This window comes from Virgisporangium aurantiacum, from assembly GCF_016863635.1.
In the GTDB taxonomy this organism is placed as follows: Bacteria; Actinomycetota; Actinomycetes; order Mycobacteriales; family Micromonosporaceae; genus Virgisporangium; species Virgisporangium aurantiacum.
The window spans coordinates 1-57671 of the sequence record NZ_BOPG01000003.1; the positions used below are offsets into that span (position 1 = coordinate 1).

The 57671-nt window shown below is 71.5% G+C and carries 51 protein-coding genes (1 of these 51 running past the window's edge); 33 read left to right on the forward strand and 18 right to left on the reverse strand.

Annotation, left to right across the window (positions count from 1 at the left end; all coding sequences use genetic code 11):
* The coding region (locus Vau01_RS00690) for a hypothetical protein (RefSeq protein WP_203985786.1) at window positions 1–350 on the reverse strand (350 nt) is incomplete at its 3' end.
* Window positions 351–360: 10 nt separating this feature from the next.
* Window positions 361–948 carry an RNA polymerase sigma factor gene (locus tag Vau01_RS00695; RefSeq protein WP_203985789.1) on the reverse strand — a complete coding sequence of 196 codons (588 nt, stop codon included), beginning with the start codon at window positions 946–948 and terminating at the stop codon, window positions 361–363.
* Between the two features lie 121 nt (window positions 949–1069).
* Between Vau01_RS00695 and Vau01_RS00700 the strand changes: the two genes are divergently transcribed.
* Window positions 1070–2071: a LacI family DNA-binding transcriptional regulator gene (locus Vau01_RS00700; RefSeq protein ID WP_203985792.1), complete on the forward strand. Its 1002-nt coding sequence runs from the start codon at window positions 1070–1072 to the stop codon at window positions 2069–2071.
* A 317-nt stretch (window positions 2072–2388) separates the two neighbouring features.
* Here the strand turns inward: Vau01_RS00700 and Vau01_RS00705 are convergent, their stop codons facing one another.
* Together Vau01_RS00705 and Vau01_RS00710 are read right to left on the reverse strand one after the other, a co-directional pair.
* A complete protein-coding gene (locus tag Vau01_RS00705; RefSeq protein WP_203985795.1) occupies window positions 2389–4740 on the reverse strand; it encodes an ABC transporter permease in 2352 nt (783 codons plus the stop codon).
* Window positions 4737–5417: an ABC transporter ATP-binding protein gene (locus tag Vau01_RS00710; protein WP_203985799.1), complete on the reverse strand. Its 681-nt coding sequence runs from the start codon at window positions 5415–5417 to the stop codon at window positions 4737–4739. Before Vau01_RS00710 ends, Vau01_RS00705 begins: the two co-directional genes overlap by 4 nt.
* Window positions 5418–5569: 152 nt before the next feature.
* Here Vau01_RS00710 and Vau01_RS00715 point away from each other — a divergent pair, with 152 nt between their 5' ends.
* The 6 genes from Vau01_RS00715 to Vau01_RS00740 all read left to right on the forward strand — a co-directional run bounded on the left by Vau01_RS00715 (window position 5570) and on the right by Vau01_RS00740 (window position 11833).
* Window positions 5570–6799, forward strand: a complete 1230-nt coding sequence (locus tag Vau01_RS00715) for a sensor histidine kinase (RefSeq protein WP_203985802.1) — start codon at window positions 5570–5572, stop codon at window positions 6797–6799.
* Window positions 6796–7491, forward strand: a complete 696-nt coding sequence (locus tag Vau01_RS00720) for a response regulator (RefSeq protein ID WP_203985805.1) — start codon at window positions 6796–6798, stop codon at window positions 7489–7491. Before Vau01_RS00715 ends, Vau01_RS00720 begins: the two co-directional genes overlap by 4 nt.
* Before the next feature lie 12 nt (window positions 7492–7503).
* Window positions 7504–8421 (forward strand): ABC transporter ATP-binding protein, encoded by a 918-nt coding sequence (locus Vau01_RS00725; protein WP_203985808.1) that lies wholly within the window; start codon window positions 7504–7506, stop codon window positions 8419–8421.
* Window positions 8418–9176 carry an ABC transporter permease gene (locus tag Vau01_RS00730; protein WP_203985811.1) on the forward strand — a complete coding sequence of 253 codons (759 nt, stop codon included), beginning with the start codon at window positions 8418–8420 and terminating at the stop codon, window positions 9174–9176. Before Vau01_RS00725 ends, Vau01_RS00730 begins: the two co-directional genes overlap by 4 nt.
* 112 nt (window positions 9177–9288) lie before the next feature.
* Window positions 9289–9666, forward strand: a complete 378-nt coding sequence (locus tag Vau01_RS00735) for a hypothetical protein (RefSeq protein WP_203985813.1) — start codon at window positions 9289–9291, stop codon at window positions 9664–9666.
* Entirely contained in the window at window positions 9653–11833 is a 2181-nt protein-coding gene (locus tag Vau01_RS00740; RefSeq protein WP_239151193.1) for an ATP-binding protein, read from the forward strand. Before Vau01_RS00735 ends, Vau01_RS00740 begins: the two co-directional genes overlap by 14 nt.
* Here the strand turns inward: Vau01_RS00740 and Vau01_RS00745 are convergent.
* Both Vau01_RS00745 and Vau01_RS00750 read right to left on the reverse strand, forming a co-directional pair.
* Window positions 11741–12082, reverse strand: a complete 342-nt coding sequence (locus Vau01_RS00745) for a hypothetical protein (RefSeq protein WP_203985818.1) — start codon at window positions 12080–12082, stop codon at window positions 11741–11743. The two genes, Vau01_RS00740 and Vau01_RS00745, sit on opposite strands and share 93 nt — an antisense overlap.
* Window positions 12079–13230: a hypothetical protein gene (locus Vau01_RS00750; protein WP_203985821.1), complete on the reverse strand. Its 1152-nt coding sequence runs from the start codon at window positions 13228–13230 to the stop codon at window positions 12079–12081. Before Vau01_RS00750 ends, Vau01_RS00745 begins: the two co-directional genes overlap by 4 nt.
* 202 nt (window positions 13231–13432) lie before the next feature.
* Between Vau01_RS00750 and Vau01_RS00755 the strand changes: the two genes are divergently transcribed.
* Window positions 13433–16330 (forward strand): AfsR/SARP family transcriptional regulator, encoded by a 2898-nt coding sequence (locus tag Vau01_RS00755; RefSeq protein ID WP_203985824.1) that lies wholly within the window; start codon window positions 13433–13435, stop codon window positions 16328–16330.
* 51 nt (window positions 16331–16381) lie between these two features.
* On the opposite strand, the gene Vau01_RS00760 is transcribed toward Vau01_RS00755, so the two are convergent.
* Both Vau01_RS00760 and shbA read right to left on the reverse strand, forming a co-directional pair.
* Window positions 16382–17374, reverse strand: a complete 993-nt coding sequence (locus Vau01_RS00760) for an anti-sigma-D factor RsdA (protein WP_203985827.1) — start codon at window positions 17372–17374, stop codon at window positions 16382–16384.
* Window positions 17375–17507: 133 nt separating this feature from the next.
* Window positions 17508–18089, reverse strand: coding sequence for an RNA polymerase sigma factor ShbA (gene shbA, locus Vau01_RS00765; RefSeq protein WP_203985830.1), 582 nt, complete (start codon window positions 18087–18089; stop codon window positions 17508–17510).
* Window positions 18090–18218: 129 nt separating this feature from the next.
* Between shbA and Vau01_RS00770 the strand changes: the two genes are divergently transcribed.
* The 13 genes from Vau01_RS00770 (at window position 18219) to Vau01_RS00830 (ending at window position 32715) form a co-directional block, all read left to right on the forward strand.
* Window positions 18219–19184 carry an ABC transporter ATP-binding protein gene (locus tag Vau01_RS00770; RefSeq protein ID WP_203985833.1) on the forward strand — a complete coding sequence of 322 codons (966 nt, stop codon included), beginning with the start codon at window positions 18219–18221 and terminating at the stop codon, window positions 19182–19184.
* A complete protein-coding gene (locus Vau01_RS00775) occupies window positions 19172–19951 on the forward strand; it encodes an MlaE family ABC transporter permease (RefSeq protein ID WP_239151194.1) in 780 nt (259 codons plus the stop codon). The genes Vau01_RS00770 and Vau01_RS00775 overlap by 13 nt, the downstream gene beginning before the upstream one ends.
* Window positions 19952–20740 (forward strand): MlaE family ABC transporter permease, encoded by a 789-nt coding sequence (locus Vau01_RS00780; RefSeq protein WP_203985836.1) that lies wholly within the window; start codon window positions 19952–19954, stop codon window positions 20738–20740. It begins immediately after the preceding gene.
* Window positions 20737–22023 carry an MCE family protein gene (locus Vau01_RS00785; RefSeq protein ID WP_203985839.1) on the forward strand — a complete coding sequence of 429 codons (1287 nt, stop codon included), beginning with the start codon at window positions 20737–20739 and terminating at the stop codon, window positions 22021–22023. The genes Vau01_RS00780 and Vau01_RS00785 overlap by 4 nt, the downstream gene beginning before the upstream one ends.
* On the forward strand, window positions 22020–23036 hold the full coding sequence (locus tag Vau01_RS00790) for an MCE family protein (protein ID WP_203985842.1): 1017 nt from the start codon (window positions 22020–22022) through the stop codon (window positions 23034–23036). Before Vau01_RS00785 ends, Vau01_RS00790 begins: the two co-directional genes overlap by 4 nt.
* On the forward strand, window positions 23033–24028 hold the full coding sequence (locus tag Vau01_RS00795) for an MCE family protein (protein ID WP_203985845.1): 996 nt from the start codon (window positions 23033–23035) through the stop codon (window positions 24026–24028). Before Vau01_RS00790 ends, Vau01_RS00795 begins: the two co-directional genes overlap by 4 nt.
* Window positions 24025–25239 carry an MCE family protein gene (locus tag Vau01_RS00800; protein WP_203985848.1) on the forward strand — a complete coding sequence of 405 codons (1215 nt, stop codon included), beginning with the start codon at window positions 24025–24027 and terminating at the stop codon, window positions 25237–25239. Before Vau01_RS00795 ends, Vau01_RS00800 begins: the two co-directional genes overlap by 4 nt.
* Window positions 25236–26627 (forward strand): MCE family protein, encoded by a 1392-nt coding sequence (locus Vau01_RS00805; RefSeq protein WP_203985850.1) that lies wholly within the window; start codon window positions 25236–25238, stop codon window positions 26625–26627. The genes Vau01_RS00800 and Vau01_RS00805 overlap by 4 nt, the downstream gene beginning before the upstream one ends.
* A complete protein-coding gene (locus Vau01_RS00810) occupies window positions 26624–27868 on the forward strand; it encodes an MCE family protein (RefSeq protein ID WP_203985853.1) in 1245 nt (414 codons plus the stop codon). Before Vau01_RS00805 ends, Vau01_RS00810 begins: the two co-directional genes overlap by 4 nt.
* A complete protein-coding gene (locus tag Vau01_RS00815; protein ID WP_203985856.1) occupies window positions 27865–28641 on the forward strand; it encodes an Rv1363c family protein in 777 nt (258 codons plus the stop codon). Before Vau01_RS00810 ends, Vau01_RS00815 begins: the two co-directional genes overlap by 4 nt.
* Before the next feature lie 5 nt (window positions 28642–28646).
* Window positions 28647–29111, forward strand: coding sequence for a hypothetical protein (locus Vau01_RS00820; RefSeq protein ID WP_203985859.1), 465 nt, complete (start codon window positions 28647–28649; stop codon window positions 29109–29111).
* Window positions 29112–29268: 157 nt separating this feature from the next.
* On the forward strand, window positions 29269–31155 hold the full coding sequence (locus Vau01_RS00825; protein WP_239151195.1) for an FHA domain-containing protein: 1887 nt from the start codon (window positions 29269–29271) through the stop codon (window positions 31153–31155).
* Between the two features lie 33 nt (window positions 31156–31188).
* Window positions 31189–32715, forward strand: coding sequence for a GGDEF domain-containing protein (locus Vau01_RS00830; protein WP_203985864.1), 1527 nt, complete (start codon window positions 31189–31191; stop codon window positions 32713–32715).
* On the opposite strand, the gene Vau01_RS00835 is transcribed toward Vau01_RS00830, so the two are convergent.
* Window positions 32652–36005 carry an AfsR/SARP family transcriptional regulator gene (locus Vau01_RS00835; protein ID WP_203985867.1) on the reverse strand — a complete coding sequence of 1118 codons (3354 nt, stop codon included), beginning with the start codon at window positions 36003–36005 and terminating at the stop codon, window positions 32652–32654. The two genes, Vau01_RS00830 and Vau01_RS00835, sit on opposite strands and share 64 nt — an antisense overlap.
* Window positions 36006–36063: 58 nt before the next feature.
* Between Vau01_RS00835 and Vau01_RS00840 the strand changes: the two genes are divergently transcribed.
* The 3 genes from Vau01_RS00840 to Vau01_RS00850 all read left to right on the forward strand — a co-directional run bounded on the left by Vau01_RS00840 (window position 36064) and on the right by Vau01_RS00850 (window position 39133).
* Window positions 36064–36978, forward strand: coding sequence for a hypothetical protein (locus Vau01_RS00840; RefSeq protein ID WP_203985869.1), 915 nt, complete (start codon window positions 36064–36066; stop codon window positions 36976–36978).
* Between the two features lie 299 nt (window positions 36979–37277).
* Complete coding sequence (locus Vau01_RS00845; RefSeq protein ID WP_239151196.1) at window positions 37278–38510, forward strand: DUF8814 domain-containing protein; 1233 nt, start codon at window positions 37278–37280, stop codon at window positions 38508–38510.
* Window positions 38504–39133 (forward strand): nucleoside deaminase, encoded by a 630-nt coding sequence (locus Vau01_RS00850; RefSeq protein WP_203985872.1) that lies wholly within the window; start codon window positions 38504–38506, stop codon window positions 39131–39133. The genes Vau01_RS00845 and Vau01_RS00850 overlap by 7 nt, the downstream gene beginning before the upstream one ends.
* Here the strand turns inward: Vau01_RS00850 and Vau01_RS00855 are convergent.
* Both Vau01_RS00855 and Vau01_RS00860 read right to left on the reverse strand, forming a co-directional pair.
* Entirely contained in the window at window positions 39094–39774 is a 681-nt protein-coding gene (locus Vau01_RS00855) for a sirohydrochlorin chelatase (protein WP_203985874.1), read from the reverse strand. The two genes, Vau01_RS00850 and Vau01_RS00855, sit on opposite strands and share 40 nt — an antisense overlap.
* A 76-nt stretch (window positions 39775–39850) precedes the next feature.
* Window positions 39851–40990 carry a uroporphyrinogen-III synthase gene (locus Vau01_RS00860; protein ID WP_203985877.1) on the reverse strand — a complete coding sequence of 380 codons (1140 nt, stop codon included), beginning with the start codon at window positions 40988–40990 and terminating at the stop codon, window positions 39851–39853.
* Window positions 40991–41151: 161 nt separating this feature from the next.
* Here Vau01_RS00860 and Vau01_RS00865 point away from each other — a divergent pair, with 161 nt between their 5' ends.
* The 6 genes from Vau01_RS00865 to Vau01_RS00890 are packed head-to-tail and all read left to right on the forward strand — an operon-like array spanning window position 41152 to window position 48266.
* Window positions 41152–43224, forward strand: a complete 2073-nt coding sequence (locus Vau01_RS00865) for a molybdopterin oxidoreductase family protein (protein ID WP_203985880.1) — start codon at window positions 41152–41154, stop codon at window positions 43222–43224.
* Entirely contained in the window at window positions 43225–43572 is a 348-nt protein-coding gene (locus Vau01_RS00870; RefSeq protein WP_203985882.1) for a molybdopterin oxidoreductase, read from the forward strand.
* Window positions 43573–46014 (forward strand): nitrite reductase large subunit NirB, encoded by a 2442-nt coding sequence (gene nirB / locus Vau01_RS00875; protein WP_203985885.1) that lies wholly within the window; start codon window positions 43573–43575, stop codon window positions 46012–46014. It begins immediately after the preceding gene.
* A complete protein-coding gene (locus tag Vau01_RS00880) occupies window positions 46011–46325 on the forward strand; it encodes a Rieske (2Fe-2S) protein (protein WP_203985888.1) in 315 nt (104 codons plus the stop codon). The genes nirB and Vau01_RS00880 overlap by 4 nt, the downstream gene beginning before the upstream one ends.
* A complete protein-coding gene (locus Vau01_RS00885; protein ID WP_203985892.1) occupies window positions 46313–47644 on the forward strand; it encodes an MFS transporter in 1332 nt (443 codons plus the stop codon). The genes Vau01_RS00880 and Vau01_RS00885 overlap by 13 nt, the downstream gene beginning before the upstream one ends.
* A 25-nt stretch (window positions 47645–47669) precedes the next feature.
* Complete coding sequence (locus Vau01_RS00890; RefSeq protein WP_203985894.1) at window positions 47670–48266, forward strand: class I SAM-dependent methyltransferase; 597 nt, start codon at window positions 47670–47672, stop codon at window positions 48264–48266.
* A 60-nt stretch (window positions 48267–48326) separates the two neighbouring features.
* Here Vau01_RS00890 and Vau01_RS00895 read toward each other — a convergent pair whose 3' ends face one another.
* Window positions 48327–49475 (reverse strand): hypothetical protein, encoded by a 1149-nt coding sequence (locus Vau01_RS00895; protein WP_203985896.1) that lies wholly within the window; start codon window positions 49473–49475, stop codon window positions 48327–48329.
* A gap of 187 nt (window positions 49476–49662) precedes the next feature.
* Between Vau01_RS00895 and Vau01_RS00900 the strand changes: the two genes are divergently transcribed.
* Window positions 49663–50073 carry a VOC family protein gene (locus tag Vau01_RS00900; RefSeq protein WP_203985899.1) on the forward strand — a complete coding sequence of 137 codons (411 nt, stop codon included), beginning with the start codon at window positions 49663–49665 and terminating at the stop codon, window positions 50071–50073.
* On the opposite strand, the gene Vau01_RS00905 is transcribed toward Vau01_RS00900, so the two are convergent.
* From Vau01_RS00905 to Vau01_RS00915, 3 genes are read right to left on the reverse strand one after another with little or no spacing between them, the layout of a single operon-like run.
* Window positions 50057–51388, reverse strand: coding sequence for an acyltransferase family protein (locus tag Vau01_RS00905; RefSeq protein WP_203985902.1), 1332 nt, complete (start codon window positions 51386–51388; stop codon window positions 50057–50059). The genes Vau01_RS00900 and Vau01_RS00905 overlap by 17 nt on opposite strands.
* Before the next feature lie 57 nt (window positions 51389–51445).
* Window positions 51446–51922: an HIT family protein gene (locus Vau01_RS00910; protein ID WP_203985905.1), complete on the reverse strand. Its 477-nt coding sequence runs from the start codon at window positions 51920–51922 to the stop codon at window positions 51446–51448.
* 4 nt (window positions 51923–51926) lie between these two features.
* Window positions 51927–52700 (reverse strand): TIGR03089 family protein, encoded by a 774-nt coding sequence (locus Vau01_RS00915; protein WP_203985908.1) that lies wholly within the window; start codon window positions 52698–52700, stop codon window positions 51927–51929.
* Between the two features lie 96 nt (window positions 52701–52796).
* Between Vau01_RS00915 and Vau01_RS00920 the strand changes: the two genes are divergently transcribed.
* Together Vau01_RS00920 and Vau01_RS00925 are read left to right on the forward strand one after the other, a co-directional pair.
* Window positions 52797–53978 (forward strand): metallophosphoesterase, encoded by a 1182-nt coding sequence (locus Vau01_RS00920; RefSeq protein WP_203985911.1) that lies wholly within the window; start codon window positions 52797–52799, stop codon window positions 53976–53978.
* Window positions 53975–54775: an SDR family NAD(P)-dependent oxidoreductase gene (locus tag Vau01_RS00925; protein ID WP_203985914.1), complete on the forward strand. Its 801-nt coding sequence runs from the start codon at window positions 53975–53977 to the stop codon at window positions 54773–54775. The genes Vau01_RS00920 and Vau01_RS00925 overlap by 4 nt, the downstream gene beginning before the upstream one ends.
* Here Vau01_RS00925 and Vau01_RS00930 read toward each other — a convergent pair whose 3' ends face one another.
* The 3 genes from Vau01_RS00930 to Vau01_RS00940 form a co-directional block, all read right to left on the reverse strand.
* Complete coding sequence (locus Vau01_RS00930) at window positions 54776–55378, reverse strand: dihydrofolate reductase family protein (protein ID WP_203985915.1); 603 nt, start codon at window positions 55376–55378, stop codon at window positions 54776–54778.
* An 80-nt stretch (window positions 55379–55458) separates the two neighbouring features.
* Window positions 55459–56451 carry a DNA polymerase domain-containing protein gene (locus Vau01_RS00935; RefSeq protein WP_203985918.1) on the reverse strand — a complete coding sequence of 331 codons (993 nt, stop codon included), beginning with the start codon at window positions 56449–56451 and terminating at the stop codon, window positions 55459–55461.
* Window positions 56452–56499: 48 nt separating this feature from the next.
* Window positions 56500–57671: the 3' portion of an ATP-binding cassette domain-containing protein gene (locus Vau01_RS00940; RefSeq protein ID WP_203985921.1), read on the reverse strand. It continues 1114 nt past the right edge of the window; 1172 of the gene's 2286 nt are visible here — the last part of the coding sequence; the start codon falls outside the window, past its right edge — the gene reads right to left on this strand; its stop codon occupies window positions 56500–56502.

Here is a 57671-nt window from a genome sequence, read left to right on the forward strand (position 1 = left end):
TCGAAGGCGAACTCGCCCAGGTCGCCGGCCGGGGTGCTGGCCGGGGTGCCGGTGGGATGTTCCAGCGTCACCGTCCAGGGGCCGGCGCCGAGGACGCGGCCGGCGATGCGGTTCGGCCCGACGGTGAGCTCGACGGTCACGGCGCCGAGTTCGAAGGTCAGCTGATCGGTCCCGATGTCGCCGCCGCGAACTCCGGCGGGTTCGGCGGCCTCGGGTTCGAGCAGCTCGGCGAGCCCGCCGTCGAGATCACGCACGGCGAACAGCGCGTCGGCCCGGTCGGCCAGGCCGGGCGGGGCGGGATCGGGGGGCAGCGCCCGCCCGAGGTCGGCGAGCAGCCGTTCGTCGCTCATGATCGCCCCTTCACGGTTCGAATCCCGGTGGCAGCAACCGGCGCAGGGTGTCGAGGCAGCGGCGGCGGGTCGGGCCGAGCGACCCGCGGGGCCGGCCGAGCGCCGCCGCGATCTCGTCGTAGCTCAGGGCCGGGTCGGCGAGCAGCAGTTGCAGCAGCTGCCTGCAGTCGTGCCCGAGTCGGGCGAAGGCCGTCCGCAGCGCGGCCGCGCGCTCGTCGCGCAGCAACCGGGTGTCGGCCGGATCGGTGACGCCGGGGCGCAGCTCCAACGGCGACACCAACGGGATCTCGCGCCGCCGCACGGTCAGCCGCCGGGCCTCGTTGCGCACGATCATGCACAGCCACGCCCCGACGGCCTGCGGGTCACGCAGCTGGTGGGCCCGGTCGAGCAGGCGCAGCCAGGCCGTCTGCACGAGGTCTTCGGCGGTCGACGGGTCGACGCCGAACGAGCGGGCCACCGCGTACATCCGGGCCGAGTGCCGGGCCACCAGCAGCGACCAGGCCCGCCGCGCCACCGGGTGCTCGCCGGCCAGCGCACCGACCAGTTCGCCGTCGCTCGGCCCGGTTTCACCGGTGGGCAGCGTCTCTGCGCTCACCACGACCGCGATTCATCGACGCAGACCGACCGGTTCACGCCGGAATCGTATGGAGGACGGCGTATCCGGCACAACTTGACCAGGTCGTTGCCACCGTCGCCCCGGCGGCTTACAGTGCGTAACCGTGGTCACGATCGACGACGTGGCGCGCGCCGCCGGGGTGTCCACCAGCACGGTGTCCTACGCGCTGAGCGGCCGGCGCCCCATCTCGCCCGCCACCCGGGAACGGGTCGCCGCGGCGATCGCCGAGCTGGGGTACCACCCGCACGCCGGCGCGCGGGCGCTGGCGAGCAGCCGGTCGAGCGTCCTGGCCCTGGTGGCTCCGCTGCGGTCGGACATCAACGTGCCCGTGATCATGGAGTTCGTCACCGCGGTGGTCACGGCCGCGCGCGAACACAACTACGACGTCCTACTTCTGACAAAAGACGAGGGGACCGCGGGGCTGCAGCGCGTCGCGGGCGGCGCGATGGTCGACGCGTTGATCGTCATGGACGTGGAGAGCGACGACGCCCGCGTGCCCGCGCTGCTCGGGCTGCGCCAACCGTCGGTGCTGATCGGGCTGCCGACCGAGTCCACCGGGCTGAGCTGCGTCGACCTGGACTTCGAGGCGACCGCGCGGGCGTGCGTCGAGCACCTGGCCGACCACGGACACCGGCGGATCGCGCTCGTCGGGCCGGCACCCGGTGTCTACCAGCGGGGCACGAGCTACGCCAACCGCTTCCTCACCGGGTTCACCGGCGCCGTGACGGCGCTGGGCGAGCCGGTGGTCGCCGAACCGTGCGACCCCAGCCGGTCCGGCGTGCGCGACTGCCTCGACCGGATCGGGCCCGACTTCACCGCCCTGGTCGTCCACAACGAGGCGGCGCTGGTCCCGCTGCTCGACCTGCTCCGCGTCGACGGCCGCCGCGTGCCGGAGGACGTCTCGGTAGTGGCCGTCTGCCCGCGCGACGCGGTGCCGCCGCTGCCCGTCCGCCTGACCACGGCCGAGATCCCGGCGCACGAGGTGGGCACGCTGGCGGTCACGATGGCGATGCGCCTCCTCGACAGCCCGATCGCCACGGCACCGGAGACGAGGCTGCTCCCACCGGTGATCGTCCCCCGCGACAGCGTTGCCCCCGCGTCGTAACAGGATGATCAGTCTTGTCCATAGACGTCTACACTGATACAGTCGGCATCGCGCAAGCGCCACACGAAAAAGGGGTGCCCATGGCGGGGCACCCCTGCAATCGACAGGACTTGATCAGGTCCGCGCCCCCTTGAGGAGGCGGTTGACCAAGTCCCATATATCTATGTGATTGTCCACACCTGACATCCCAGACGAAGAGGCGATCGGGCCGCAAGCAAGGTCAGGTTACGACTGTCCTAAGTGGAGCTTTAGTGGCCTCGCCGCGCTCTGCGTCCACTGAGGACAGTCGGTCCGATCCGGCTGCGCTGCCTGCGACACTACTCGGCGCGGAGCGCGGTCGCCGCCCGGGTGCGGGCGGCCCAGCCCGCCGGGATCAGGGCGCCCAGCACCGCCAGCACGATGCCCGTCGCACCCAGGGCGAGCAGTTCCCACGGGTTGTACACCGCGATGAACTCGGGTGCGTAGCCGAAGCCGGCGGCGTCGAACATCACCGGCACGATCCAGCGGTGTACGCCCCAGCCGAGTGGGACCGCCAGCGCGCCGCCGACCAGGCCGACCGCGACCATCGAGGTCACCACCATCGTGCGGACCTGCCACGGCGTCATCCCGACGGACTTCAGCACCCCGATCTCGTGCACCCGCTCCCGCGTGTTGAGCACCACCGTGTTGAACACGCCCAGCGCCGCCACCGAACCGAGCAGCAGCGCCAGGATGCTGATCAGCGTGAGCATCACGGTGATCGCCTCGTTCTCCTGGGTGTCGGCGCTGACGATCGGGTCGGCGGACTGCCCCGCGAGCGCGGCCGACAGCGCGGAGACGTACCGGTGCGGGTCGGTGCCGGGCGTCAGGGCCACCTCGTACTGGCGCGGGGTCACCGGTCCGGCGATGCCGGTCAGCGTGGCCGCGTCCATGACGAGCGTCGGGTCGCCGCCGTTGAGCATCACCTCGCCGACGACCGTCACCCGGCGTTGGCCGGCCGCCGCGCTGACGGTGATCTCGTCGCCGACCTGTACACCGGTCAGCCGCAGCATCCGCGACGAGGCCACCACCTCGGACGGGCTCCGGTACCAGCGTCCGTCGATGATCGGATAGCCGGCCCAGGAGGCGTCGGCGTCGTAGGCGCGCACGTCGATCGGTTGGGTCGAGCCGGCGAGGCTGATGCTCGCCTCGCTCAGGCCGGCGATGTGCGCCGTTCCGGGTTGGGCCGCGATCACCGCGTGCACCGCGGCCGGATCAGCCGGCGTGCGGTCCGCGCCCGGTTTCGGCCCGGAAGCCGGATCGGCGTCGGGCCCGCCGCCCATATCTGGGCCCATCATCGCGACGAGCACCGGCGCCGCCTCCGTGCGGTTGACGCCCTCCGCCACCCGGGTCAGCGACGTCGCGAGCCCGGCCGCCAGCACGAACGTCGCGGCGCCCAGCAGCACGGCGACCACCGTGACCGCCGCGCGTGACGGCCGGGCGAGCGGCGCGGCCAGCCCCAGGCCGATCGGCCGCGGGAGGCGCATCCGCATCAGTGCCCGCCGGAGCCGGAATCCGTGCCCGGCGCGCGGTGCCCGGCCCACCGTGATCGCCTGCACGGCGGGCAGCCGTCCGGCGCGGGTGGCCGGCCCGACCGCCGACAACAGGACCAGCGCCGGTACGACGAGCAGCACCAGCGCGGGCACCCACACCGGCACGCTGGTTCCGCCCGCCACGCTGTAGGCGTCGGCGGTCATCGCGAGAATCGGGACGGCCAGCGCTGTTCCGGCCGCCACGCCCACGACGCAGGCCGGAACACCCACGGCCAGCACCTGCACGGCGTACCCGGTGACCACCTGCGCCGGCGAGAACCCGAGCGTCTTCTGGACGCCGATCGACCGGTACCCGGCCACCACCGCTCCCGCCACGACGTTCACCACGATCAGCGCCGACATCACCAGCCCGAGCACGGCGAACGCGACCACGAACGGCACCATCGGCTTCAGCGCCTCGTTGGCCCGCAGCTTCACCGCGAGATACGACGTCGAACCGGTCAGCGCGCCGGCCGGCAGTGCGCCCGTCGCCGAGGCCAGGCCCGACCGGATGTCGTCGTCGGTGCCGGCGGACGCGAACCGGTACAGCATCTGCAGGCTCGTCGGCGCGCTCAACTGATCCGGCCACACCCACGCACCGGCCGATCCGGTCACCGACTCGGCGATGCCCACGATCGTCACCGAGGACCCGTCGACGGTGACCGTGCTGCCGATCGTCCACGCCGTGTCGCCGGTGCGCACGAACTCGCGCGACAGCACGATCTGGCCGGTGCCGGTCAGCCACGTCCCCTCGTCGATGTGCAGGCGGTCGACGGATCCGCCGGCGTCGGAGCGGCCCACGACGAGCCCGACCGGCAGGCGCCGGCCACGCGCGCCGACCACCTGCGCCTCGACCGCGCCGAAGGGCCCGGCGGCCGCGGTCACTCCCGGCCGTCGGCCGGTCGCGGCGAGATCGGTGGTAGAAGTAATGGACGGATCGAAGCTCGCCATCGCGTGCGCGCCGTGCAGCCGCGCGAACGCGGATTCGAACGGTGCCGACGACGCGACGAGCAGCCCGAGGGCGAGCACCGTGGTGGCACTGGTCAGCAGCACCACCGTCGCGATCACCACGCTCTGCAGCCGCCGCCGCCGAACGGCCGCCCACGCAACGGTGATCACGCAGCAACCTGTTCACGAAGGTGACCGTCGCGGACCTCGACGACCCGGGTGGCGCACCGGGCCGCCAGCGCCGCGTCGTGGGTGACCAGCACGACGGTCTGACCGCCCTCGTTGAGGTCGCGCAGCAGGTCGGTGATCTGGTCGCCGGCGCGGGCGTCGACCGCACCGGTCGGCTCGTCGGCGAGCAGGATCGGCGGACGGTTGATCAGCGCACGGGCCACCGCCACCCGCTGCCGCTCGCCGCCCGACAGGCGCGCCGGGTAGGCGTTGGCGCGGCCGGCGATGCCGAGCGAGTCGAGCAGTTCGTCGGCACGGGCGGTCGCCGCGCGACGCGGCATACCGGTGAGCCGCGCCGGCAGGAGGACGTTGTCGCGGGCGGTCAACTCGTCGAGCAGGTGGAAGAACTGGAACACGATCCCGATGTGCCGGCGCCGGAACCGGGCCAGCGCCGTCTCCGACAGGCCGGTGAGGTCGGTTCCGGCCACCTCCACCCGGCCGTCGGTCGCCCGGTCGAGGCCCGCGATCAGGTTGAGCAGCGTCGACTTTCCGCTGCCCGACGGGCCCATCACCGCGACCGCCTCGCCCGCCGCGACGGAGAGGTCGACCCCGTCGAGGGCGGGCGGACCGGCGGACTCGTACCGCTTGCCAACGCCCGTGAGACGCACCAATTCGCTCATGGCCGGGACGGTAGGAGGTCGGTGTGGGGCCGCGGATCCGGCGCGAGGTGGTCATGGCGTACCGCATTTCGATGACGGGGGACGCGTGTCATCCCTGGGATGTACGCGTCCGGGGGGACGTGCGAACGGCGGCCGGTGCGCAGAATGGGTCCGTGCACCCGATCCTCCGCCGCCTTCCCTGGCGGGACCTCGCCCTCGTCGCGGTCCTGGCGGTCGCCATGGTGCTCTTCGACCGGTTCCTCCCGAACCTCCTGCGGGGCACGGGGCCGCAGGGGGGCGACATGCCGGCCCCGCCACTCGCCCGCAACGGGTCCGTGCTGCCCACCGACAACGACGAGAGCCCGGTCGGCCTCGTGCTGCTGGCGGTCCTGTTGATCGCGGGTCCGCTGGTGGTGCGGCGGCGATGGCCGCTGGCCTGCTTCGCGGTCCAATATCCGGTTTTGCTGGCGGCCGAGGCGGCCAACAACGTGCCGGCGCTGCTGGCGGTGCTGATCGGCGCCTACTCGGTGGCCGTCTACCTGCCGGCGGCGCTGTCGATGAGCACGCTGGTGGGCACGGCCGCGATCACCGCGATGATCGAGAGCGAGACGTGGCCACGGGTGCCCGGCTGGGCGGGGGTGTTCGTGATCCTGCTCCCCATCGGGCTGTTCGGGGTGGCGATCCGCAGCGCGCGCGAACGGGCGGAGGCGTCCCATCAACGGGCCGAGGCGCTGCAGCGCGAGCAGCAGGTCGGCACCCGGCTGGCCATCGTGCAGGAGCGCGCCCGCATCACCCGCGAGCTGCACGACGTGGTCACCCACCACGTCAGCGTGATGACGATCCAGGCCGGTGCCGCCGGCAAGGTGCTCGACGACCAGCCGGAACTGGCCCGCGAGGCGCTGGCGGCGATCGAGGCGAGCGGCCGGGAGACCATGGCCGAGCTCCGCCACCTGCTCGGCGCGCTGGCACCGGAGCCGGCCGACGCCGAGCTGCTCCGTCCGCAGCCGGGGCTCGACCAGCTCGACGCGCTGGTGGCCAACGTCCGGCAGGCGGGCCAGCCGGTCACGGTGAACCGCACGCCGGTCGACCTGCCGCGCGGGATGGACCTGGCCGCCTACCGGGTGGTGCAGGAGGGGCTGACGAACGCGCTGCGGTACGCGCCGGGCGCCCGCACCCGGATCAACATCGCGATGGACTGCCGCTGGTTCGTGGTCGAGGTGACGAACGACGCGCCGAAGCTCGAGGTCGAGCTCGACCCGGCGTACTGGTCGCACGCCGGGTCGGGCTCCGGGCTCATCGGGCTGGCCGAGCGGCTGCGCCTCTACGACGGCGAACTGGAGACCGGCCGGCGTCCCGGCGGCGGGTTCCGGGTTCGGGCCAGCATGCCTCTGGAGGTCGCATGACGCGCGTCCTGCTCGTCGACGACCTGGCGCTCGTCCGGTCGGGGTTCGGCATGATCCTCGCCAGCGCGGGCATCGAGGTGGTCGGTCACGCCGCCAACGGGAACGAGGCGGTGGCGGCCACCCGCCGGTTACGCCCCGACGTGGTGTTGATGGACATCCGCATGCCCGAATGCGACGGGCTGGAGGCCACCCGGCAGATCCTCGCCGATCCGCCACCGGCCAGCGACGGCGGGCCCGTGCGGATCCTGATCCTCACCACGTTCGACCTCGACCGGTACGTCTACGCGGCCCTCTCGGCGGGTGCCAGCGGCTTCCTGCTCAAAGACGTCACGCCCGATCAGCTGATCCACGCGGTCCGGGCGGTCCGTGACGGTGACGCGCTGCTCGCCCCCGCCATCACCCGCCGCCTCGTCGAGCGGTTCGCCCGTACCGACCCCGACAAGACGACGCTGCACCGCGACCTCGCCAGCCTCACCCCGCGCGAACTGGAGGTGCTGACCCTGCTCGCCGGCGGGCTGAGCAACATCGAACTCGCCGGAAAGCTCCACCTGAGCGAGGCGACGGTGAAGACCCACGTCACCCGGATCCTGACGAAGCTGCAGTTGCGTGACCGGGTGCAGGCCGTCGTCGTCGCGTACGAGACGGGGCTGGTGACGCCCGGCGGCGACGGAGGCCACTACTACGAGGTGTAGTAGATTGCCGGCGTGGCACTCGATGCATTGTCGGTCGACTCGGTGGTGGTGCGGTACGGGAACATCGCCGCGGTCGACGGGGCGTCGTTCGCGCTGCCGCGGGGTCGGGTGCTGGCGCTGCTCGGCCCGAACGGTGCCGGCAAGACGAGCCTGCTGCGGGTGTGCGAAGGCTTCCGCCGTCCCGACGGAGGGCGGGTGGCCACGCTGGGCGTCGACCCGTTCGCCGAGCGCGATCGGTTGATGCCCCGGGTCGGCATCATGCCGCAGGGCGGCGCGGTGCACCCGTTGGCCAAGGCCGGCGAACTGCTGCGGCTGTTCGCGTCGTACGCGGCCGACCCGGTCGACGTCGACTACCTGGCCGACCGCCTCGGCCTCGCACACACGCTGCGGCGGCCGTGCCGGCGGTTGTCCGGTGGCGAACTGCAGCGGCTCGCGCTGGCGCTGGCCGTCGTCGGGCGTCCCGAACTGGTCTTTCTCGACGAACCGACGGCCGGAATGGACGTCGAGGCCCGGCACACGACGTGGGCCGTCATCGCCGACCTGCGCGCCGCCGGCGTGTCGGTGCTGCTCACCACGCACCTGCTCGACGAGGCCGAGCGGCTGGCCGACGACGTGGTGATCGTCGATCGCGGCCGGGTGGTCGCGGCCGGGTCGCCGGCGCACCTGACCACCACGGCCGGCATCGACCGGCTGACGGTGCACGCCGACCCGGCACTGCCCGTCGCCGACGTGGCGGGCTGCACGGTGCGGGAGGAGGCGCCCGGCCGGTACACGGTGGACAGTCCACAAGGGACACTCGACGCCGCCGCGGCCGCCGCCGTACTCGGGTGGTTCGCGGCGCGGGGCGCGCACGTCACCGCGGTGCACAGCCAGCGCCGAACGCTGGAGGACGTATTTCTCGCAATGACCACGAGGAAGGCCGACCGGTGAACCCGTTCGCACCCGCGCCGGGACGCGGCCACCTCGTGGTGCTGCGCCACGCCCGCTTCGAGCTGACCATCAACGCGCGGCGGGCCGAGGCCGTCGTGCTCAGCCTCGGCGTGCCGATCCTCGGCCTGCTGGCCGTGGTGCTCACCGACGCGATCCGGCTGCCCACCGGCGACAGCGCCGGCGATCGCGCCGGGTTCGTGGTGCCGGGCGTGATCGCGCTGACCACCCTGTCGACCGCGTTCACCGGTCAGGCGATCTCCGTCGGCTACGAACGGTTCTACGGCGCGCTCGCACGCCTCGGCGCGTCGTCGCTGACCCGCACCGGGCTGGTCGCCGGCAAGACGCTGGCCACCGTGGTGCTCGTGCTGGCCCAGTCGCTGGTGGTCGCGCTGGTCGGGCTCGGCGTCGGCTGGCATCCGCACCCCGGCCACCTCGCCGCGGCGCTGGCGAGCACCCTGCTGGCGACGGCCGTCTACAGCGGACTCGCACTCACGCTGGCGAGCGTCACCCGCCCCGAGGCCACCACGGCCGCCGCCACGCTCGTCTACGCGGTGCTCCTCGTCGGCGGCGGCACGATGTTCCCCGCACCCGACCTCGGCGGCGCCGAGTACCTGCTCCCCGTCACCGCACATGCCGACGCGCTGCGGGCCGCGCTCACCGACGGCGCGGCCGCGCCGCTGCCGGCATGGTGCTCGCTCGGGCTGTGGTCGGTGGTCGCGGTGATCGCGGCCGTGCGGGCTTTCCGCTGGGATTAGGTGGACGGAGATGCGTCGGCAACCGTAGCCGCTGGGCGTTGCTGACACTTCGTTGTCACAGATTGCCCAACCCACCGATTCGAACGGTAAACTTCGATGGGGGGATGATGCTGTGCCGGACGAACTTATCATGACGATTGCGGCGGCGTTGGCTGCCCGGGGCGCCGACGCGTTGGTCGGTGGCGGACAGAGTGCCATCCAGGCGTTGGTCCGGTTGTTACGGGGCCGCTTCGCGCGTCGCCCCGACGCCGCCGCGGCACTCGAGGCGGCAGAAGAGAACTCGAACGACGAGTCGGCGGTCACGGCCCTGGCCGAGGCCATCGAGTCCGAGGCCGCAAGCGATCCGGCCTTCGCGGAGCAGCTGCGACGGCTGTGGGCCGAGGCCTCGACCCACTCGACCGCATCCGGCGGCGGTGTGGTCAACAACCTCAGCGGTACAGCCGAGAAAGCGGTGCAGGCACGCGACATCCGCGGTGATGTCAACTTCTGAGGCGGCCGGGAACCCGGAGCGAACCGTCAACGAGATCTCCGGCACCATTCACGGTCCCAGCGTGCAGGCAGGCACGATCCACGGCGGGATACACATCCACCGGACCGGTGATCCGCCGGTACTGCCGCGCCAACTGATCGCCACATCGCACACCTTTACGGGCCGCGACGATGAGTTGGCCGAGCTTGATGCGCTGCACAGCAGGGGAAACCGACTCGTCGTGCTGAGCGGGCCGGGCGGCGTGGGAAAGACCACGCTCGCGGTGCGCTGGGCGCACGGATCGGCCGAACGCTTCCGTGAAGGCCAGATCTATGTCGAACTCGGCGGCCAGCGGCCGGTCTCACCCGACGAGGCGTTGGGCACGATGCTCCGGGCACTCGGTGTTCAACCGGCGAACGTCCCCGGAAGCAGGGTCGAGAGATCGAGCATGTTGCGGTCGCTGACCGCCGGCCGCTCGCTCCTCGTGGTTCTCGACAACGCGGACTCCCCTGCCCAGATCGGTGATCTGTTGCCGGCTGGCGACGCCATGGTGGTGATCACAAGCAGGCACCGGATGGCCGATCTGGTGGCCAACGGTGCGGTGCTGGTCAACCTCGGGCCCTTCAGCTCCGAGGAAGGGATGCGGCTGTTGAGCAGAGCGGTCGGTTCCCGCGTTGCGCAGGAGCCTGAGCAGGCGCGGAAACTCGCGTCGTTGTGCGGTGGTCTGCCGATCGCATTGTGCGTCGCGGCCTCGCGACTGGCCAACCGTCCCCACCTCACGCTCGGCCGTCTCGTCGCCGAACTTGCCGACGAGACCGGTCGGCTGGCGCGGCTTTCCGTTCCGGACGGCTACTCGGTGCCAGCCGTCTTCGACACCTCCTACCGCTCGCTTCCGCGGTCGGCGGCGGTGCTCTACCGGAGGCTGGCGCTGCACCCGGGTCATGACTTCGGCCCAGGAGCCGTCGACGTCGTGCTGTCCCTTGCCCCGTCCGACGGGCGCCCCGGCGTCGACGATCTCGATCGGTTACTGGCGGCCAACCTCCTCGAAGAGATAGACGAGGAGAGGTTCCGCTTTCATGACCTGATCCGGCTGCACGCACACGGCCGGGCGGAGGCCGAGGAGACGTCCGCGGACCGATCCGGCGTGACCCGGGCGTTCATCGAGTGGTACCTGGCAGCCGCCCGAAAGGCCGACGAGGCGATCACGCCGTATCGGCGGCGACCCGGGTTCGACTGGAAATCCGAACCGGCGAACGTTCCGGTCCCCGGAGGGCGAGGAGATGCACTGGGTTGGTTCGAGCGGGAACTGGGCAATCTGACCGCAGCCGCCCAGACGGCGATGCGGCACGGATGGCCCGACCTGACATGGCAGCTGTGCGACGCACTTTGGCCGTTGTTCCTGAACCGCAAGCATTACCCGGTCCGGTTCGAGGTCGATGGCCTCGGCGTGGCAGCCGCGAGGGAATGGGGTGACGTCTGGGCCGAAGCTGTGATGACCAAGCGTCTCGGGCGGGCAAGTTGGACGCTCGGTGATCGTGCCGCGGCCGAGCGGCACACACGGGCCGCGATCGGTCTGTACACCCGCGCGAAAGATCCCGACGGCGTCGACGACGCGTGGGAGGGCTTCGCTGTGATGCTTCGGGACTCCGGCCGGGAGGCCGAGGCGGAGCGGATCCTCACCGAGGTGCTCGCGCGCAAGCGCGCCCGTGCCGATCCGCGCCGGATCGCGCTCACCCTGATCAACCTCGGGACGCTGCGTTCCCGCACCGGCGACCCGATCGGAGCGGTCACCCTGTTACGCGAGGCGGAACTCATTCTTGCGCGCCTGGTTTCGGTGGATCCCTACAACCTGGCGCGCGCGACGATCGCCCGTGCCGCCGCGCACCTTGCCGGCAATGACCTGGCGGAGGCGGCGCTCGCCGCGACGAGAGGTGCCGAACTCGCCGCGGCGAACGGATCGCAATTCGAACGGGCAGAAGCGCTCGCCCTGCTGGGATCGGTGGCGGAGCACCGGTCGGAACCGGCTCGAGCGGAGCGGTACTACCGCGTCGCGGTGGAGATCTTCGAAGGACTCGGATCGGGTCGCGCGGACGACCTACGGGCGGGCCTCGGCCGGATCGACACCGATGCCGCGGTCCCGAATCACCTCGAAGAGTGCGACGGCGAGGACCCGCGTCGCGTCGGCTGACCGCAACGCCTCCGGCAGACGCAGCAGGGCCCGTTCGCCGCTCCGCGTCCCGATCAGGACCCCACCCGTCTGATCGGGGACGAGCACCAACGTCACGTGTGGATACCGGCCGAGCAGGTAGGCGCAGTACTCCGACCCGGCTCGGTGATCCGACGGTGCGATGAGCACATCTGCCACGCCGGCGTTCCGGGGGTGTTGGAGGAACGGGTGGATGGTCACCACCACTACCGTCACGCCTGGGCCGCTCATGATGCCACCACCACAAGAGTCGACGTGGAGGGTGGGTCCGGCACCGGTGCAGGACCTCGGTGCCGACCCGGTTCGTCCAGACGGAGCAGTTCGTACAGTGCCCGCCTGATCAGCGTTCCGGCCTGACCCGGGCGCGACGTGATGGCCTGTACCACAGTGTCCCGGTCGAGTGGACGGGCGACCCCGAACTGTTCGGCGATCCGGCCCGAGAGATCCAGCCGGTCGGCCTGGCGCAGCACGATCGACTGCGCCGATCCGGGCCGGAGCCGATCGACACCGACGCCGGCCAGGCTCAGGACGGGACGCCCGATCGCGGCGGCGTACGCGGTGACCGAGCCGTGATCACCGACGACGTGGTCGGCGGCGATCACGGCGGCGCGCCAGTCATGGGTCGGATCGACCAGGCGCAACCCCGCTTCGGTGCAGTCGCGCAGCCAGGCCCGCACCTGGCGGACGCCGTGCGCACTCCACACCGCCGGATGTAGCACGACACCGACTCGGAAATGCGTTCCGGCCAGTTGTTCCATGAGCCGGGGCAGCAGGTCGACCGTGTTTCCGAAAAGTCCGTCGGCACCCCATGTGGAGCTCACCAGGATCAGCCGATCCCCGGAGGTGACCCCGAATCCCCGACGATAGCGATCACGGTGAGGAAGGCTGGATACGAGCCGGTCATAGCACGGATCTCCCACGACAACCGCCACACCCATCGCCTCCGGACATTGGTGGAGCAGGATGTCTGATTCGGCATCATGTGCGAGTAGGATCTTGCTCGCGAGCACCCGACCGTCTCGTGCCAATCGAGCTGAATCCAGCCCGTAGACGGTCTTTCGAGCCAACACCGGCCCACCGCGTTCCGGCTCCGCCGAATATTTCCCGCGTCCGGCGCCATGAGCCATCATGAGAATCGGGCCGTGTAACTCAGACAAGCCACCGTGCGCCGCCGCTATCACGAGATCAAACGTCAGCTTGGTCGCCTGCTCCCAGGGCAGCACCAGCGCGCCGAGATCGGATAGATGGCGGTGCACCGGATGATTGAAGGCGTCTGGAGCAACGGTGAACATGATTTGCACCCGTGGGTCGTCCTCGATGAGATCGAGGACGTCGAACAGCCGATGGCCGGCAACGAGAGTGTGCACAGCCACCAGCACGCTCCGGCATCCCATCCTGGTGTTCCATCGTCCGGAGTCCAATCCGACCGGTGCCGTTAACCATTCGTACGTCGACATTTCCTGGTCCCCCCATTCGCGGTTGAGCCCAGCATCGGTCGAGGGGTTGTCGGCCAGGTTGCGACTCCGCTTGCCGGGTCACTTGCATGTCGTCTGTCAGATCTAGGCGGCCGGGATGACCGGAATGGAATTTCAGATCATCGGTCCGACAACGCTCCGGCGAAACGGCCGACGTGTTCCGCTCGGTCCGGCGAAACAACGCGGCATGCTCGCGGTGCTGCTGTACCACGCCGGGGAACCGGTTCGGGTCAGTACGATGGTGGACCACCTGTGGGAGGGTCGCGACCCGGATGAATGTCGAGCGAACCTCTACGCGGTGACCAGCCGGGTCCGAGCGGTTCTCGGCGCGGCGGAAATCGGAGCGTCGTTGGTCCGGGTGAACGGTCTCGCCGCGTACCGGCTCGACGTGAATCCCGAGACCGTGGACTACCACCGGTTCAGCCGGCTGACGCGGAACGCGCGGGACGCGGCCGCCCGGAACGATTTCCAGGCATCGATAGCGGCGATCAGCGATGCGATTCCGCTATGGGGCGGCGAACCGGTTTCCGACTTGCGCGGGGAGCGCGCCGACGGACTGCGCAGGGAAATGCGTGGGGTCTGGCTGGGTGCGCACAAGTTGCTCGCGAAGTGCCGGCTCCGATCGGGCCAACCTGACCATGTTCTCGCCCAACTCGATTCACTCATTCACGATTTCAATCTCGACGAATCGCTCGCGCAATTGTGGATTTCGGCGCTGTGCGGGGTAGGTCGCGAGGATGATGCGCGCGCCTATCTGGATCAGTTCCGGGCGCGATACCTGAAGACAATTCGGGCCGAACCTCGCGTGCACGTGCCGGTGACGCATGCATCGATCTTCGCGCCGGGATCGCGATCGGAATTCCCGGCCGAGGCTGGACGTCCGCACCAGCTCCCGTCGGATCTCCGGGATTTCTCCGGCCGGATCGAACTGCTGGCAGAGCTCGATGCATTGACGAGCGCCAAGAACGGTTCCCGGGTGGTTGTGATCGGCGGAATGCCCGGCGCCGGGAAGAGCACGCTGGCGACCCACTTCGGCCATTTGCACCTCGACCGGTTCCCGGATGGGCAGCTTTACCTCGACGCGCATGCGTTCGGCCCTGCCCCCGCCGTTTCACCCGATGTCGCGTTGAGCGGATTCCTTCAGGCGCTCGGCGTACCGGTCGACCGCATTCCGGCCGGAGTAGAGCAGCGACGCGATCGGTTGAACCGGTTGCTGGTCGGTCGTCGTGTTCTGATCGTCATCGACAACGCCCGCGACGCGGACCAGGTCCGGCCGCTGCTGCCGGCCGCCGACGGCTGCCTGACGCTGATCACCAGCCGCAACCGGATGATGAGCCTCAGCGTCCGGGAAGGTGCCCGCCACGTCACGGTTGGCCCGCTCTCCGACCGGGCCAGCACTGCGCTGCTCGCTGGGATCATCGGCGCCCGGGCAGCGGCCGAACCGGGCGCCGTGCGGACCCTGGTACACCTCGCAGGTGGGCTTCCGCTGGCGCTTCGGCTCCTCGGCGAACAGGTGGCCGAGCGAAGCAGAACCGCCGTTGCGGACCTCGTGAGTCAACTCCGCATGCACGTTCTTGACGACGTCGGCGAGGCGGCTGGGCTGCGGACCGCATTCGCGTGGTCATATTCCTCGCTGACCGCCTCGGCCGCGCGGCTCTTCAGGACGCTCGGCAACCATCCCGGGATGAACATCGGGCCCGGTGCCGCCGCGGCGCTGGCGGGAATCGATCCGGACGAGGTGCCGCAGTTGCTGAACACGCTCGCGCGCGGGCACCTCATCAACCGCGAGGAGGCTCCGGATCGGTACCGTTTCCATGATCTGATCCGCAAGTACGCCACCGATCGCGCTCTTCGCGAGGACACCACCGACGACCTGACCGGGTCGATGCGAAGACTGGCCGACTTCTATCTGCTGTCGGCGGCACGCGCGGCCGCGCTGCTGGCCCCGAATCGCCCGGCGGTCCCCGATCTACCGACGCCGATCGACGTGGCACCGGAGTCGTTCACCGGCGGCGCCGAGTCGGCCGAGGAGACCGCGATCAAGTGGTGCCAACTGGAACGCGCCAACCTGGTGGCGGTCGCGAGCTGGGCCGGGCGGAACGGCCTGTTCCGACATGCGTGGCAGATACCTGCGGCGGTTCACGAGATCTTCGAACGCTACGGCCGTCAGGACGACATGCGTGAACTCCACGAGCTTGCGCTCCGCGCGGTTGACGAGGACGGCCACCTCGTCGGCCGCACAGCGACGTTGTGCAATCTCGGATCGATCTATGTTCGTCAGCGGGACTACACGCGGGCCCGGAAGAGTTTTGAGCAGGGCATCGACGTAGCCCGCCAGATCGGGCTCGACGTGGCCGAGACGGCCTGTTCGCACAACCTCGCCTCGCTGTTCCGGCGGACGGGCGAGCCGGCCCGCGCGATCGAGCTGTACCAGGATGTGCTCGCCCGGTTCCGCGCCGGGCGGAACGCAGCCGGAGAGGTGGCGGCGCTCCGCGGTCTGGCCGACGCGAGCCGCCGGTTGGGCCGGTTCGAGGCGGCGCTCGCATATCTCACGAGCGCGTTGTCGGTGCTCGATCGGGTCGGCTCCATGCGCGGGCACGGGGCCACTCACCACGACCTCGCAGACCTGTACCTCGTCCTCGGCCAGCTTGGTGCTGCCCGGAACCACATCGCGATGGCGTTGCGGATCCATGCCCGGATCAAGGACGACGCGGCCCACTGCGAAGCGTTCGCCACCAGCGCCGACATCGCGCTGGCGTCCGCCGAGAACCAGGCCGCGATGACCGCTTGTGAGCGCGCTCTCACGCTCGCCGACGAGCTTGGTGACTCGTGTCAGCGGGCCCGAATCCTGGCCATTCTGGCCGATGCGCAGACTGCCCTGGGCGATCACGCCGCTGCGAGCCGTGCACACGCCGCAGCCGTGCGCATCGTCGACGATCTGGTCGCTCCCGAGGCCGACGAGATCCGGGACCGGCTGGCAGCCGCCCGTCCGTCCCTCCCGTAGCCGTCGGTCAGCGACCACCCCAGGGAGCGGCGAACTCGTTCGGCCGTGAGATCAAGGCACCAGACCGAGTGGGAGCGCCGGTGCCGGCAGGGTCGGGATCGGAATCGGGATGGGCAGGGTTGGTACCGGTATGTCCGGTACATCGGGGATGATGTCCTCGACGGGTGGGTCGGGGTTGGTGCCGCCACCGCCCGGCTGGCCCGGCACACCGGGGACGGCCGGCACACCGCCGCCGGGTGGGGTGGCGGGGGCGGTGGTGGGCGGCGCCGACGTCGGGGCAGACGGTGTGGGAGTGACCGGGTTGTCGCGTTCGGCGTCGGTGGGGGGAAGGGTCCGGCGGATCTCCTCGATCTGGGCGCGGAGACGGCTGGCCAGTTCCGGATCGTCGACCCGCTCGACCTCGTCGGCCGCCTTGTCGAGCGTGCGGCGGGCGTCGGCGTAGCGGCCGGTGGCGGCGGCCTCGCGGGCCAGGCCGATGGTGTGCTCGGCGAGCCGCAGGTCGGACCGCTCCGGGTAGAGGACGCGGGCGATCGGCCACAACGGGCTCTCCGGACCGGCCTGGCCCGCGCCAACGGCGAGCCCGCCGATCAGGAGTCCGGCCGCGGCCATGCCGGTGACGTACCGCCGCACCCGCGGTCCCGGTCGCCACCGACGCGGTCGCCCGGCCGGGACTGGCCGCACCGGCACGCCGGCGCCATCCGCCACACCGGCTCCGGCCGGCTTCAGCTCCGAAACTGTCCCGGCGCCGCCGCCCAACTCGGCGGCCAAATCGGCAACACCGGCCAACGTGGTGCCATCGGCCGGCTCGGCGGCATCGACCGGCCCGGCATCCGCCGGCTCGGTGTTTGCCAGTTCGGCCAGCATCGCGGTCATGTCGAAGTCGGTCGGTTGGTCGGCGTCGAGGTCGGTGCGCCAGGCGGCCAGGACGCCGGCCAGCTTGTCGTCGTCCGGCGCCGGGTCGCCCCGGCCCAGGGCGTCGAGCAAGGCGTCGTCAGCGGCGATCACGGTCAGGTCCAGGTTGGCGTCATCGCGTCGAGTGCTCATGCCGTGCCTCCCAAGGAAGCAACCAGAGACCCGCGGCACGAGCGCCTCCGCTCCGCTCCGGCACTCATGCTGTGCCTCCCAGGGGAAGCAACCAGAGACCCGCGGCACGAGCGCCTCCGCTCCGCTCCGGCACTCATGCCGCCACCTCCCTCAGGGAGTCCGCTGCAAGCGTACGGAGCCGGGCCAATGCGCGGGACTGGGTGACGCGCACCGCCGCAGCCGTCATGCCGACGACCTCGCCGACCTCTTCGGCCGACAGGCCCACGGCGACCCGCAACAGTACGATCTCGCGGTGGGTCTCGGACAACCGGGCCAGCAGGCCGGACAGGCGGCGGGCCAGGTCGTTGCGTTCGGCGGACTGCTCCGGGCCCGGCTCGGTGGTGTCGGGCTCGTCGCTGATCTCGGCCACCGGCGCGGCGACCGAGTTGCGGACGGCGGCGCGTTGGGCGTCGGCGACCTTGTGTGCGGCGATGCCGTAGACGAACGCCGAGAACGGCTTGCCGACGTCGCGGTAGGTGGGTAGGGCCCGCAGCAGGGCCAGGCACACCTCCTGGGCCACGTCGTCGGCCGTGGTGTAGGCGCCGCCGATCCGGCCGAGGCGGGCGCGGCAGTAGCGGACCAGTCCGGGGCGTAGCTCGGTCAGCAGGACCGCCATCGCGTCGGCATCCCGGCGGGCGGCCCTGCGCACGAGATCGGTGTCGATAGCGGCGGTCATCTGCACCTTCGTCACTGGGGCAACCCGCACCGTAGCGCCATCGCCGCCCGGGCACCACTCGGGGACAGCATCGAAGGTCGCTGTTGCAAAAAACAGGGGACGAGCGATGGAGGTGACAAGGGAGGTGTCATGGGCGTCGAAGTGCGGGTGGACGGGCTGACGAAGTCGTTCGGCGGCAAGCCGGTCTGGTCGGACGTCACGTTGACCCTGCCTGCCGGCGAGATCTCGGTACTGCTCGGCCCGTCCGGCACCGGAAAGTCGGTGTTTCTCAAGGCCCTCGTGGGCCTGCTCAAACCGGACCGGGGCCACATCTGGATCGACGACAGGGATCTCCCCAGCCTGTCCGAGAAGGGGCTGTACGAGATCCGCCGGCTCTTCGGTGTGCTGTTCCAGGACGGCGCGTTGTTCGGGTCGATGAACATCTACGACAACGTCGCGTTCCCGTTGCGGGAACACACGAAACTATCCGAAGGCGACATCAAGGCGACGGTCGATGAAAAGCTCGACATGGTCGGGCTCGTCGGTGCCGAGGACAAGCTGCCCGGCCAGATCTCCGGCGGGATGCGCAAGCGTGCCGGGCTGGCCCGCGCGCTCGTCCTCGAACCGGAGATCATCCTCTTCGACGAGCCGGACTCCGGGCTCGACCCGGTCCGCACCGCATACCTGAACCAGCTCATCATCGACCTGAACCAGCGTACCGGCGCGACGTTCCTCATCGTCACCCACGACATCAACACCGCGCGGACCGTGCCCGACAACATCGGCCTGCTGTACCACGGGCATCTCGCGATGTTCGGGCCGCGGGAGATGCTGCTGTCGAGCACCGAGCCGGTGGTGCGGCAGTTCCTCAACGCGCAGCGCGTCGGCCCCATCGGCATGAGCGAGGAGAAGGACGCCGACGAGCTCAAGGCCGAAGCGGACGCCGGTGCGGAACTGCCGCCGCTGCCCCCGATTCCCTTGCAACTGCAGCCTTCCGACGGGGGAACACGGCGCACCGAACGACCGCCCGGCCAGTGGTGCGCCGAGAACGGCGTCACGCCTCCGCCCGGGTCCTTCGAGGGAGCCGAGAAGGTGAAGGTGTCATGGCCGTCCTGATGAAGGTCGACCGGGGCCTCGTGCAGACCGGCGGCTTCTTCGCGTTCTGTCTCGACACGATCCTCGGCCTCGCCCGACGACCGTGGCAATGGCGGGAGTTCATCCAGCAGGCGTGGTTCATCAGCTCGGTGTCGATCGTGCCGGCGGCGCTCGTCTCGATCCCGTTCGGTGCGGTGATCGCGCTGCAACTCGGATCGCTGGTGCGGCAGATGGGCGCGCAGTCGTTCACCGGCGCGGCCAGCGTGCTCGCCGTCGTCAGGGAAGCCGGCCCGATCGTCACCGCGCTCATCATCGCCGGCGCCGGCGGTTCGGCGATCTGCGCCGACCTCGGCGCGCGGAAGATCCGCGAGGAACTCGACGCGATGGAGGTGCTCGGCATCGACCCGGTGCGGCGGTTGGTGACGCCCCGCGTGGTCGCGTCGATGGTGGTTGCCGTTCTGCTCAACGGATTGGTGAGCGTGGTCGGCGTCGGTGGCGGCTACTTCTTCAACGTCATCCTGCAGAACGGCACGCCCGGCGCGTACCTGGCCAGTTTCCAGGCGCTGGGCCAGCTTCCGGACCTCGTGGTCGGTGAGATCAAGGCCCTGGTGTTCGGGCTCGTCGCCGCGCTCGTCGCGTCGTACAAGGGAATGACGGCGAAGGGCGGGCCGAAGGGCGTCGGTGACGCGGTGAACCAGAGCGTGGTCATCACGTTCATGCTGCTGTTCGCGCTGAACTTCGTCATCACCGCGCTGTACTTCCAGATCGTTCCGCAGAAGGGCCAGTAGATGCTGGACCAACTGGGCGGACAACTCGCGTTCTACCTGAACGCGCTGCGCTGGACCCCGAGAACAATCAGCCGGTACAGAAGAGAAATCATCCGGCTGCTCGCCGAGGTGAGCTTCGGAACCGGTGCGCTGGCGGTGATCGGCGGCACGGTGGGCGTCATCTGTTTCCTGACGTTCTTCACCGGTACCGAGGTGGGGTTGCAGGGCTACCAGGCGCTGAACCAGTTGGGCAGCAGCGCGTTCACCGGCTTCATCTCCGCGTACTTCAACACCCGCGAGATCTCGCCGCTCGTCGCCGCGCTCGCGCTCAGCGCCACCGTCGGGTGCGGGTTCACCGCGCAACTGGGCGCGATGCGCATCTCCGAGGAGGTCGACGCGCTCGAGGTGATGGGCGTGCCGTCGTTGCCGTACCTCGTCACCACGCGGATGATCGCCGGGTTCGTCGCGGTGATCCCGTTGTACGTCATCGGGCTGCTCACAAGCTACTGGGCCACCCGCACGATCGCGACCGGCTACTTCGGACAGTCGGGCGGCACCTACGACTACTACTTCCACCTGTTCCTGCCGCCGGGCGACGTGCTGTGGTCGTTCGCGAAGGCGCTCATCTTCAGCGTGATCGTGGTGCTCGTGCACTGCTACTACGGCTACACCGCGAGCGGCGGCCCGGCCGGCGTCGGCGTGGCGGTGGGCCGCGCGGTGCGGCTCGCGATCGTCGCGGTGAACGTCGTCGACTTCTTCCTGTCGCTGGCCATCTGGGGCGCTACCACGACGGTGCGGATCGCGGGATGAGGCACAACCGGATCCTCGGGATCGTCTTTGTCGCGGTGCTCGCCGGGGCGCTCAGCCTGTCGGTCCTCCAGTACCGCAAGGCGTTCACGCCGGTGGACCGGGTCACGTTGCTCGCCGACCACACCGGGTTGCAGCTCAACCCGGGCGCCGACGTCAAGCTCCACGGCGTGATCGTGGGCGAGGTCCGCGAGGTGAATACGAGGGGACGCGGTGCGCGCGTCACGCTCGCGCTCGACCCCGACCTGACGCCGCGGATACCGGCCGACGTGAGCGCGCGACTGCTCCCGAAGACGCTGTTCGGCGAGCGCTACGTGGCGCTGGTGCCGCCCGGAACGGCGTCCGCGCAAGGGATCAGAGCGGGCGCGACGATCCCACAGGACCGCAGCACCAGCGCCGTTGAGCTGGAACGGGTGCTCGACAACGCGTTGCCGCTGCTGCAGTCGATCCGGCCGGACAAGCTCGCCGCGACGCTGGCGGCGCTCGCCACCGCGCTGGAGGGTCGCGGCGACAAGCTCGGCCGCACACTGTCCACACTGGACGGATACCTCGCCGAGCTGAACGCGGAGATGCCGACGATCGCCGAGGACGTGCGCCGGCTCGTCACCGTCCTCGACACCTACGCCGACGCGATGCCCGACCTGCTGGCCCTGCTGCGCGACGTCACCGTCACCGCGAACACCGTGAGCGACCAGCGCGAGCAGCTCGCGGCGCTGCTCGCCGACACCACCGGCGCGGCCGACGCCACGCGACTCTTCCTTCAACGGCACGGCGATCAGCTCATTCAACTCGGTGATGTGACGCGGCCGGTCCTCGAACTGCTGGCCGCCTACTCCCCCGAATACCCGTGCCTGCTGGGGACCCTGGTCGCGGTGCAGCCGCGGGCCGACGAGGTGTTCCGCGACGGGCGCATGCACATCACGCTGGAGATCACGCGCGACGGCGGCAAGTACGTGCCGGGCCGGGACGAACCGGTGTACGGGGCGCGCAACGGACCCGACTGTCACGGCATGCCGAACCCGCCGATCCCGGCGCCCGAGTACCCGATCAACGACGGCTACGACTACGGCGCCGGACCCGGTGCGGCGAAACGGATCCCGGTCGGCACACCGGGAACCGTGCAGGGGCCGATGGGTTCCGCGGGTACGGCGGAGGAGCAGGGCATCGTGCGCCCCATCGTGGGCGCGGCGCTGGGCGTTCCGCCGGTGGAGGTCCCCGACATCGCGGTCATTTTATGGGGACCGCTGCTGCGCGGCGCCGTTGTGAATGCGAGGAACGCGCCATGAGCATCCGGGCACCGCTCATCAAACTGATCGTCTTCGCGGTGGTGACGATCGTCCTCACCGCGATGCTGGCGCAGACGCTGGGCTCGTGGGCGACCGGCGGCACCGAGTACCGGGCCCGGTTCACCGACGTCACCAGCCTGCTGGAGGGCGACGACGTCCGGATCGCCGGCGTTCGCGTCGGGAAGATAACCCGGATCCGGGTGGTCGACGACAGCATCGCCGAGGTGCGGTTCACGGTCACCGACGACGTTCCGCTGGGCACCGGTGTCCGCGCGAAGATCCGCTACCGGAACCTGGTCGGCCAGCGGTACCTCGCGCTGTTCGAGGGCCCGTCGACCGGACGCACGCTGCACCGCAACGGCGTGATCCCGCTGGAGCAGACCGCGCCGGCGCTCGACCTCACCACGTTGTTCAACGGCTTCCGTCCGCTGTTCACCGCGCTGTCGCCGGACGACGTGAACAAGCTCGCCTACGAGATCATCCAGGTGCTGCAGGGCGAGGGCGGCACGATGGCCAGCCTGCTCCGGCGCACCGCGTCACTGACCAGCACGCTGGCCGACCGCGACGCGGTGATCGGCCGGGTCATCACCAACCTGAACGCGGTGCTGTCCACCGTGGACGAACGCGACGGGCAGCTCGACCAGACCATCGCCCAGTTGCAGCAACTGGTGTCGGGCCTGGCCGCCGACCGGGGCGCCATCGGACAGTCGTTGGCGAACCTCGGTGAGCTCACCCTCGCCACCGGCTCGCTGCTCGGTGACGCCCGGCCGCCGCTGGCGTCCGATGTGGACGGTCTGCGGCAGGTGGCGGGCAACCTGAACGCGAACTCCGCGGCGATCGACCGGGCGCTCGCCGCGATGCCGGGCCGGTACGAGGCGCTGACCCGGGTGGCGTCGCACGGCTCCTGGTTCAACTTCTTCCTCTGCGACCTGAGCGGGAACGTCACGCTGGGCGGCACGACGGTCGCCATGCCGACGTTCTCGTCCACCGCACCGAGGTGCAACGCGGCATGAGACCTCCACTGTGGACACCGTTCCGGCACCGCAACCCGCGGGTCGTCGGGCTGGTGTGCCTGGGTGTGCTCGTCGCGCTCGTGGTCGTGGCGTTCCGGCTCGACGACCTCGCGTCGCTGACGGCCACCACCTACCGCGCCGCGTTCCGCGACGCGAGCGGGCTCGCGCCCGGCAACGAGGTCCGCGTCGCCGGGGTGCGCGTCGGCCGGGTCAGCGACGTCGAACTCGCGCAGAGGCCCGCCCCGTACGTGCGCGTGACGTTCCGGATCGAGGAGGACGGCATCCGGTTCGGCACCGACACCGCCGCGTCGATCCGCATCAAGACCGTGCTCGGGCAGAAGTACCTCGCGATCGAACCCAAGGGCCCGGGTCGGCTCCGGGCGGACGCCCAGATCCCGCTCGACCGCACGGCGTCACCGTTCGACGTCGTGCAGGCGGTCACCGGGCTCGCCGGCACCATCGACGCGATCGACACCACGCAACTCGCCACCGCGTTCAGCACCGTCGCCGAGGCGTTCACCGACACGCCGGCGAGCGTGCGCACGTCGCTCGACGGCCTGTCGCGGTTGTCGAAGACCGTCGCCGACCGCGACGCGGAACTCCGCGAACTGCTCGGCCGCGCCCGCTCGGTGACCGCCGTGCTCGCCGGCCGCGACGAGGAGTTCCGCAAGCTCGTGGCCGACGGCGGCCTGCTGCTGGCCGAGGTGAGCCGCCGCCGCGACGCGATCCACGAACTCCTCGTCGGCACGAACACGTTGAGCGAGCAGCTCACCGGGCTGGTCGCCGACAACCGGGCGCAGCTACAGCCCGCGCTCACCGAACTCCGCGCCACCGTAGCGATCCTCCAACGCAACCGCACGAACCTGGAGCGGACGATCCAGAAGATGGGGCCGTTCGTCACCGCGTTCGCCAACGTCGTCGGCAACGGACGCTGGTTCGACTCCTACGTCGCGGGTCTCGTGCAGCCGCTGGTACCGGGAGGCCGCCGATGAGACGCGCATTGATCGCCGGAGCCGTGGTGATCCTGGCCGTCGCGCTCGCCGTTCCACTGTGGAGGCTCAACCCGGCCGAGCGCCGGCTCACCGCGCACTTCACCCGCGCGGTCGGCATCTTCGCGGGGTCCGACGTCCGGGTGCTCGGCGTGCGCGTCGGACGGGTCGTCAAGGTGACGCCGACCGGGCGCACCGTGCGCGTCGACATGCGCTACGACCGCGACCTGCGCATCCCGGCCGGCGCGCAGGCGCTCGTGATCCCGCCGAGCGTGGTCAGCGACCGCTACATCCAGCTCACGCCGGCCTACGACGGTGGCGCCGCGCTGCCCGACAAGGCCGACGTTCCGGTGGAGCGCACCGCCGTGCCGCTGGAGATCGACGACGTCTACACGGCGCTCGACGAGTTCAACACCGCCCTCGGCCCCACCGGCGCCAACGCCGACGGCGCGCTCGCCGACCTGGTCAAGGCGGGCCGGGCGAATCTGGAAGGCAACGGCGCCAACCTGCACACCACGCTCGACAGCGTGTCGCGGGCACTGTCCACGGTGGCCGACGGCCGGGCGGACCTGTTCGGCACCGTCGGCAACCTCCAGGTCCTCACCACCGCGCTCGCGAAGAGCGACCAGCAGGTGCGCGTCTTCAACCAGCAACTCGCCGACGTGGCCACGCAGCTCGCGGCCGAACGCGACGACCTCGCGAAGGCGCTGCACAGCCTCGCGATCGCGCTGGCCGAGGTGACCACGTTCGTGCGCGACAACCGGGAGGCGTTGCGCGCCAACGTCAGCGCGCTCGCCGACATCACGTCGGTGCTGGCCCGCCAGCAGAAGGCGATCGCCGACATCCTCGACGTGGCGCCGCTCGCCGCGTCGAACCTCAATCTCGCGTACAACCCGCGATCCGGGACGCTCGACACCCGCAATGACGCGCTCGGCCCCTACGATCCGGCCGCGTTCGTGTGCGCGCTGCTGGCCGACGCGGTTCCGCTGCCGCAGCTGCCCGCGGAGTGCACAGCCCTCGCGCAGACCCTGGCCGCCAAGGGCCTGCCGCTGCCCGACCAGCTCCGCAAGCTCCTCGGGCTGGCACCGGCCACGCCGCCGGTCGGCGCCGCGCCACCGGCCGGGCCGCAACAGCCCACACTCCCAGGGCTCCCGGTGGACGTCGGCGGCGCGCTCGACCGGACCCTCGGCGGAATCCTGCGGGGCGCGCCATGAGAGCGGCTACGATCCTCCTCGCCCTGGCGCTCACCGGATGCACGGTCGCCGACGTGCCGCTGCCCGGCGGCGCGCCCGACGGTCCCGCGTACCGGGTCACCGTCGAGTTCCAGGACGTGCTCGACCTGGTGCCGCAGGCCGCGGTGAAGGTCGACGACGTCACCGTCGGCAGCGTCGAGAAGATCTGGCTCGCCGGCTGGACGGCCCGGGTCCGCATCCGGATCGGGCGCGACGTCGAACTGCCGGCCAACGCGACCGCGGCCGTGCGGCAGAGCAGCCTGCTCGGCGAGAAGTACGTGTCGCTCGCCCGGCCCACCACCGAGTCGGCCCGCGGCACGATGACGGACGGCGACACGATCCCGCTCGCCCGCACCCGCCGCTCCGCCGAGGTGGAGGAGGTGCTGGCCGCGCTCGGCCTGCTGCTCAACGGCGGCGGCCTGGCCCAGCTCCAGACGATCAACCGGGAACTCGGCACCGCGCTCGACGGGCGCGAAGCGTCCACAAAGGACCTCCTGCACCAGCTGGACTCGTTCGTCGGCGGGCTGGAGGCGCAGAAGGCCGATCTGGTGCGCGCGATCGACGCGCTCGACCGGCTCACCACCCGACTCGCCGACCAGCGCGCGGTGATCGGCAGCGCGCTCGACGCGCTCGGCCCCGGCCTCACCGTGCTCGCCGACCAGCGCACCCAGTTGACCGGCGCGCTCACCGCGCTCGGCGAACTCGGCGCCGTCGGCACGCGGGTGGTCAACGCCACCCGCGACGACCTGCTCGCCAGCCTGCGCGCGCTGCAACCGACCCTCCAGCAGTTGGCCAGCGCCGGCGACAACCTCCCGCGGTCGCTGGACTTCCTGCTGAGCTTCCCGTTCCCGCCGGGCGTCACCGGCGCGATCGTCGGCGACTACGTGAACCTCGGGGCGACCGCCGACCTGGACGCCGCGCAGATCCTGGCGAACCTCCTCATCACCCCGCCGAAGACCGTCCAAACAGGACAGTCGGGCGGCGGCAGGCAGCCGACCCCGCCGGGCGGTGACGACAAAGGCAACAACGGCGGCACGAAGCCGGTGGTGCCGATCGTCCCGTCGCTGCCGGAGATCCTGCCGATCGGCTGCCTGCCCGTCGTCGGCCCGTTGCTGCCCGGCTGGGTGCCGCCGCAGGGCTGCACGGTGCCGCCCGGGTGCGCGCTGCTGCCGCCGACCGCGTCGGCGCCGCCGGGGAGCCTCCGGCCGCCGGGCGGCGTGGTTCCTCCGGGCACCGTGTTCCCACCGGGAACCCTGCTGCTGCCCGGCACCATCCTCACGCCGCAGTGCCTGCTGCCCAAGGCGACCGGCGCCGTCGACGCGCAGCGGGGCGGCGTCGCCGACCTCCTGCCGGGCGGGCTGGCGCCGTGATCACGACGTCGGTGCGCATCAAGGTGATCGTGTTCGCGGTGGTGAGCCTGCTCGGCACCGGCTTCGTCGCGGTGCGGTACGTCGGGCTCGGCGAGCGGCTCCTCGGCCACGGCTACACCGTCTACGTCGACCTGGCCGACGGCGGCGGCATCTTCGCCAACGCGCCGGTGACCTACCGCGGCGTGCCGGTCGGGCGGGTCACGGCCGTCACCCTGCACGGTACGGGCGCCCGGGTCACGACCAGAATCGAGGACGCAGTGCGCGTCCCCACCGGCCTCAGAGCCGTTGTGGCGCACCGGTCCGCGGTCGGCGAGCAGTACCTCGACCTGCGCCCCGACCGCGACGGCGGCCCGTACCTGCGCGACGGCGCGGTGATCCCGCGCGAGCGCACCGGTGTGCCGCTGCCGCCGGAGACGTTGCTCGCCAACCTCGACGCGCTCGTCCGCTCGGTGAACCCCGACGACCTCGCGGTGGTCATCGACGAACTCGGCGCGGCGTTCGAGGGCAGCGAGACCGCGCTGCGCACCATCCTCGACGCGAGCACGCTCGTTCTCGACGACGCCGTGGCGAACCTCCCGCAGACCGTCACGCTGATCCGCGACGGCGCGACCGTGCTCCGCACGCAGGCCGAGTCGGCCGAGATGATCCGGCAGTGGGCGGCCGGGCTCGCGCGGCTGGCGGAGACGGTGCGGGCGTCCGACGGTGACCTGCGCCGGATCCTGGCCGCCGGTCCGCCGGCCGCGACCGAACTGGTCGCGCTGCTCGACGGGCTGGAGCCGGCGATCGGCGCGCTGCTCGGGAACCTGATCGCGGTCAACGGGGTTGCCGCCCGGCGGTTGGCGGGAATCGAGCACCTGCTGGTGGTGTATCCGCTCGCGGTCGCGGGCGGCTTCACGGTGACGCCCGGCGACGGAACCGCGCACTTCGGGCTGGCGCTCAACGTCAACGATCCGCCGCCGTGCGTGTACGGCGGAAAGCCGACGTGCACCGCCGCCGACCAGGCGCGCGGTTCGAACGTGCGCGGCTCGAACAACGCGCCGCGCGCCGGCGCGCCGCCGTCGACGGGCTCGGGCGCGGAGCCCGCCGACGATCCGTCCACAGTGGCCGGTTACGACCCGGTGACCGGACTGGTGCTCGGGCCGGACGGGCGACCGGTGCAGTTCGGCGGGACCGGCGGCCAGTACGCGCTCGCCGGCGACCAGTCCTGGAAACAGCTTCTCCTGGCGGGAGTGACATCATGACGCTGAAGCTCATCAAGGGCGGCTCACCCGAGGACCCGGCCGAGACGGAACCGGGCAGCCGGACGCACACCGCCCGCCGCCGCACCGGCAGCCGCCGCACGGTGACCCGCCGCACGCCGCCCGGCCGCGATCCCGTCGCCGAGGTGCTCGAGCGGCTCGACGAGGAACCCGTCGAGGCCCCCGCCGAGGGCCCAGCCGATGGCCCAGCCGAGGAGAAGCCACGGATTCCGCGGCAGCGGCGCCGCGCTGTCCGGCGTCCGGTAGAACCACCGGCACCGCGACGGCGCTGGACCGGCCGACCGAGCCGGACCACCGCGGCACTGTTGCTCGTGCTCTGCGCGGCGCTGGCCGGCGCCGCGTTCTTCGGCGTGAAGTGGTACGGCGACCGCGAGACCGAGCGGGCGCAGCGGCAGGCGGTCGCCGCCGCCAAACAGGCCACCGTCGACTTCGTGTCGGTCAGCGCGGCCAGCGTCGACCGCGACCTGCAACGGATTCTCGCCGGCACCACCGGCGACTTCCGCGACGAGTTCAGCCGCGGCCAGTCGCAGGTGCGGGCCGCCGTGGTGGAGAACAACGTGCAGTCGCAGGGCACCGTGCTGCGCGCGGCGCTGCTGTCGGGCGACCGCCGGCGCGCCACGGTGCTCGTCGCGATCGACGCGACCGTGCGCAACGCCAACGCGCCGGACGGCCGCCAGTCGCACTACCGGATCCAGGTGGAACTCGCGCGCAAGGACGGCGCGTGGCTCGTGTCGCGACTGCAGTTCGTGGGGTGAGGAACGTGAAGCGGAAACTGTTGATCGCAGCGATCGTGCTGGCGCTCGCGGGCGCGGGCGCCGCCTGGTGGGCCGACCGCTCGGCCGGCCGGCGCGACGCGGCGGTGCGCGCGGCCCTCGCCGCGTCGACCGCGGCGGCGCAGGCCATCTTCTCGTACGACTACCGCAGCTTCGACACGAGTGTCGCGAATGGACGGTCGTTCGTCACCGGCGGCTTCGCCGACGAGTACGGCCAGACCACCGCCGCGCTCAAGAACACCGCCGTGGCCGAGAAGGCCGTGGTGCGGGCGGCGGTGTCGGCCGCCGGTGTCGTGTCGGCGACACGCGACCGGGTGGAACTGCTGCTGTTCCTCAACCAGTACCGCCGCAACGCGAACATCGACGGCGAGAAGGTCGACCAGAACCGCGTGGTGATCACGATGGTGCCGGTGCGGGGCGACTGGAAGGTGACGGCTGCTTCCGCTATTTGACACCTAGCCGACAGAACATCCGGGTAGCTCGATGGGACGATGGCTCTCCCGTATTCGTGCCGCCCAGAACCCACGGTGAACCCGGAGCCGGGTCGGAACGTTGGTGAGGGTGCAAGGCCACCCCCAGGACGTTGCAGATCCGAGAAGGAGACACCCCGTGGCACCGGAGATCGTCGGGCGCGAAGGTCCCAACACAGGCACGAGCGTCCGCGTCGGTGATGCGCCGGTCACCTTCGGTCGTAAACCCGACAACACCGTGGTCGTCACGAGCCGGGCGGCGTCGCGCTACCACGCCGAGGTGCGCCGCGAAGACGGCCGGTACGTGCTGGTCGACCTCGGCAGCAGCAACGGCACGCTGGTCAACGGCCGGCGTATCAAGGAGTACGTGCTGCGGCCGGGCGACCTGTTCGCGATCGGCAACGAGACGTTCTGCTTCGAGGTGGCCGAGGTGACGCGCACCGTCCTCGGGCTGCCGCCCGTGAAGCCGATCGATCCGGTGGTAGCCGCGACGGTGCCGGTGCTCAACGTCACCGTCTCCGGTGGCGGGCCGGTCGGGCTGAGCCTGGCCCTGCTGCTCGAGCACATCATGGGCGCGCGGGTCGCGGTCACCGTCTACGATGCGCGCTGGACCACCGACGGCGACACGGTGGTGTGGAAGAACGAGGCGGCCGGCAACGTGCGGCGGCAGCAGGTCGTCACCGTGCAGAGCCGCCAGTACCTCAACCTGCCCGAGCACATCCAGGAGCGGCTGTTCCAGGCCGGCGCGTTCACCGAGATGTGGCCGGCCGGCCCCGACTCCGTACAAGGCGCAGGCCCGCGCAACGTGCGCATCGCGTACGTCGAGGACACGCTGCTGGAGCTCGCCAACGAATCGGCGCGCATCACGCTCGTCCCGGAGAAGTTCGACCCGGCCGAGCGCCGCGCCGAAATGACCGGCTCGCACGTGCTCGCGATCTGCGAGGGCAGCCGGTCGCGCACCCGCGACTTCTTCGCACCGAAGTTCGGCACCGCCGACAAGTCCATCTACTCGCTCGACGGCGAGCACCTGCAGGACGTCGTGCTCGGGCTGCGGGTCAAGTCGACGCTGACCGACCCGATGAGCGTGCTGCTCACCGTCGCGCAGAACCGGTTCCTGCTGAACTCGTTGCGCGGCGAGGGCTTCCTCAACATGCGCCTCACCGACGCCGAGGCGCAGGAGGTCGTCGGCATCGACCCGGTGCGGCGGACGTTCGAGGAGTGCATCGCGTCGCGCCCGTGCGTGATGGGCCGCGACGAGCACGGCGACTTCAAGTGCTCGACCCACAGCTCGCTGTTCCTGCCGGCGCTGGTGCGCGGGTCGGCGCTGTGGCGCCGGGTGCTGGAGGGCCTGCGGTTGTTCGGCGTCGCCGAGGCCGACCTCAGCGCGGTGACCGCGTTCCGGCTCGACATGGTGCAGCGTCCCCGGTTCACCGCCGAACTGTTCTCCCCCACCGCGCGCACGCCGGGCACGTACGGGTTCCTGCTCGGTGACGCGGCCAACGCCATCCACTTCTGGCCCGGCCGCGGGCTCAACAGCGGGCTGGCGTCGGCGATCTCGCTGGCCCGGTCGCTCGGCGCCGCCTGGCGCGGGCGCCCGTTCCGCGACGCCGACTTCATCCGCCACGAGGCGGCGATGTCGATGCTCCAGTACCGGCACAAGAGCCGCGCCTGGAAGTCGATGGTCACGTTCGACGAGGACGGGAACAGCAAGGCGATCAAGACGACGATCGCCGAGAGCATCGAGGCGCCGCTCGACGCCGGATTCGACCTCGACGCCGCCGTCGAGGGCCTGATGGAACGGCTGCGGCAGATCCGTGGCCGGCTGACCGGCCGCCTCGCCGACCTGCCCGACGACGACACGCTGCGCGCCCACCTGCGGACCCTGCGCCCGGAGACGCTGCGGACGCTGGTCGACAGCGGCCCCTGGGACACGATGATCGTCGGCGGCGAAGAGGTCGACATCGACATCTTCTACCGGCCCGACCCGCAGGCCGCGCCGGACGAGAGGGTGCTCACACGCAGCTGAACCTCAACTGCCCGGCACGGCCGCCGATGGCCGGTGGTGACCTCGACGGAACCGGCTGGCAGGCGTCCCCTGGCGTGGTTCCTGTGGTGGCAGGGGCTGCTGATCGTGGTGATGGTGGCGCTCGCCGCGGCCGGTCACGACCTGGCCGCCACCGTGGTCGCCGCCGCGACGGGGCTGTCGGCGGCCGGTGCGGTGGTCGTCGGCGTCCGGTGGTTCCGGCCGGCTCGACCGGCCGCGTGGCTGCTCCTCGCCGGCGCGCAGGTCGGGTTCGTCGCCGGGATCGTGATCTTCATGATCGACGACCGGCTGCTGCCCGGTCAGTCGTTCCCCGGTCCGGCCGACGCGACCTACCTCGTCGGCCAGTATCCGCTGATCATCGCCGCGCTGGTGCTGTTCGTCCGGGCGCGCAGCCCGGGGTGGCAGCGGGCCGCGCTCATCGACGCCGCCGTGCTCGCGACCAGCGCCGCGCTCGCCGCGTGGGTGTACCTGCTGCGACCGGCCACCGCGGAGTTCGGCACCGGCGCGACCGGCGGCCTGATCATCGTGGTGACGTACCCGGTCATGGACCTGATCGTCCTCGCGGTCGCGCTCCGGTTCACCCTCGGCGGCGGTGAGCGCGTACCGGCCCGGTCGCTGCTCCTGGGCTCGTTCGCCGTGTCGCTGGCGACCGACACGCTGTACCTGCTGGAGCGCATCGCCGGCACGTTCACCCCCGAGTCACCGACGTCGGCCGGGTACATCGTCGCCGGCGTCCTGCTCGGAGCCGCGGCGCTGCACCCGTCAATGACCGGGCTCGCCGAGCGCGTCGACGCGCCGCCGCTCGAACCGACGCCGGCCCGGCTCGGCCTGCTCGCGGCGGGTGCCCTCATCGCACCGGTGATCCTGGTGGTCGAGCACCTCCGCGGCACCTTGCGGGACGTGCTCGTGATCGCGGCCGCCTGCGCGGTGCTGTTCCTGCTCGTCTTCGTGCGGATGTCCGGACTCGTCGCGGCGCACCGGCGGCACGCGATCACCGACCCGCTCACCGGGCTGTACACGCGGCGGTTCTTCGGACCCACGCTGGCGGTCGAGGTCACCCGGTCCGGCCGCAGCGGCGTTCCGTTGGGTCTCCTGCTGCTCGACGTCGACCACTTCAAACGGATCAACGACGGCTTCGGCCATCCGGCCGGTGACGCGGTCCTGCGGGTCGTGGCGGCGCGGCTCACCGGGCGGTGCCGGTCGGGCGACATCGTGGCGCGGTACGGCGGCGAGGAGTTCGCGGTGCTGGTGCCGGGCGCCGGCCCCGACCGGATCGCGGAGATCGCCGAGGGGCTGCGGCGCGCGATGACCGAACCGATGCCGATCGGCGACGGGCAGGAGGTGGCCGTCACCGTGTCGATCGGTACCGCGACCGTGCCGGCCGACGCCGGGTCGCCGGAGGACGTGGTGCGGTTGGCCGACATGGCGCTGTACGCCGCCAAGGAAGGCGGGCGCAACCGCGTGATGGCCGTTCCCGCTCACGCCGTGAGGGCCGGGAACGGCGCCGGCTCGACCTCGATGTCGGCCATGCTCTCGGTGTAGCGCCGGTAGGCGCGGCGCGCCTCGCCGTGCCGGCCGCCGGCGCGGAGCACCGCCACCAGGCGCAGGTGCGCCGGCTCGTCGTGCGGGTCGTGACCGAGCAGCCGGAGCAGGTACTGCACGGCGGTATCGGTGTCGCCGTCCGACGCGGCGAGATCGGCCAGCGTGCGCGCCACGCGCAGGTACGTGGCCCGGGCCTCGTCGCGCAGGCCGGCGCTCCAGGCCGCGTACGGGTCGTCGCTGAGGAAGTCACCGGTGTAGGCGACCTCGGCGCCGACGAGCGCGGCGCGGGCCCGGGCCGGTTGGCCGGCGGCGAGCAGGCGCGTGCCGTCGTCGGCGGTGCGCAGGAACGTGAGGACGTCGACGTCGAGCGTGCCGAGGCGCAACCGGGCGCGGTCGGCCACCACGTAGCGGTCCGGCTCGAACCGGCGGGTCGGGTCGAGCACCGCCCGCAGCGTCGACAGCGCGACCGACAACCGGTTCGGCAGCCGCTCCGTCGGCTCGCCCGGCCACAGTGTCTCGGCGACGCTGTCGCGGGAGACCATGCGGCCGCGGCTCGCGACCAGGATCGTCAACAGGTCGCGGGCCTTGCGGGAGCGCCACTCCTCGACGGTCACCGGCACGCCGTCCCGCAGCAGTTCGAACCCGCCGAGCGTGCGCAGCCGCACCGACGGCGGCGGGTGCTGGCCCGCGAGCCAGCGCAACGGCCCGGCGGCGTGCCGGCTGTCGGCGGCACGCACGGCCATCAACTGCAACCGGTGCTCGGCGGCGCCGGCCGGCCCGCCGGTGAGCCGCGCCCGCAGGTACTCGTTGACGGCCGCGCCCGGCTCGTGCTCCATGCCCCGCCACAGGTCGGCGGCCTCGGCCAGCCGGGCCACCCGGCCCTCCGGCGGACCGGCGAGCGCGGCCAGTTCGATCGCCTCGGCCATCCGCGGACCCTGCCGGCGCGTACCCGCCGCCGCGAGCGCCCGTTCGGCCCATCCGGCGGCGGCCTCCGGCGCGCCCCGGATCAGCGCGATCCAGCCGGCCGCGAGCGTCACCTCCGCCTCGGCGATGCCCTTGTCGACGTCGAGCGCCTCGGCGACGAGCGCGTCGGCGCGGTCCGGGTCATCGTCCACAATGGACCTGGCCAGCCCGGCCAGCGCCGGCACCGAACTCTGCCGGTCGCTGCCCGCCCGCGCGTGCGTCACCGCCTCCTCGTAGGTCGCGCGGGCCAGTTCCAGGTTGCCCCGCGCCCGGTGCAGGTCGGCCGAGGCGAGCAGCGGGTACGCCGCCATCCGGCTGCCCAGCCGCCGGCAGATCGCCAGCGCCGTGCCGAAGTCGGTGACCGCCTCGTCGAGCCGCCCCAGCGCGAACGTCGCCACGCCCCGGTTGGCGGTCGCCAACGCGAGACTCGACGGCGACCCGGTGAGCTCGGCCAACCGGATCGCCTCGTCGAACTCGCGGACGGCGGACCGGAACTGGCCCGCCTCCGACAGCCGGGACCCGTTGTTGTTCCGCACCCGCATCAACGCGAGCACGTCGCCCGCCCGCGTCGCGGCGCGGATCGCCTGCTCGTAATGCATCGCGTTGCCGTTCTGGTCACCGTCCATCGCGGCGACCATGCCGCACGTGATGTGCGCGGTGGCGAGCGCGGAGTCGTCGCCGCTCGCCTGTGCTGCGTCGAGCGCGGCGGTCGCGGCCTCCCGGCACCGCCGCGCGTCGTGGCGCAGCCAGTGGATCGCGGCGGTCCAGCTGAGCAGCAGCGCGCGGTCCGTATCGCTGTCGGTGTCTCTGTCGGTGTCTTTGTCGGCGTCTCTGTCGGCGTCTCTGTCGGCGTCTCTGTCGGCGTCTCTGTCGGCGTCTCTGTCGGCGTCTCTGTCGGCGCGCTCAGTCGCCGCGAGCGCGGCGTCGAGTTCGCCGCGGTCGTAGTGGATGACCGCGAGCCGCCACGCCAACCCCGCCGGCAACGGCCCGGCACCCGGATCGGCCGCCCGGAAATGCGCCAGCGCCGAGTCCCAGTCGCCCTGGATGTGCCGCGCCTGCCCGGCGACCATGTGCACGGCCGGCGGCAACGATCCGCCGGGGATCCGCGCGACCGCCGCGCTCACCGCAGCACTCACCGCGGCGGCCTCGCCGGCGGCCAGCAGCGCGGCGCCGTGCTCGGCGAGGTGCCCGGTGAGCGCGGCCGGGTCGTCGAGCACGAGGATCGCCCGCAGCGCCTCGGCCGGCCGGCCGCGCTCGTGGAAGGCCCGGGCCGCGGCGGCCGCGAACGCGCGGCGCCGGTCGTCGGTCGCGCTGGCGGCGGCGGTCCTTCCGGCGGCGGCAAGAAGCGGGGGGACGGCGTAAGCGCGGTCGGGCACGTCCTCCACGAGCGTCAACAGTCCCCGGTTGGCGAGGTCGCGCAGATCCGCCTCGGTGATGTCGAGCCCGGCCGCCCGGCACATGGCACCGGTGAACCGCGGCTGCCCGCCGGCCACCCACCACAGTGGACGGATCCGCTCGGCGCCGCTCGCGACCACCTCCTCGGCGAGATAGTCGACAGTGTCCACTGTGGTCGGTGTCATCGCGTCCAGGTGGGCGAGCCGGTCCTTCTGCGGCACCCGGCCCAGCGTCTCGGCCAGCAACCGGACGGCGGCCGGCCAGCCACCGGTGTACCGCTGCACCGCGCCGGCGAGTTCCCGGCCGTCCGGCCCGAGCGCGCCGGCCAGCACCTCGGCGGTCTGCCCGGCGGAGAACGCGAGATCGGCGGCTGCGACGTCGCTGAGGAGGCCGCGGCCGCGCAGTTCGGCGAGCGGGACGGGTGCCGGCGTCCGCGTGGCGAGCACCAGGTGCAACCGGGCCGGAAGCTGCCGGGTGAGCGCCGTGAGCAACGCCGCCGACAGGCCGGCCAGGTGCTCGCACCCGTCGAGCACCAGCACGAGCGGCTCGGTGAGCGCGCGTTCCACCGCGTCGGCGATCGCTTCGGCGGTGGCGTCGGCCGTGCGGTCGCTGGCCGCGTCGGGCCCGTGTTGCGCCGGGAGCGCGCGGTGGGCGTCCAATTGAAGTTTTTCCCCGACCGCGGCCAGGAGCCCGGCCGCGAACATCGCGGGGTCGCGGTCGCGGCCGTCGAGGCTGTACCAGGTGACGCCCACCGCGCGGGTCCGCGCCCACATGGCGAGTTGCGTGGTCTTGCCGTAACCCGGCGCCGCGCAGACGTGCGTGACCGGCCGGCGGACGGCCGAATCGAACCGCCGCACGAGCTCCGGGCGGGCGACGAGGTCCGGAGCGGCCGGCGGGATCGCGCGCTTCCACAGCGGCGTGTACGACCCCATGCGGTGACGGTATCGAATGTTTTAAGGCCAGTTGAAGGACGGCGCGGACGATGGCGGGGTGCGAGTCGTGGATCCGGCCGGGTGGCCGTGGACGGTGCACCGCCGCTGGCTGCCGTGGCGTCCCCGGATCCACCGCGCGGTGGCCCTCCTCTGGTCCCGGGTGGACGCCGGCGACGACCTCACATTCGTTATGGGTCTGTTGCCGAGCATGCTCCTGTTGCCGGTGCTGCTGGTCGAGTGGACGCTGCTGATCGCGCTGCTGCCGTTCGCGGTGCCGGCCCGGTTGCTGGTCCGCCGGTGGACCGTGGAGGCACACGGCCGCCGCGGCGACGGCATGCTGGTGCGCTACTCCGCTGTCACCACCGGGCATGCTCTGCGTGACACCGCGGCGGCGGAGATCCGCCGTGCGGGTGCCCCGTCGTCACTGGGCGAGCCGATCGTGACGCGGGTGGCCGCCGACGACGTCACCGATCTCTCCCGCGACCGGCTGTGCGACGGCGGCGAGGTCACCGTGGCGTGCCTGGTGCAGGGCTACGGCACGGCGAAGTCCCGGGACGGCTGGATCGCGGGCCGGCTGACGGCCGTACCCGGGTGGCTGTCCTTCCAGCCGGACGGCGGCCACGCGCCGGCGACCTGGCCCCTCCTCGGCAGCGACGACCCACAGCTGGCCCTGGCCGGCGCGGACGACCGCCCCGCGGTGGGCCGGCGCGTGATCGCGTCGTACGAAACGCCGATCGGCCGCTTCCGCGTAGCGGTGGACCCGCACGTCGGCCCGCTACTGCGCGACCTGCTGGCGGCGGGCGCCGAGCCGTTCAGGCCCGACGTCGCCTGGACCATGTGGCGCCGCGACAACGCCGGCACCGTACGCGAGATAGCGAGGTTCGGCTCCCGCGCCGACGCCGAACTGCTCGCCGAGAACCTCGCCGCCAGGGGCGCCCGCCAACTGTTCTGGCTCGCCGCCACCCCCCGCTAACCCCCACCCCCGAGTCGATCTTGCAGTTGTGGTGCCCGTCAAAGCCGCCCGAACGGCCCCGAACCCGGCACCACAACTGCAAGATCGCCGGACACGGCGACGCGCACGCGGACCGCGGGGCGGATCTTGGACTCCTTGCGGTGCTATGGCACCTCATGCAGTCCAAGATCCGGATGACCCGACCTCGACGCATGCTGAAGGAAATTTCCGTCGCCGCCGACCGACCGGTTGGTCTTTGACATCCATCGATATCCATCGCTATCGTTCTGTCTGCCTAGCGATCCTTCAGGGAGGCAGCGGTGCGCCATCAGACTCTTTTCCGTAGCGGGCGCCTGGGTGCGCTCGCCCTCACTCTCGTCGCCGGGATGATCGCCGGCACGGGCCTGCCCGCGCAGGCGGACCCCGTACGGCAGGACGATCCGTCCAACACCTGGTCGGCAGATCTGGTCACGATCGACGACGACGACACCAACGTGACGAACGTCGACGGGCGACTGCGACTGGCCGATCTCACCAGGACCCCGGCGAGCCTGCGCCGTCCGGTGCCGGAGGGCATGCTGGTCACCGCCACCCATCAGCTTGCCACCCCCGCCGACCTCGTCACGGCCGATTACAAGGGGGTCGGGCCCGGCGCGGGAGCGGGCACCGGCGTCACCATCGAGGTGCGCGGCCAGCAGGCCGACGGGGAATGGGGCGAGTGGCGGGAGGCCGGCACCGCGCTGTCGGAGCCGACGCTCCTGGTGCAGGTCCGGGTGGTGCTGACGGGTGCGAACGCCACGATCGGGGAACTGGCCCTGTCGGCGACGCTCACGGCGTCACCGAAAACCCACGCCGCGACGCCCGGCCTGACCTACCGCGTTTTCGCCACCCGCGAAGGTCTCGTCGGGGGCACCACCGCGAACGGGCACGTCATCACGAGCCGCGACCACTTCGTGGCGTTGCCGTCGCGGCGCGGGCTGGCCGCGCGGAACGCCGGCGACTACACGGTGAAGGTCTGCACCACCAGCGGGACCCTGCGCTGCGAGTACGCGCCGGTCTGGGACGTAGGCCCGTGGAACACCACCGACGACTACTGGAACCCGTCGGCCACCCGCCAGTCGTGGAAGGACCTGCCGCAGGGCAGGCCGGAGGCGCAGGCCGCGTACCAGAACAACTACAACGGCGGTGAAGATCAATTTGGACGCCAGGTGGCGAACCCGGCCGGCATCGACCTCGCCGACGGCACGTTCTGGGACGGCCTCAAGCTGACCGACAACTCCTGGGTGAACGTGTCGTACCTGTGGACCGGCACCGGTTCCCGCGCCACGCTCGGCAACGATCTCCTGAACATCCGCCCGTCGGCGAGCACCTCGGGCACGGCGCTCGGCTACGTCGCCCCGTATTCGCGGGTGCCCGTCGAGTGCTTCGCCACCGGCACGACGGTGACCGGCACCTACCGCACCAGCAACCAGTGGGACCGCCTGGCCACCGGCCAGTTCATCAGCCACGCCTACGTCGCGAGCATCACGGGCGGTACCGTAGCCGCGTGCTGACGGACGCCTGGGAAGCTGCCGATCCGGTCTGGCGCGAGTGCTTTCTCCTCGCGTGGGAGTCGTTCCGGGTCGGCAGCATTCCCGTCGGCGCGGTGCTGCTCGGCCCGGACGGCGCCGTGGTCAGCCGGGGCCGGAACCGGTTCAACGAGTCGGTCGCTCCGCCCGGCGAGATCGCCGGCAGCTACATCGCCCACGCCGAGATCAACGCGCTGGCGACCCTGCCGCGCGGCGAGTACGGCGACCACGTCCTGTACTCGACGCTCGAACCGTGCCTGCTGTGCAGTTCCGCGCTGCGCTTCAGCCACGTCGGCACCGTCCGCTACGCGGCCGAGGACCCGTTCTGGCACGGCATCGACCGCCTGCCCGACGTCAACGAGAACATCGCCCGCCGCTGGACCCGGCGCGAAGGCCCCCTGAAGAGTCCACTGAGGACACTCGGTGCGGTACTGCCGCTGGTCTCGTCGGTGGAGCGCGACGTCCGGTCGGTGATCGCCGTTCACGAGCGGGAGATGCCCGAGGTGTTGCGGCTCGCCCAGCGGCTGGCCGGCGAGCCCGCGGCCCGGCTCCGCACGCTGACGCTCGATCAGGCCGCGAGCGAGATCCTCGGCAGCGCCTCGTCGTAGCGCCGGAGAACCAGGTCCGTCACGGCCGGGTGGGTGATGAGCGGCGCGGTGACCGCGTCGGCGCCGGCCGTGTACAGGGAACGGTGGAAGAGCCCGTCGACGAGGAGGTACGCCGCGACGGTGATCCGCGCGGCGCCTTGCGCGCGGAGCGCGGCCACCACGTCGGGTACCCGTGGCGTCAGCGAGGGGCTCGCGTACGCGACGTGGCACGGGAACGGCAGGGCGTCGGCCACCGCGGCGACGTCGGCCCGGCCGCGCGGATCGCTGGAACCGGCGGCGGCCAGCACCACGGCGTCGGCCGGGCCCGCGGCGGACGCGCGGTCGGCCAGCGCGACGCGGTCGGCTAGCGCGGCCACCAGCCGGTCGTCGTACAGCGGCGGCGCGGCGACCACCGGTGTGCCGGCGGTCGCCGACGCGATGTCGACGCGGACGTGGTATCCGGTGGTCAACAGCAACGGCACCGCGACCGCCGGCGCGTCCACAGTGGACACCACCGAGGCGAGGGACGGCTCCTGAACGTCCACATAGGACAGCCGGACCGGCAGGGTCGGTCGGCGGCGGGAGAGCCGCGCCGCCAGGGCATGGATCTGGGCCTGACCGGCCGCTGCCCGCGTACCGTGCGCCACGAGGATCAGCGTCACGACGGGTCCCCACTTCGTGGTGACCCGCCCTGACCGGGGCGACTCTGCCTAATGGTGCCCTCGCGCAAGCGCTCGGTCACGAATCCACCCGCAACCGGTAGCCGCGCTTCACAACCGTCTCGATGAACCGGCCCGAACCGAGCGCCGCGCGCAACCGCGCGACGGCGACATCCACGGAGTGGCCGTCGGTTCCGCCCGGCAGCGCGGTGGCCAGCGCCGCCCGCGAGACAACCGCTCCGGGACGCGATGCCAGCGCGCCGAGCGCGGTCATGCTCGCCGGTGCCAGCATCCGCACGTCGCCGTCGACGAGCACGGCGTGGCCCCGGATCTCCAACTCGCACCCGGCGACGCGTACCCGCCGGGCCCGCCGGGGCAGTTCGTCGGTGACCGAGCGCACCATCGCGCCCAGCCGCGACCGGGCCGGCACCAGCGCGGGAACGCCGGCGTTCACCAGCGGCGCCGCCGTCACCGGCCCCACGCACGCGGCGACCACGCGGCCGTCGAACGCGCGCAACAGCGCGGGCCCGTCGGAGCCGGCGACCTCCAGCAGCGCGTTGACGGCCGGCGCGCTGGTGAACGTCACCGCGTCGACCCGGCCGGCGAGCACCTGCTCGACCAGCCGCCGCACCGGCGCGGGATCGTCGGGCAGCCGGTACCGGTACACCGACACCTCGACGACGTCGGCGCCGGCCGAGCGAAGCGCGTTCACGAAGTCCATCTGGACGCCGCCGTGCAACTGCACCGCGATCCGCCGCCCGGCGACGCCCTCGGCCAGCAGCCGCTCCTGAATCTCCTCGCACGACTCGCTGGGCGCCGACCACACCTCGCTCAGGCCCGCCGCGCGGATGGCGCCGCACGGCTTGGCCCCGCGCGCGATCAGCGCGGCCCGCGCGAGGCCGGCGCGCAGCTCGTCGCCCAGGCCCCAGCCCTCGGCCGCCTCCAACCACCCGCGGAACCCGATGCCGGTGTTCACCACGACCAGGTCGGGCGCGTTGTCGATGCACTCGCGGGTGGCCTCGTGCAGCGCCTCGTCGTCGAGCAACGGGACGTGTGTGATGACGGGCACACTCACCACCCGGGCTCCGCGGCGTTCCAGCAGCACGCTCTGTTCGTCGCGACGGCGCTCGGCGGTGACGGCGATGGTAAAGCCGGTCAACGGGGTGTCGCCGGGCGCCCCCGTGCGGCGCCCGGACAACTCCTCATCGGCTCCACTCATCTCTGAGAGGCTGACGACCCGCCGTTTCCACGTTGGCTCCTTCGTGTTACCACGGTGGAAACCGTGCCTCACCATCGTCGCCCGCCGGTCGCGAGATCTTTCTCAACGCACCGAAACGATGACGGAACGCAGGGGCAACTCCGGGTGCCGAACATCACCCCATGACTTCGGTGGCGACGCACTGCCCGTACTGCTCACTGCAGTGCGGCGTCACCATGCGCATCCAGGCGGCGCCCCGCCCGCCGCTGCTGGAGCCCGACGACTTCCCCACCAACCGCGGCGGGCTGTGCGCCAAGGGCTGGAGCGCCGCCGAACTCCTCGACCACCCCGACCGCCTCACCACCCCGCTCGTCCGGGACAACGGCGAACTGCGACCGTCCACGTGGGACGAAGCACTCGATCGGGTGACAGCGGCCATCAAAACGGCGCAGGCCCGGTACGGCCCGGAGTCGGTCGGCTGCTTCGGCGGTGGCGGTCTCACCAACGAGAAGGCGTACCAGTTCGGCAAGTTCGCCCGGGTTGCCCTGCGCACGCCGTACATCGACTACAACGGCCGGTTCTGCATGTCGTCGGCGGCGACCGCCGGCAACCGCGCGTTCGGCGTCGACCGCGGGCTGCCGTTCCCGCTCGCCGACATCGCAGGCGCGCAGACCGTGCTCCTCGTCGGCAGCAACCCGGCCGACACCATGCCGCCCGCGATGCAGTACTTCGACACGGGACGCGCGAACGGCGCCGCGCACATCGTCGTCGATCCGCGGTACACGGCCACGGCGAAGGGCAGCACGCTGCACCTGCAACCGACACCGGGCACCGACCTGGCGCTCGCCAACGGCCTGCTGCACATCGCGATCCGCGAGGGGTACGTCGACCAGGCGTACGTCGACACCCGGACCTCCGGGTTCGCCGCGGTCCGCGCCGCGGTGGCGGCCTACTGGCCGGACCGGGTCGAGCGGATGACGGGCGTGCCCGTCGCGCACCTGCGGCGCGCGGTCGAGCTGCTCGGCACGGCGCGGTCGGCGATGATTCTCACGGCCCGCGGCGCGGAGCAGCACCGCAACGGGACGGACACCACGCAGGCCTGGATCAACCTGGCGCTCGCCCTCGGGCTGCCGGGCCGCCCGTACTCCGGGTTCGGCACGGTCACCGGGCAGGGCAACGGGCAGGGCGGCCGCGAACACGGCCAGAAGGCCGACCAGCTACCGGGTTACCGCCGCATCGACGACCCGGCGGCGCGCGCGCACGTCGCGGCCGTCTGGGGCATCGACCCCGACGACCTGCCCGGCCCGGGCGTCTCGGCGGTGGAACTGCTGGACCGGTGCGGCCGGCCGGACGGCGTACGGGTGCTGCTCGTGCTCGCGTCCAACGTGGTCGTCTCCGCGCCGGACCGCAACCGCGTGCGCGAACGCCTGGGCGCGCTGGACCTTCTCGTCGTCTCCGATTTCTTCCTGTCCGAGACGGCCGCGCTCGCCGACGTCGTGTTCCCCACCGCGCAGTGGGCGGAGGAGGACGGCACGATGACCAACCTGGAGGGACGGGTGCTGCGCCGCCGCCGCGTCCTCGATCCCCCGCCCGGCGTCCACGACGACCTGACGCTCATGTCCCTGTTGGCCGAACGCCTCGGGCATTCGTTCTCGGCGGATCCGCGCACCGTCTTCGACGAACTGCGCCGCGCCAGCGCCGGCGGGATCGCCGACTACGCCGGCATCTCCTACGAACGCGTCGACGCCGAACAGGGCGTGTTCTGGCCCTGCCCGTCCGACGACCACCCCGGCACCCCGCACCTGTTCGCCGACGGGTTCCCCACGCCGGACGGCCGCGCGCGGTTCATCCGGGTCGACCACACCGAGCCGGCCGAGACGCCCGACCGCGAGTTCCCGTACGTGCTCACCACCGGCCGCGTCATGCAGCAGTACCAGAGCGGCAACCAGACCCGGCGGGCCCGCTCGCTGCACGCCAGCGCCACCGACCCGAAGGTCGAACTGCACCCGGATCTGGCCCGCCGCCTCGGAATCGACGCGGCCGACCTGGTGGAGCTGCGCACCCGGCGCGGCCGCGCGGTGTTCCGCGCACTGATCACGAACACGATCCGCCCGGACACCGTGTTCGCGCCGTTCCACTGGGGCGGCGAGCAGAGCGCGAACGCGTTGACCGATCCCGCCCTCGACCCGCACTCGAAGATGCCCGCGTTCAAGGTGTGCGCGGTCGCGATCACCCCCATCAAGGAGGACCGCTGAATGCAGTCGACACCACGCTTCCTGCAAGGTGTCTTTCCCTTTACGGGAAAGGGCCTCGACGCGCCGGTCACCCTTGACGCGGCACTCGCCTACACGGTTCCCCGTGGCGTCACCGCACAGGCCGTCTACATCCGGGCCGGCAACGCCACCGACGAACTCGTCTGCCTCGTGCTGACCCGCGACGGCGCGCCGATGCGGTACTTCCCGGTCGGCGCGAAGGCCGACACCCACGTGTCGCTCCGCGTCGTGGAGGACCTCATGAGCGGCACGGTGATCGAACTGCTGCTCGCCGCGCCCGAGGGTCTCACCGGGACGGTCGTCGTCGACCTCGGTCTGGTGGAGGTCTAGATGCGACGGCTGGTGGTCATCGGCAACGGCATGGCGGGTGCGCGGACGGTCGAGGAGGTCCTCAAGCGCTCCGACGACTTCGCCATCACGATGTTCGGCGAGGAGCCGTACGGCAACTACAACCGGATCCTGCTCAGCAATGTGCTCTCCGGTGCCGAGGAGGAGGCGGGCATCTTCCTGAACAGCCTCGCCTGGTACGCCGAGAACGGCATCGACCTGCGCGCCGCGACGCGCGTGGAGCGCATCGACCGGCACGCGCGCACCGTGTACGCCAGCGACGGCTCCACCACCCACTACGACAAGCTCATCATCGCCACCGGCAGCACGCCGTTCGTGCCGCCGATCGAGGGCATGCGCAACCCGAAGCGCGGCTTCCATCAGGGCGTCTTCACGTTCCGCACCATCGACGACACCCGCGCGATGACCCGCTACGCCCGCGACCACGAGCGGGCGGTGGTCATCGGCGGCGGCCTGCTCGGGCTGGAGGCGGCGCGCGGGCTGCAGGAGTACGGCGTCGCCGTGACCCTCGTGCACAACCTGAGCCACCTGATGAACGTGCAACTCGACGCCCAGGCGGGCGCGATCCTGCGCAGCAGCGTCGAGAAGCTCGGCATCACCGTCGAACTCGACGCGATGACCCAGGCGGTCGTCGGCGCGGACAAGGTCGAGGGCGTGCGGTTCGCCGACGGGCGCACGATCCCGTGCGACATGGTGGTGGTGGCCGCCGGCATCCGCCCGAACACCGAGGTCGCCCGGGCGAGCGGGCTGCCGGTCGAGCGGGCCATCGTCGTCGACGACCAGTTGCGCGTGGCCGACGAGTCCGACATCTACGCGGTCGGCGAGTGCGTGCAGCACCGCGGCGCCACGTACGGCCTCGTCGCTCCGCTGTGGGAGCAGGCGACCGTGCTGGCCGACCACCTCACCGGCGCCAACCGGGACGCCGCGTACCACGGTTCGCGCACCGCCACCAAGTTGAAGGTCGCCGGCGTCGACCTCGCCGCGATGGGCGTCACCGGTCCGGAGCGCGACGACGACGAGTTCGTGGTGTTCTCCGAGCCGCGGAAGGGCGTGTACAAGAGCGTCGTCATCCGCGACGACCGGCTCATCGGCGCCACGCTGCTCGGCGACGTCGGCAAGGCCGGTTTCCTGATGCAGGCGTTCGACCGCGGGCTGCCGCTGCCCGAGGAGCGGGCGAAGTTGTTCTTCGACCTCGGCGGGCCGGCCACCGAACTGGAGCCCGCGGAAATGGACGACGACGCGCAGGTGTGCAACTGCAACGGCGTCAGCAAGGGCGCGATCTGCGCGACCGTCCACAGTGGAGTGAAGACGGTCACCGGCGTGATGGACGCGACCCGGGCCGGCAAGGGCTGCGGCTCCTGCAAGTCGCTGGTGCAGCGGATCGTCGACTGGGCCGCCGGCGGCGCGGCCGAGGAGGACCCGGCGGCGAACTGGTACGTGCCCGGCGTCCCGCTCGACAAGCCCGCGTTGATGGACGCGATCCGCGCGCGGAACCTGCGCAGCGTCTCCGCCGTGTTCGACGCGCTCGCCGGCGGCCGGCAGGACGCGAAGAGCAAGATGGGCCTGGTCTCCCTGCTGCGCATGATGTGGGGCGACGAGTACGAGGACGAGCGCGGCGCCCGGTTCATCAACGACCGCGTGCACGCCAACATCCAGCGCGACGGGACGTTCTCCGTGGTGCCGCAGATGAAGGGCGGCGTCACCACGCCCGACCAGTTGCGCCGCATCGCCGACGTGGCCGACAAGTACCGCGTCCCGATGGTGAAGCTCACCGGCGGCCAGCGCATCGACCTGCTCGGCATCCGCAAGGAGGACCTGCCGAAGGTGTGGGCCGACCTCGACATGCCGTCCGGGTACGCGTACGGCAAGAGCTTCCGCACGGTGAAGACCTGTGTGGGCAGCGACTTCTGCCGCTTCGGCGTCGGCGACTCCACCGCGCTGGGAATCGCGATCGAGTCGCGGTTCCAGGGGCTGGAGAGCCCGGGGAAGCTGAAGCTCGCGGTCACCGGATGCCCGCGCAACTGCGCCGAGGCGTACGTGAAGGACCTCGGCGTGGTGGCCATCGACGGCGGGAAGTGGGAGATCTACGTCGGCGGCGCGGCCGGTGCCCACATCCGCAAGGGCGACCTGCTGGCCACTGTGGACAGTGCCGACGAGGTGATGACGCTGGCCGGCCGCTTCATCCAGTACTACCGGGAGAACGCGAACTGGCTCGAACGCACCTACTCGTTCGTCCCGCGCATCGGCGTCGACCGGATCCGCGAACTGCTCGACGAGGACGGCGAGGGCCTCGACGAACGCGTCGAGGAGGCCGTCGCCGCCTACAAGGACCCGTGGAAGGAGGGCGCGGAGCCGGCCAGTCCCGGCCAGTTCCGCACCTCGCTGCCGCTGGTTCCGCTCCCCCTGGTTCCGGTGCGGTCATGAAGCTGGGTCCCGTTCGAGACCTGCCCCAGGGCGAGGGCCGCACCTATCCGGTCGACGGCGACATGGTGGCCGTGTTCCGGCTGCACAACGGCACGATCCGCGCGGTGTCGGCGGTCTGCCCGCACGCCGGCGGACCGATCGCCGACGGGCTCATCGACGACGACGTCGTGATCTGCCCGCTGCACCAGCACATCTTCGAGCTCGCCACGGGCTGCTCGAAGAGTGGCCAGCCGGCGCTGCGCGTCTACGACGTGCGGGTCGACGCCGACGGAGATCTCTTCATTCAAGGGGAGCGCGCATGCTCGACGTAGCGGTTGAACGCAAGGGTTGGATCTCCCACTGGAATCCCGAGGATCCGCTGTTCTGGGAGACCACGGGCCGCAAGGTCGCCCGTCGCAATCTGATCTTCTCGATCTTCGCGGAGCACATCGGGTTCTCGGTCTGGCTGCTGTGGAGCATCGTCGTGGTGCGCCTCGGCTCGGCCGGCTGGGACCTCAGCGTGAGCCAGTCGCTGTGGCTCACCGCGGTACCCAGCGGGGTCGGCGCGTTCCTGCGCCTGCCGTACACGTTCGCGGTGCCGATCTTCGGCGGACGCAACTGGACGGTCGTCTCCGCGCTGCTGCTCGTGGTGCCCTGCGCCGGCCTGGCCTGGGCGGTCGAGCACCCCGAGATCGGCTTCGGCGGGCTGCTCCTGGTCGCCGCCCTGGCCGGCGTCGGCGGCGGCAACTTCGCGTCGAGCATGGCCAACATCTCGTTCTTCTACCCGGAGCGGGAGAAGGGCTGGGCGCTCGGGCTCAACGCGGCCGGCGGCAACATCGGCGTCGCCGTGGTCCAGTTCGTCATCCCGAAGATCATCGTTCTCGGCGGTGGCTTCGCGCTCGCGCGGGCCGGCCTCTTCTACATCCCCCTCGCGGTGATCGCGGCGGTCTGCGCCTACCTGTGGATGGACAACCTCGCCGAAGCCAAGGCCGACGTGAAGCCGGTGCTGTCGTCGCTGCGGCACACCGACACCTGGATCATGTCGCTGCTCTACATCGGGACGTTCGGCTCGTTCATCGGCTACTCCGCGGCGTTCCCGACGCTGCTGACCGCGGTGTTCCACCGGTCCGACATCGCCCTGGAGTGGGCGTTCCTCGGCGCCGGGATCGGCTCGATCAGCCGGCCGCTGGGCGGGCGGCTCAGCGACCGGATCGGCGGCGCCCGGGTCACCGCGGCCAGCTTCGCCGCGCTCGCCGCCGGCGCCTACCTCGGGCTCTGGTCGGTGCAGCACAAGAGCCTCGGCGTCTTCTTCGTGAGCTTCATGTTCCTGTTCGTCGCCACCGGTATCGGCAACGGCTCGACGTACCGGATGATCTCGCGCATTTTCCAGGTGAAGGGCGAGGACCTGGGCGGGTCACCGGAGACGATGCTCAGCATGCGCCGGCAGGCGGCGGGCGCCCTGGGCGTCATCTCGTCGGTGGGTGCGTTCGGCGGCTTCCTGGTGCCGATCTGCTACGCGTGGTCCCGGTCGACGTACGGCAACATCGAGCCGGCCCTGCGCTTCTACGTCGGGTTGTTCCTCGTGATGCTGGCGGTCACCGTGTTCGCCTACCTGCGCGGCGGTTCTCGGATGGCCCGCGCGGGCGTCTGACCGGGCGCCGGGGCATGATTGCCGGGTGAACGACAGGAACGGCTGGCTCGCGCTCATCGAGGAGAACCCGGGCCACTCGCAGTGGTACATCGACCGGTTCCGGAAGCTCGCCGACGAGGGCACCGACCTGCACGGCGAGGCCCGGCTCGTCGACGCGATGGTGGGCCGCGGCGCGCGGATCCTCGACGCGGGTTGCGGCCCCGGCCGGGTCGGCGGCTACCTGGCCCGGGCCGGTCACGACGTCACCGGGGTCGACCTCGACCCGTTGCTCATCGCGGCGGCCCGGGTCGATCATCCGGGTCCCCGGTGGCTGGTCGGCGATCTCGCCGAGCTCGACCTGCCCGGCGCGGGCTTCGACGTGATCGTCTGCGGCGGCAACGTGATGACGTTCCTCGCGCCCGACACGCGGCGCCCGGTGCTGGGTCGCATGAAGGACCATCTGCGCGACGGCGGTCGCGCCGTGATCGGGTTCGGCACCGGCCGCGGCTACGAGGTCGACGACTTCGTCGCCGACGCCGGCTCCGCCGGCCTGGCCCCGGATCTCATGCTCGCCACCTGGGACCTGCGGCCGTACCGGGACGGCGCCGACTTCCTCGTCGCCGTTCTCGCACCGGAATCCTGAACAGACGCCGAACGGCCCGGCTCCCTGGGTGGGAACCGGGCCGTTCGATGATCGTTCGGTCTACTCGTTGACGACCGTGTAGTGCGATGCAGCCGTGATCGGACTCGTCTGCGAGGCCAGGACATCGGTGACCGTGACCGGGCAGACACCGGCGTAGACGGCGGCGCCCAGGCCGCCACTGCCGACGGCGACGGCGGCAAGGTCAGGAACCGTGACCGTCATGGCCGTGGCGGTGGTGGTTGAGGCGGTGAAGCCCGCGGGCGCCACCTCCACCCCGCAGAACTTCACGGACCACTTGGCCGGATCCTTGAGGTCGGCCAGGACGGTCGGGAAGTTGGTTCCGCTGATCACCGTGGAAATGTTCGTCGCGTTCGCCCGGCCCGCGGGCACACTGAGGCCGGTGACGGTCGGCGCCGAGACAATCGCGATGCCGGTGTCGGCAACCAGGAAGGACTTCGACACACCGTCCTGGCTGATGGTGACCGTGTTGTCGCCCGCCACCATGCCGGACGCGGTGGTGAACGTCATGGAGTTGCCGACGCTTCCCGCCGTTGACGTCCCGAGCGGGGTCGTCCCGTCCTCGTCCGCGTAGACCTTGATGTTGGTGCCCGGCTTGCCGCCCATCGACGCCGCCAGACCCGCGGTCGAACGGGGGTCGAACGCGTAGGTGGAGAGTGCCTTGATCCGGACGACCTGGCCACCGCCGGTCGAGAAGCGCCGCGCCTGCTTGGTCACGTCCGCGATGGACACGCTGTTGTCGTTGATCACCGGCCGCTCGGCCGCGGTCGCGAGGATCGCGGGCGCCCCGACGAACGTGACACCGCCGGTCTTCTTGAGCTTGTCGCCGTTGACGAAGTTGATCACGATGTCAGCGGCGGCAGCAACGGCACAGGTGTTGGGTGTCTTGACGCTGATCACCGTGGCGCTCTGGACCACGTAGGTGGCGATCGCGGTGCAGGCGCCGAGGTCGACGCTGGCAACGTTGTCTTCCGAGAGCGCCGGCACGCCGGCGCCGCTGACGGTGAGCGTGATGACCTGTTTCGCCGTCAGGGCGGCGAGCTTGCCGCTGGTCGGCGACGTGGCGATGGTTCCGACCAGGTCGGCCGCTTGGGCCGGCGCTGGCAGGAGTACACCCACCAACGTGGCCGCAAGGGCGCCGGCCGCCACTGCGGTGCCGCCTAAACGCCGGCTGGGTATGGCGATGTGCATGGAGCAGGTGTCCTCTCGGTGCTGAACGGCGGCCATTTCGGGCCGTATTCAATCTCTGTGTGACCGAAAGTAACATTCCAAATACAACGAGTGTCGAGATTCGCTCGTAGTCGCAAGGCACCGCTCCCGCGGGCACGGCGAGGACTAACGTCTGGTCCGACTAATCCTTCGTCCTGAGGAGGAACGGATGGCCTCGGTCCTGAACCCGTACATCAACTTCGACGGCAATGCCCGCGAGGCGATGCAGTTCTACGAGAACGTGTTCGGCGGCGACCTCACCGTGAACACGTTCGGCAGCTTCCCAGGCGCCGACGCGTCGATCGCCGACAACGTCATGCACGCCATGCTCACCACCCCGAGCGGCTTCACGCTCATGGGCTCCGACGGGCCGCCGGGCCAGGAACTCAAGGCCGGCAACAACTTCACCATCAGCCTCAGCGGTGACGACGACGCCGAACTCCGCGGCTACTGGGCGAAACTCGCCGAGGGTGGCGAGGTCACCATGCCGCTGGAGAAGCAGATGTGGGGCGACGTGTTCGGCCAGTGCGTCGACCGGTTCGGCGTCGCCTGGATGGTCAACATCACGCAGCCGCAGTAACCGGTCGCGTCGCCCGCAGGAGGGCGGCGCCGCCCGCCACCAGCAGGGCCGCGGTCAGCGGCGTCACCGGCAGCACGATCAGCGTCGCCGTCCGGCCGGCCAGCAGCCCGCCGAATCCCACCGCCGAGAACCCGAGCACGCCGAGCGTGCACAGCACCATCCCGCCGATCGCGAACCCGGTACCCCGCGCACCCACCGTGGTGGCGCGGGGCCGGTCGGCGCCGCGGAACGCGGCCACCAGTGCGGCCGTCAGGGCGACCAGCACGCCGAGCCACACCGGACGCAGCAGCCACCACGCGCCGGAACCGACCGCCGGCAGGGTGACGCCCACCGCCAGCACGGCCGCCGTCGCCAGGAACATCGCGGTCAGGTGCCACAGGAACGCCGTCATCGCCAGGCCGTTCGCGGCGATCACACCGCGCCAGACGGCGGGCCGGTCGAGCCAGCGGGTCACCGGGCCGCGCAGCAGCATCGTCAGCCCGATCAGCGAGACGGCGCACATCGCGAGCGCGAACGTCGGCGGCGACATGTTCGACACCTTCTCGCCCGGCATGCCGACCATCGACGTCGGGTACGGCCCGACGGTGGTGCACAGCACGGTTCCGGCCAGCCCGGTCACCAGCAGCACCAACGGCAGCCGCCGGTTCCTGAAGAGGCCGTCGGCGTAGAGGAAACCCACCTGGTGCACGCCCAGCCACACGAAGGCCAGATTCAGAAAAGCAACATAGGGGACGTCGTAAGCGAACCGCGCCACGTCGACCAGCCCGGCCGCGGCGCCGAACGCCAGCGGTACCACCGGCGCCCACCGCCCGCTCCAGCGGTGCAGCCGCAGCATCGCGGGTGCCAGTGCCACGATTCCGAGGTACACGCCCACGAACCACAGCGGCTGGGCCACCACCCGGGTCGCCAGCTTCAGCACGCCGGTGTCGGCGCCGAGCAGTTCGATCAGCAGCGCCAGCACCAGCCACACGCCCGCGAACACCGCGGTCGGCCGCAGCAGCCGGCCGGCCCGCGACCGCACGAAGTCGGCGTACCGCCCGCCCCGCCGCTCCAGCGACGCGCACGCCGTGGCGTGCGAGAACCCGCCGACGAGGAAGAACACCGGCATCACCTGGAGCAGCCAGGTCACCGGCTGCAGCGCCGGCTGGACCGCCAGCAGGTTGGTGGCGCGCACCGAGCCGTCGGCGCCGACCACGACCACCGCCATCAGCCAGTGGCCGAGCACCACCACGCCGAGCGACAGCACGCGGAGCAGGTCGATGTACCGGTCCCGGGTGACCGGGGTGGCCTTCGCGAGCGTGGCGACGTTCATCATGCCGATCAGCGTCGCTTTTCCGGAGCGACCGGGCACCGGCGCCGGTGCTCAACCCGCCTAGGTACCGGTGCTCAACCTGTCGCGGAGGTCGGCGGCCTCGGCCTCCAACTGCTCGTCGGGAATCGGCAGGGCCGCCGCCGCGGCGGCGGCCAGCGGGAACGGCCCGCCCGGTACCGGGTCGGCGATGTACCGCGGGATCAGGTGGGTGTGCAGGTGCGGGACGGTGTTGCCGAGCGTCTCGTAGTTCAGCTTCAGCGGGCCGTAGTGCGCGATCAGCGCCCGGGCGACCGTGAGCACCTCGGCCCAGTAGCCGGCTGCCTCGGCGTCGGAGAGTTCGGTGGGCTCGGTGACGTGCCGGTCACCGCGCCAGATCACCAGCGTGTACCCGCGCTGCACGCCGGCCCGCTGCAGGTACGCGTCGGTGAACTGTCCACTGTGGATCCGGACGCCGTAAGCGTCGCGCTCCGGCCGCCCGCCGTTGCACATCGGGCACGCCTCGCCGCTGACCAACGCGTCCCAGTTCTTCGGCCACATCGCGCTATGCCGCCGTGACGCTGTCTGCCATGACCCGGGTGACGCGCTCGGCCGCGATCCGGGCGTCGAGGCCAGCGCGGTCGAGATTCGCGCACAACACCACGGTCGCGCCCACGGACAGCGGGGTCAACAGCCATTTGAACGGGTGCTCGTGCTCGTTCGCGTCGATCAGCACGCGGTCGCCCGGGTGGAGGTCCCACCGCCCGGCGATCTCGCCGGCGAGCCGTCCCCACGCACCGAAGCTGGTGCCGTCGGCGCTCGCCGCGTCGGACGGCCGCACCAGCCCGTAGGCGGGCAGCGTGCCCGGATGTTCAGCCATCGCGGTGACGAGGTCGCGGTATCCGTCGGGCACATCGGCGAGCGGGGCACCGCCGGGGGCGAGGCCCAGCACGAACCGGTGCCGCGCGTCGGGAACGTCGTCGAGCCAGTCGTCGATGCGGGTGCGCTCGACGAACACCGCGTCGAGCAGTTCGCCGTCGGTGCTGTCGAGCGCCTTCAGGCCCGCCGTCGCCGACAGCCGGAACGACAGCGCCGCGCCGACCGACCAGGCGCCCAGGATCACCGCGGCGGTCTGCCAGTGCGGCGGGACCTTCACCGCCACACGGGCACCGGCCCGCAACCCGCACCCCTCGCGCAGCAGCCGCGCCACCCGGCCCGCCAGTTCGCCGAGCGCGGCGGCGGTGAGGTCGCGCCGTTCACCCGTGCGATCGTCGTAGAACGTGAGCATCGGCCGGTCGGCCACGTGGAGGTCCGGGGAGAACAGCGCGGGGACGCTCATGAGAGGACCCTACTTGAGAACCAGCTGAGAGCCGATAGTGGACGTGACCGTCTACTAGGTGTCACGCTTTACTCCACCCCTTCCTGAGGAGTCCCCATGTCGGAGAGCGTTGCCGTACCCGCCCGGCGGTCGCTGCTGCGTCCCCTGATCTTCGGCCTGGTGATCACCGCGACCCTGGCGCTGCTGTTACTGGTGCCCTGGTACACGATCGTGCTCGCCGGTGCCCACTGGCCGGCGCCCGTGGTGGCGCTCGGCACGGTGCTGTTCGTCGGCGGCGGCGTCGCGTTCCCGGTCCTCATGATGGCCGGACACGGCCGCAACCACCGCGACTGGGCCGCCCGCACCGCCGACACCACGCTCGGCGTGGTGTGGGTGCTGTTCGTGTGGTCGGTGCTCGGCAACGTACTGCGGGCCGCCCTCGCCGTGGGCGGCGTCGCCGACCCGACCCGCGGCCGCGTGGTGGCGGTCGCGGTGCTGGCGGTGTCGGCGGTGCTGCTGGTCTGGGGCTACGTCGAGGCGATGCGGGTGCCGCGGGTGCGCCGGGTCGACGTGCCGATCGAGCGGCTCGGCGCCGGCCTCGACGGATTGCGCGTGGTGCTCCTCACCGACACCCACTACGGCCCGATCAACCGGGCGCGCTGGTCGTCCCGGGTGATCGACACGGTCAACGAACTCGACGCCGACGTGCTCTGCCACACCGGCGACATCGCCGACGGCACCGTCGACATGCGACGCGAGCAGGCGGCGCCGCTCGGCCGGGCCGAGGCGCGCCTCGCCCGCACCTACGTCACCGGCAACCACGAGTACTTCGGCGAGGCGCAGGGCTGGCTCGACCACATGCGGGAGCTGGGCTGGACGCCGCTGCACAACCGTCACCTCGTGGTCGAGCGCGGCGGCGACCGGCTCGTGGTGGCCGGCGTCGACGACCGCACCGCCGCCGGCTCGGGCCTCGGCGGCCACCGGGCCGACCACGCCGCCGCCCTGTCCGGTGCCGACCCCGACCTGCCCGTGCTGCTGCTCGCCCACCAGCCCAAGCAGATCGACGACGCGGTCGCGCACGGCGTCGACCTGCAGATCAGCGGGCACACCCACGGCGGGCAGATGTGGCCGTTCAACTACCTGGTGCGGCTCGACCAGCCGACGGTGGCCGGGCTGAGCCGGCACGGCGAGCGGACCCGCCTCTACACCAGCCGCGGCACCGGCTTCTGGGGCCCGCCGTTCCGCATCTTCGCCCCGAGTGAGATCACCGTTCTGACTCTGCGCCAGAATCGGGCATGACCGAACACGTAGCGATCGTCACCGGTTCGAACCACGGCATCGGCGCGGCGACCGCACGGGCCCTTGCCGCCGAGGGCGTCTCGGTGTTGTGCGCCTACTGGGTGGTCCACGACCCGGTCGACCCGGGCGTCCCCCAGGCGTACCGCGACAACCGCGCCCTCGACGGTGACCCGGTCGTCGCCGCGATCCGCGCCGCCGGCGGGCGGGCCACCGCGGTCGCGGCCGACCTGCGCGACCCGGGCACCCCACGAGCGCTGTTCGACGCCGCCGAGGCCGAGTTCGGCCCGGTCGACATCCTGATCAACAACGCCACCGGCTGGGTGCAGGACACGTTCCGCCCGGCCACCGAAGACGACCTGGGGCGGGCGATGCAGCGGGTCACCCCCGAGACGTGGACGCAGCAGTTCGGCGTCGACGCGATGGCGCCCGCGCTGCTCATCGCCGAGTTCGCCGGCCGGCACGCGGCCCGCGGCGGCACCTGGGGACGCATCGTCGGCCTGCACTCGGGCGGCGAACTCGGCTTCCCCAGCGAGGTGTCGTACGGGGCGGCCAAGGCGGCGCAGACCAACTACACGATGTCGGCGGCCGTCGAGTTGGCGCCGTACGGCGTCACCGCGAACATGGTCCACCCGCCGGTCACCGACACCGGGTGGGTCACCGACCCGGTGCGCGAGTTCGTCGAACGGTCGAGCGCGCTGGTGAACGTGGCGACCCCGGACGAGGTGGCCGAGGTGATCGCGTACCTCGTCTCCGACCGGGGCCGCCTCATCACGGGCAACACGATCACGCTGCGCTGATCAGCGCTTCACCAGGTACCGCAGGTGCGTCACGGACCTGCCCTCCTGGACGCTCACCGGCCCCTCCAGCGGCACCGGCTTCTCCGCGAGCTGGCTGAAGAACGGTGTGCCCGCGCCGAGGATCACCGGCACCAGGTCGACCCAGACCTCGTCGAGCAGGCCGGCGTCGAGGGCCTGCCGAGCCATCTCGCCCCCGTTCACCGCGACCCCCTTGTCGCCGGCCAGCTCCCGCGCCTTGGCGATCGCCGCCTCGATGCCGCCCTCGGTGACGAACGTGAACCACTCGCCCTCGCGCTCCCAGCCGTCCGGGACGCTGTGGGTGAGCACCACCACCGGCAGACCCATCGGGTGCTTTCCGCCCCAGGCGTTGGTGAAGTCCCACAACTTGCGGCCGACCACGATCGCCCCGCTCATCCCGGTGATCGTGCGCAGGTGCGCGGCGCTCACCTCGGTGACCTTCAGGCTCAGGTCCGGGTGGATCTCGTTGGGGATCTCGACGTCGCCGTTGCCGTACCAGGCGAACAGGTGCTCGAAGCCGCTGTTCTCCGGGCCGGCGATGAAGCCGTCGATCGACATGCTGGCACCGGTGTAGACCTTGCTCATGATCGTCGTCCTCTCTCGGGGTGTCCTCACCCAGGCGTCGAACGACCGCGCCGTGCTTCGACAGTCATCTCGAAGATCTTTTATTCGGACGCCTTCTCCGCCGCCCGCTTGCGCCGCTTGCCCTCGTGCATGGCCGCGACCCGGGCCACCGGGATGGTGTGGCCCAGCTCGATGAGGCCGGGGTCGATGCGCTGCGGCTCGGGCAGCAGCTCGGCCCACGGGTCGCCGTCCTTGAGCAGCCCCGGCGCCGAGCGCACGGTGAAATCCTTCGGGGAGACGCTGTCCAGCTCGTCCCACGGCACCGGGAACGACACCGGCGTGCCCGGCCGCACCCGCGGACTGTAGGCGGCGACCACGGTCGCCCCACCGGCGCGGGTGGAGTCGAGGAACACCTTCCCCTCGCGGTCCTCCTTGATGTAGGCCGTGGTGGCGAGCGCCGGGTCGATCTGCTCGGCCCGCCTCGCCACCGCCCGCGTGGCCGCCGCGATGTCCTCGGGGGTGGCGGCGTCACCGGGGTCGAGCGGCACGAACACGTGGACGCCCTTCGACCCGCTGGTCTTCACCGCGCCCGCCATGCCCACGTCGGCCAGCGCCTGCCGCACCAGGTGGGCGGCCTTCACGGCGAGGTCGAACGCCTCGGTGCCCTCGGGCGGGTCGAGGTCGAGGATCAGGTGCGACGGGTGCTGCCAGTTCCCGTCGGTGAACAGCGTCGGGTGGTACTCGACCGCCCGCTGGTTGGCGAACCAGATGAGGGTCGGCAGGTCGTTGCACAGGGCATAGTTGATCTCGCGGTGCGACGCCTCCGCCCACACCGTGGTCGTCGCCACGAAGTCCGGCGTGTACTTGGGCAGGTTCTTCTGCATGAACGGCGGCTGCCCCGGCCGCACCCGGATCACCGAGAGCGGCCGGTCGCGCAGCCCGGGCAGAATCCTGTCGTGCACGGCGTCGAGATAGTCGACGAGGTCACGCTTGCTCGCCTCGGCGCCGTCGAACAGCGGCTGGTCGAGGTTGGTGAGGTCGACCCCGTGCCGCGTCTCCTTGGGTGCCTTGCCTTTGGATGCTCTGCCCGCCACCCGGTCAACCTTCCGGGACGCCCCCCACCCCGCGCAACCCGAACCGCGTCAGGAGACGGCTTTCTCCAGGTACTCACGCAGGTGCTGGGCGGTCAGCGTCTCCGCCGTCGCGACCAGGTCGGCCGGGGTGCCCGCGAAGACGATCCGGCCGCCGTCGTGGCCGGCGCCGGGGCCCAGGTCGATCAGCCAGTCGGCGTGGGCCATCACGGCCTGGTGGTGTTCGATCACGATCACCGAGTTGCCGGTGTCGACCAGGCGGTCGAGCAGGGCGAGCAGCTGGTCGACGTCGGCCAGGTGGAGGCCCGTGGTGGGCTCGTCGAGCACGTACGTGCACGCCTTCTCGGCCATGTGGATCGCCAGCTTCAGGCGTTGGCGCTCGCCGCCCGACAGCGTGGTCAACGGCTGGCCCAGCCCCAGGTAGCCCAGCCCGACGTCGGCCAGCCGGTTGAGGATCAGCCGGGCCTGGCCCTTCGTGAAGAACTCCCGGGCCTCGGTGACCGGCATCGCCAGCACCTCGCTGATGTTCTTCCCGTTCAGCGTGTGCTTGAGCACCTCCGCCGTGAACCGCTTGCCCTCGCACCGCTCGCACACCGTCGCCACGCCGGCCATCATCGCCAGGTCGGTGTAGACCAGCCCGATCCCCTTGCAGTTCTGGCAGGCGCCCTCGGAGTTCGCGCTGAACAGCGCGGCCTTGACGCCGTTGGCCTTCGCGAACGCGGCCCGGATCGGGTCGAGCAGCCCGCTGTAGGTGGCCGGGTTGCTGCGCCGCGACCCGCGGATCGCCGACTGGTCGACCACGATCACGTCGCTGCGCCGGCCGAGGGACCCGTGGATCAGCGAGCTCTTCCCGGATCCGGCCACACCGGTGACCACGGTGAGCACGCCGAGCGGGATGTCGACGTCGACGTCGCGGAGGTTGTGCCGCGTCGCGCCGCGGATCTCGAGAAATCCGGTCGGCTTGCGTACCTGGTCGCGGAGACCGGCGCGGTGGTCGAGGTGTTCGCCGGTGAGCGTCCCCGATCCGCGGAGCCCGACGACGTCACCCGCGAAGCACACCCGGCCCCCGGCGGACCCGGCGCCCGGGCCGAGATCGACGACATGGTCGGCGATCTCGATGGTCTCCGGCTTGTGCTCCACGACCAGTACCGTGTTTCCCTTGTCGCGCAGGCGTTGCAGCAGCTCGTTCATGCGCCGGATGTCGTGCGGGTGGAGGCCGACCG

Bases quoted from the DNA above. Each gene is read 5' to 3' on its own strand.
- Vau01_RS00710 (WP_203985799.1), bottom strand. From the start codon at position 5,417: ATGAGCGAATTGGTGCGTCTCACGGGCGTTGGCAAGCGGTACGAGTCC.
- Vau01_RS00720 (WP_203985805.1), top strand. From the start codon at position 6,796: ATGACGCGCGTCCTGCTCGTCGACGACCTGGCGCTCGTCCGGTCGGGG.
- Vau01_RS00740 (WP_239151193.1), top strand. From the start codon at position 9,653: ATGTCAACTTCTGAGGCGGCCGGGAACCCGGAGCGAACCGTCAACGAG.
- Vau01_RS00745 (WP_203985818.1), bottom strand. From the start codon at position 12,082: ATGAGCGGCCCAGGCGTGACGGTAGTGGTGGTGACCATCCACCCGTTC.
- Vau01_RS00755 (WP_203985824.1), top strand. From the start codon at position 13,433: ATGGAATTTCAGATCATCGGTCCGACAACGCTCCGGCGAAACGGCCGA.
- Vau01_RS00760 (WP_203985827.1), bottom strand. From the start codon at position 17,374: ATGAGCACTCGACGCGATGACGCCAACCTGGACCTGACCGTGATCGCC.
- shbA (WP_203985830.1), bottom strand. From the start codon at position 18,089: ATGACCGCCGCTATCGACACCGATCTCGTGCGCAGGGCCGCCCGCCGG.
- Vau01_RS00770 (WP_203985833.1), top strand. From the start codon at position 18,219: ATGGGCGTCGAAGTGCGGGTGGACGGGCTGACGAAGTCGTTCGGCGGC.
- Vau01_RS00775 (WP_239151194.1), top strand. From the start codon at position 19,172: ATGGCCGTCCTGATGAAGGTCGACCGGGGCCTCGTGCAGACCGGCGGC.
- Vau01_RS00780 (WP_203985836.1), top strand. From the start codon at position 19,952: ATGCTGGACCAACTGGGCGGACAACTCGCGTTCTACCTGAACGCGCTG.
- Vau01_RS00785 (WP_203985839.1), top strand. From the start codon at position 20,737: ATGAGGCACAACCGGATCCTCGGGATCGTCTTTGTCGCGGTGCTCGCC.
- Vau01_RS00790 (WP_203985842.1), top strand. From the start codon at position 22,020: ATGAGCATCCGGGCACCGCTCATCAAACTGATCGTCTTCGCGGTGGTG.
- Vau01_RS00795 (WP_203985845.1), top strand. From the start codon at position 23,033: ATGAGACCTCCACTGTGGACACCGTTCCGGCACCGCAACCCGCGGGTC.
- Vau01_RS00800 (WP_203985848.1), top strand. From the start codon at position 24,025: ATGAGACGCGCATTGATCGCCGGAGCCGTGGTGATCCTGGCCGTCGCG.
- Vau01_RS00805 (WP_203985850.1), top strand. From the start codon at position 25,236: ATGAGAGCGGCTACGATCCTCCTCGCCCTGGCGCTCACCGGATGCACG.
- Vau01_RS00815 (WP_203985856.1), top strand. From the start codon at position 27,865: ATGACGCTGAAGCTCATCAAGGGCGGCTCACCCGAGGACCCGGCCGAG.
- Vau01_RS00835 (WP_203985867.1), bottom strand. From the start codon at position 36,005: ATGGGGTCGTACACGCCGCTGTGGAAGCGCGCGATCCCGCCGGCCGCT.
- Vau01_RS00860 (WP_203985877.1), bottom strand. From the start codon at position 40,990: ATGAGTGGAGCCGATGAGGAGTTGTCCGGGCGCCGCACGGGGGCGCCC.
- Vau01_RS00865 (WP_203985880.1), top strand. From the start codon at position 41,152: ATGACTTCGGTGGCGACGCACTGCCCGTACTGCTCACTGCAGTGCGGC.
- Vau01_RS00870 (WP_203985882.1), top strand. From the start codon at position 43,225: ATGCAGTCGACACCACGCTTCCTGCAAGGTGTCTTTCCCTTTACGGGA.
- nirB (WP_203985885.1), top strand. From the start codon at position 43,573: ATGCGACGGCTGGTGGTCATCGGCAACGGCATGGCGGGTGCGCGGACG.
- Vau01_RS00880 (WP_203985888.1), top strand. From the start codon at position 46,011: ATGAAGCTGGGTCCCGTTCGAGACCTGCCCCAGGGCGAGGGCCGCACC.
- Vau01_RS00885 (WP_203985892.1), top strand. From the start codon at position 46,313: ATGCTCGACGTAGCGGTTGAACGCAAGGGTTGGATCTCCCACTGGAAT.
- Vau01_RS00895 (WP_203985896.1), bottom strand. From the start codon at position 49,475: ATGCACATCGCCATACCCAGCCGGCGTTTAGGCGGCACCGCAGTGGCG.
- Vau01_RS00900 (WP_203985899.1), top strand. From the start codon at position 49,663: ATGGCCTCGGTCCTGAACCCGTACATCAACTTCGACGGCAATGCCCGC.
- Vau01_RS00905 (WP_203985902.1), bottom strand. From the start codon at position 51,388: ATGATGAACGTCGCCACGCTCGCGAAGGCCACCCCGGTCACCCGGGAC.
- Vau01_RS00910 (WP_203985905.1), bottom strand. From the start codon at position 51,922: ATGTGGCCGAAGAACTGGGACGCGTTGGTCAGCGGCGAGGCGTGCCCG.
- Vau01_RS00915 (WP_203985908.1), bottom strand. From the start codon at position 52,700: ATGAGCGTCCCCGCGCTGTTCTCCCCGGACCTCCACGTGGCCGACCGG.
- Vau01_RS00920 (WP_203985911.1), top strand. From the start codon at position 52,797: ATGTCGGAGAGCGTTGCCGTACCCGCCCGGCGGTCGCTGCTGCGTCCC.
- Vau01_RS00925 (WP_203985914.1), top strand. From the start codon at position 53,975: ATGACCGAACACGTAGCGATCGTCACCGGTTCGAACCACGGCATCGGC.
- Vau01_RS00930 (WP_203985915.1), bottom strand. From the start codon at position 55,378: ATGAGCAAGGTCTACACCGGTGCCAGCATGTCGATCGACGGCTTCATC.